Annotated in this window: 55 protein-coding genes, 3 tRNA genes and 1 CRISPR repeat array (1 of these 59 only partly in view); of the genes, 19 read left to right on the top strand and 39 right to left on the bottom strand. The window is 52.7% G+C overall.

Annotated features, from left to right (window positions below; genetic code table 11):
• Positions 1-93: 93 nt before the first annotated feature.
• The 5 genes from JX360_RS01185 to JX360_RS01205 form a co-directional block, all read right to left on the bottom strand.
• Entirely contained in the window at positions 94-489 is a 396-nt protein-coding gene (locus JX360_RS01185) for a hypothetical protein (protein WP_244348609.1), read from the bottom strand.
• 541 nt (positions 490-1030) lie between these two features.
• Positions 1031-1657, bottom strand: coding sequence for an NAD(P)H-quinone oxidoreductase subunit I (ndhI, locus tag JX360_RS01190; protein ID WP_244348612.1), 627 nt, complete (start codon positions 1655-1657; stop codon positions 1031-1033).
• A gap of 52 nt (positions 1658-1709) precedes the next feature.
• Positions 1710-2828: an NADH-quinone oxidoreductase subunit NuoH gene (nuoH, locus tag JX360_RS01195; RefSeq protein ID WP_244348819.1), complete on the bottom strand. Its 1119-nt coding sequence runs from the start codon at positions 2826-2828 to the stop codon at positions 1710-1712.
• Between the two features lie 96 nt (positions 2829-2924).
• Positions 2925-3107, bottom strand: coding sequence for a hypothetical protein (locus tag JX360_RS01200; protein WP_244348613.1), 183 nt, complete (start codon positions 3105-3107; stop codon positions 2925-2927).
• 39 nt (positions 3108-3146) lie between these two features.
• Positions 3147-4331, bottom strand: coding sequence for an NAD(P)H-quinone oxidoreductase subunit H (locus JX360_RS01205; protein WP_244348820.1), 1185 nt, complete (start codon positions 4329-4331; stop codon positions 3147-3149).
• Between the two features lie 227 nt (positions 4332-4558).
• Here JX360_RS01205 and JX360_RS01210 point away from each other — a divergent pair, with 227 nt between their 5' ends.
• Positions 4559-4888, top strand: coding sequence for a DUF3288 family protein (locus JX360_RS01210; RefSeq protein ID WP_244348615.1), 330 nt, complete (start codon positions 4559-4561; stop codon positions 4886-4888).
• A 60-nt stretch (positions 4889-4948) separates the two neighbouring features.
• Here the strand turns inward: JX360_RS01210 and JX360_RS01215 are convergent, their stop codons facing one another.
• A complete protein-coding gene (locus JX360_RS01215; protein ID WP_244348617.1) occupies positions 4949-5506 on the bottom strand; it encodes a carboxymuconolactone decarboxylase family protein in 558 nt (185 codons plus the stop codon).
• Between the two features lie 110 nt (positions 5507-5616).
• On the opposite strand from JX360_RS01215, the gene JX360_RS01220 reads away from it, so the two are divergent.
• Positions 5617-6291: a Uma2 family endonuclease gene (locus tag JX360_RS01220; RefSeq protein ID WP_244348618.1), complete on the top strand. Its 675-nt coding sequence runs from the start codon at positions 5617-5619 to the stop codon at positions 6289-6291.
• A gap of 11 nt (positions 6292-6302) precedes the next feature.
• On the opposite strand, the gene JX360_RS01225 is transcribed toward JX360_RS01220, so the two are convergent.
• Positions 6303-6554 (bottom strand): hypothetical protein, encoded by a 252-nt coding sequence (locus tag JX360_RS01225; RefSeq protein ID WP_244348619.1) that lies wholly within the window; start codon positions 6552-6554, stop codon positions 6303-6305.
• Positions 6555-6614: 60 nt separating this feature from the next.
• Here JX360_RS01225 and ureG point away from each other — a divergent pair, with 60 nt between their 5' ends.
• The 4 genes from ureG (at position 6615) to JX360_RS01245 (ending at position 9809) form a co-directional block, all read left to right on the top strand.
• Positions 6615-7283: an urease accessory protein UreG gene (gene ureG, locus JX360_RS01230; protein WP_279611157.1), complete on the top strand. Its 669-nt coding sequence runs from the start codon at positions 6615-6617 to the stop codon at positions 7281-7283.
• Positions 7280-8083 carry an urease accessory protein UreD gene (locus tag JX360_RS01235; RefSeq protein ID WP_244348621.1) on the top strand — a complete coding sequence of 268 codons (804 nt, stop codon included), beginning with the start codon at positions 7280-7282 and terminating at the stop codon, positions 8081-8083. Before ureG ends, JX360_RS01235 begins: the two co-directional genes overlap by 4 nt.
• Before the next feature lie 65 nt (positions 8084-8148).
• Entirely contained in the window at positions 8149-9660 is a 1512-nt protein-coding gene (locus JX360_RS01240) for a hypothetical protein (RefSeq protein ID WP_244348623.1), read from the top strand.
• Positions 9661-9729: 69 nt separating this feature from the next.
• Positions 9730-9809 (top strand) — tRNA-Leu (locus JX360_RS01245).
• Between the two features lie 58 nt (positions 9810-9867).
• On the opposite strand, the gene JX360_RS01250 is transcribed toward JX360_RS01245, so the two are convergent.
• The 6 genes from JX360_RS01250 to JX360_RS01285 form a co-directional block, all read right to left on the bottom strand.
• Complete coding sequence (locus tag JX360_RS01250) at positions 9868-10959, bottom strand: glycosyltransferase family protein (RefSeq protein WP_244348625.1); 1092 nt, start codon at positions 10957-10959, stop codon at positions 9868-9870.
• A 12-nt stretch (positions 10960-10971) separates the two neighbouring features.
• Positions 10972-11910 (bottom strand): DMT family transporter, encoded by a 939-nt coding sequence (locus JX360_RS17425; RefSeq protein ID WP_279611158.1) that lies wholly within the window; start codon positions 11908-11910, stop codon positions 10972-10974.
• On the bottom strand, positions 11910-12245 hold the full coding sequence (locus JX360_RS01270) for a hypothetical protein (protein WP_244348626.1): 336 nt from the start codon (positions 12243-12245) through the stop codon (positions 11910-11912). The genes JX360_RS17425 and JX360_RS01270 overlap by 1 nt, the downstream gene beginning before the upstream one ends.
• 72 nt (positions 12246-12317) lie before the next feature.
• The gene (locus JX360_RS01275; RefSeq protein ID WP_244348628.1) at positions 12318-12656 is read right to left on the bottom strand and encodes a hypothetical protein; all 339 of its coding nucleotides are present in this window, start codon (positions 12654-12656) and stop codon (positions 12318-12320) included.
• A 125-nt stretch (positions 12657-12781) separates the two neighbouring features.
• Positions 12782-13789, bottom strand: a complete 1008-nt coding sequence (locus JX360_RS01280) for a leishmanolysin-related zinc metalloendopeptidase (protein WP_244348630.1) — start codon at positions 13787-13789, stop codon at positions 12782-12784.
• A gap of 116 nt (positions 13790-13905) precedes the next feature.
• The gene (locus JX360_RS01285; protein ID WP_244348632.1) at positions 13906-14406 is read right to left on the bottom strand and encodes a hypothetical protein; all 501 of its coding nucleotides are present in this window, start codon (positions 14404-14406) and stop codon (positions 13906-13908) included.
• 563 nt (positions 14407-14969) lie between these two features.
• Between JX360_RS01285 and JX360_RS01290 the strand changes: the two genes are divergently transcribed.
• Positions 14970-15932: an isopenicillin N synthase family dioxygenase gene (locus JX360_RS01290; protein WP_244348635.1), complete on the top strand. Its 963-nt coding sequence runs from the start codon at positions 14970-14972 to the stop codon at positions 15930-15932.
• Positions 15933-15989: 57 nt separating this feature from the next.
• Here JX360_RS01290 and JX360_RS01295 read toward each other — a convergent pair.
• The 16 genes from JX360_RS01295 to JX360_RS01370 form a co-directional block, all read right to left on the bottom strand.
• A tRNA-Arg gene (locus tag JX360_RS01295) sits at positions 15990-16063 on the bottom strand.
• Between the two features lie 270 nt (positions 16064-16333).
• A complete protein-coding gene (locus JX360_RS01300; RefSeq protein WP_244348637.1) occupies positions 16334-16963 on the bottom strand; it encodes a hypothetical protein in 630 nt (209 codons plus the stop codon).
• Positions 16964-17165: 202 nt separating this feature from the next.
• A CRISPR array of direct repeats spans positions 17166-23719; the repeat unit is 36 nt; unit sequence GTTTCCAATTTATGGGGATCCCTAATGAATAGGGAC.
• Between the two features lie 230 nt (positions 23720-23949).
• Positions 23950-24228: a CRISPR-associated endonuclease Cas2 gene (gene cas2 / locus JX360_RS17810; RefSeq protein WP_244348639.1), complete on the bottom strand. Its 279-nt coding sequence runs from the start codon at positions 24226-24228 to the stop codon at positions 23950-23952.
• Between the two features lie 10 nt (positions 24229-24238).
• On the bottom strand, positions 24239-25228 hold the full coding sequence (gene cas1, locus JX360_RS01310; protein ID WP_244348641.1) for a CRISPR-associated endonuclease Cas1: 990 nt from the start codon (positions 25226-25228) through the stop codon (positions 24239-24241).
• Positions 25228-25536 carry a CRISPR-associated protein Csx18 gene (gene csx18 / locus JX360_RS01315; protein ID WP_244348643.1) on the bottom strand — a complete coding sequence of 103 codons (309 nt, stop codon included), beginning with the start codon at positions 25534-25536 and terminating at the stop codon, positions 25228-25230. Before csx18 ends, cas1 begins: the two co-directional genes overlap by 1 nt.
• 27 nt (positions 25537-25563) lie before the next feature.
• Positions 25564-25905 (bottom strand): hypothetical protein, encoded by a 342-nt coding sequence (locus JX360_RS01320; RefSeq protein WP_244348645.1) that lies wholly within the window; start codon positions 25903-25905, stop codon positions 25564-25566.
• Positions 25906-26204: 299 nt separating this feature from the next.
• Complete coding sequence (locus JX360_RS01325) at positions 26205-28160, bottom strand: RAMP superfamily CRISPR-associated protein (RefSeq protein WP_244348647.1); 1956 nt, start codon at positions 28158-28160, stop codon at positions 26205-26207.
• A gap of 23 nt (positions 28161-28183) precedes the next feature.
• Positions 28184-28825 carry a Uma2 family endonuclease gene (locus JX360_RS01330; protein ID WP_244348649.1) on the bottom strand — a complete coding sequence of 214 codons (642 nt, stop codon included), beginning with the start codon at positions 28823-28825 and terminating at the stop codon, positions 28184-28186.
• Positions 28822-29220 carry a hypothetical protein gene (locus tag JX360_RS01335; RefSeq protein WP_244348651.1) on the bottom strand — a complete coding sequence of 133 codons (399 nt, stop codon included), beginning with the start codon at positions 29218-29220 and terminating at the stop codon, positions 28822-28824. The genes JX360_RS01330 and JX360_RS01335 overlap by 4 nt, the downstream gene beginning before the upstream one ends.
• A complete protein-coding gene (locus JX360_RS01340) occupies positions 29217-29726 on the bottom strand; it encodes a Uma2 family endonuclease (RefSeq protein ID WP_244348653.1) in 510 nt (169 codons plus the stop codon). Before JX360_RS01340 ends, JX360_RS01335 begins: the two co-directional genes overlap by 4 nt.
• Positions 29723-30496: a type III-B CRISPR module RAMP protein Cmr4 gene (gene cmr4 / locus JX360_RS01345; RefSeq protein ID WP_244348655.1), complete on the bottom strand. Its 774-nt coding sequence runs from the start codon at positions 30494-30496 to the stop codon at positions 29723-29725. The genes JX360_RS01340 and cmr4 overlap by 4 nt, the downstream gene beginning before the upstream one ends.
• Before the next feature lie 67 nt (positions 30497-30563).
• On the bottom strand, positions 30564-31700 hold the full coding sequence (locus tag JX360_RS01350) for a type III-B CRISPR module-associated Cmr3 family protein (protein ID WP_244348657.1): 1137 nt from the start codon (positions 31698-31700) through the stop codon (positions 30564-30566).
• Positions 31693-32250: a Uma2 family endonuclease gene (locus JX360_RS01355; protein ID WP_244348659.1), complete on the bottom strand. Its 558-nt coding sequence runs from the start codon at positions 32248-32250 to the stop codon at positions 31693-31695. The genes JX360_RS01350 and JX360_RS01355 overlap by 8 nt, the downstream gene beginning before the upstream one ends.
• 6 nt (positions 32251-32256) lie before the next feature.
• Positions 32257-35328, bottom strand: coding sequence for a type III-B CRISPR-associated protein Cas10/Cmr2 (gene cas10 / locus JX360_RS01360; protein WP_244348661.1), 3072 nt, complete (start codon positions 35326-35328; stop codon positions 32257-32259).
• A 263-nt stretch (positions 35329-35591) separates the two neighbouring features.
• On the bottom strand, positions 35592-36833 hold the full coding sequence (csx2, locus tag JX360_RS01365; protein ID WP_244348663.1) for a TIGR02221 family CRISPR-associated protein: 1242 nt from the start codon (positions 36831-36833) through the stop codon (positions 35592-35594).
• Positions 36834-36932: 99 nt separating this feature from the next.
• On the bottom strand, positions 36933-37376 hold the full coding sequence (locus JX360_RS01370) for a hypothetical protein (RefSeq protein WP_244348665.1): 444 nt from the start codon (positions 37374-37376) through the stop codon (positions 36933-36935).
• A 105-nt stretch (positions 37377-37481) separates the two neighbouring features.
• On the opposite strand from JX360_RS01370, the gene JX360_RS01375 reads away from it, so the two are divergent.
• Complete coding sequence (locus JX360_RS01375; RefSeq protein ID WP_244348667.1) at positions 37482-38153, top strand: DUF559 domain-containing protein; 672 nt, start codon at positions 37482-37484, stop codon at positions 38151-38153.
• Positions 38154-38254: 101 nt separating this feature from the next.
• Here JX360_RS01375 and JX360_RS01380 read toward each other — a convergent pair.
• Together JX360_RS01380 and JX360_RS01385 are read right to left on the bottom strand one after the other, a co-directional pair.
• Positions 38255-38327, bottom strand: a tRNA-Glu gene (locus JX360_RS01380).
• A gap of 188 nt (positions 38328-38515) precedes the next feature.
• Positions 38516-39793 (bottom strand): valine--pyruvate transaminase, encoded by a 1278-nt coding sequence (locus tag JX360_RS01385; RefSeq protein ID WP_244348669.1) that lies wholly within the window; start codon positions 39791-39793, stop codon positions 38516-38518.
• Positions 39794-39988: 195 nt separating this feature from the next.
• Between JX360_RS01385 and clpP the strand changes: the two genes are divergently transcribed.
• The 4 genes from clpP (at position 39989) to JX360_RS01405 (ending at position 43373) form a co-directional block, all read left to right on the top strand.
• On the top strand, positions 39989-40591 hold the full coding sequence (clpP, locus tag JX360_RS01390; protein ID WP_244348671.1) for an ATP-dependent Clp endopeptidase proteolytic subunit ClpP: 603 nt from the start codon (positions 39989-39991) through the stop codon (positions 40589-40591).
• 524 nt (positions 40592-41115) lie between these two features.
• Positions 41116-42540, top strand: coding sequence for a form I ribulose bisphosphate carboxylase large subunit (locus JX360_RS01395; RefSeq protein ID WP_244348673.1), 1425 nt, complete (start codon positions 41116-41118; stop codon positions 42538-42540).
• 79 nt (positions 42541-42619) lie between these two features.
• The gene (gene rcbX, locus JX360_RS01400; protein WP_244348675.1) at positions 42620-43033 is read left to right on the top strand and encodes a RuBisCO chaperone RbcX; all 414 of its coding nucleotides are present in this window, start codon (positions 42620-42622) and stop codon (positions 43031-43033) included.
• A gap of 7 nt (positions 43034-43040) precedes the next feature.
• Positions 43041-43373, top strand: coding sequence for a ribulose bisphosphate carboxylase small subunit (locus JX360_RS01405; RefSeq protein WP_244348677.1), 333 nt, complete (start codon positions 43041-43043; stop codon positions 43371-43373).
• A 112-nt stretch (positions 43374-43485) separates the two neighbouring features.
• Here JX360_RS01405 and JX360_RS01410 read toward each other — a convergent pair whose 3' ends face one another.
• Positions 43486-43944, bottom strand: coding sequence for a hypothetical protein (locus JX360_RS01410; protein ID WP_244348679.1), 459 nt, complete (start codon positions 43942-43944; stop codon positions 43486-43488).
• 388 nt (positions 43945-44332) lie between these two features.
• Positions 44333-45157: a tetratricopeptide repeat protein gene (locus tag JX360_RS01415; protein WP_244348680.1), complete on the bottom strand. Its 825-nt coding sequence runs from the start codon at positions 45155-45157 to the stop codon at positions 44333-44335.
• Between the two features lie 149 nt (positions 45158-45306).
• On the opposite strand from JX360_RS01415, the gene upp reads away from it, so the two are divergent.
• From upp to JX360_RS01435, 4 genes are all read left to right on the top strand, one after another.
• The gene (gene upp / locus JX360_RS01420) at positions 45307-45996 is read left to right on the top strand and encodes a uracil phosphoribosyltransferase (protein WP_244348682.1); all 690 of its coding nucleotides are present in this window, start codon (positions 45307-45309) and stop codon (positions 45994-45996) included.
• A 405-nt stretch (positions 45997-46401) separates the two neighbouring features.
• Positions 46402-47289 (top strand): HAD family hydrolase, encoded by an 888-nt coding sequence (locus JX360_RS01425; RefSeq protein WP_244348683.1) that lies wholly within the window; start codon positions 46402-46404, stop codon positions 47287-47289.
• Positions 47276-47983 carry a tetratricopeptide repeat protein gene (locus JX360_RS01430; RefSeq protein ID WP_244348685.1) on the top strand — a complete coding sequence of 236 codons (708 nt, stop codon included), beginning with the start codon at positions 47276-47278 and terminating at the stop codon, positions 47981-47983. The genes JX360_RS01425 and JX360_RS01430 overlap by 14 nt, the downstream gene beginning before the upstream one ends.
• Before the next feature lie 29 nt (positions 47984-48012).
• On the top strand, positions 48013-48354 hold the full coding sequence (locus JX360_RS01435; RefSeq protein ID WP_244348687.1) for a hypothetical protein: 342 nt from the start codon (positions 48013-48015) through the stop codon (positions 48352-48354).
• Here JX360_RS01435 and JX360_RS01440 read toward each other — a convergent pair.
• Together JX360_RS01440 and lptB are read right to left on the bottom strand one after the other, a co-directional pair.
• Positions 48331-49533 (bottom strand): LptF/LptG family permease, encoded by a 1203-nt coding sequence (locus JX360_RS01440; protein WP_244348689.1) that lies wholly within the window; start codon positions 49531-49533, stop codon positions 48331-48333. The two genes, JX360_RS01435 and JX360_RS01440, sit on opposite strands and share 24 nt — an antisense overlap.
• 86 nt (positions 49534-49619) lie before the next feature.
• Positions 49620-50348, bottom strand: coding sequence for an LPS export ABC transporter ATP-binding protein (gene lptB / locus JX360_RS01445; RefSeq protein ID WP_244348691.1), 729 nt, complete (start codon positions 50346-50348; stop codon positions 49620-49622).
• A gap of 241 nt (positions 50349-50589) precedes the next feature.
• Between lptB and JX360_RS01450 the strand changes: the two genes are divergently transcribed.
• The 3 genes from JX360_RS01450 (at position 50590) to JX360_RS01460 (ending at position 52791) form a co-directional block, all read left to right on the top strand.
• Positions 50590-50940: a hypothetical protein gene (locus JX360_RS01450; RefSeq protein ID WP_244348693.1), complete on the top strand. Its 351-nt coding sequence runs from the start codon at positions 50590-50592 to the stop codon at positions 50938-50940.
• A 139-nt stretch (positions 50941-51079) separates the two neighbouring features.
• Positions 51080-51565 carry a pentapeptide repeat-containing protein gene (locus JX360_RS01455; RefSeq protein WP_244348695.1) on the top strand — a complete coding sequence of 162 codons (486 nt, stop codon included), beginning with the start codon at positions 51080-51082 and terminating at the stop codon, positions 51563-51565.
• Between the two features lie 470 nt (positions 51566-52035).
• The gene (locus tag JX360_RS01460; RefSeq protein ID WP_244348697.1) at positions 52036-52791 is read left to right on the top strand and encodes a PRC-barrel domain-containing protein; all 756 of its coding nucleotides are present in this window, start codon (positions 52036-52038) and stop codon (positions 52789-52791) included.
• A gap of 26 nt (positions 52792-52817) precedes the next feature.
• Here the strand turns inward: JX360_RS01460 and JX360_RS01465 are convergent, their stop codons facing one another.
• The 4 genes from JX360_RS01465 to JX360_RS01480 form a co-directional block, all read right to left on the bottom strand.
• Entirely contained in the window at positions 52818-54269 is a 1452-nt protein-coding gene (locus JX360_RS01465) for a lysophospholipid acyltransferase family protein (RefSeq protein WP_244348699.1), read from the bottom strand.
• An 8-nt stretch (positions 54270-54277) separates the two neighbouring features.
• On the bottom strand, positions 54278-55882 hold the full coding sequence (locus JX360_RS01470; protein ID WP_244348701.1) for an Hsp70 family protein: 1605 nt from the start codon (positions 55880-55882) through the stop codon (positions 54278-54280).
• Positions 55882-56448 carry a helix-turn-helix domain-containing protein gene (locus JX360_RS01475; RefSeq protein ID WP_244348703.1) on the bottom strand — a complete coding sequence of 189 codons (567 nt, stop codon included), beginning with the start codon at positions 56446-56448 and terminating at the stop codon, positions 55882-55884. Before JX360_RS01475 ends, JX360_RS01470 begins: the two co-directional genes overlap by 1 nt.
• A gap of 94 nt (positions 56449-56542) precedes the next feature.
• Positions 56543-56850, bottom strand: the 3' end of a protein-coding gene (locus tag JX360_RS01480) for a M81 family metallopeptidase (RefSeq protein WP_244348705.1). The gene runs 1204 nt beyond the window's last position; 308 of the gene's 1512 nt are visible here — the last part of the coding sequence; its start codon lies off the right edge, out of view; its stop codon occupies positions 56543-56545.

A 56850-nucleotide genomic window follows, 5' to 3' on the forward strand; every position in this document is an offset into this window, starting at 1 on the left:
GTTCTAACTCTACAAACTCTTGGATTTTGACTCCAGCAAGACCCAATAACTTATCAAGAGGAACCAATGTTCGTCATGGAACTCAGTATCTCATTATACTATCGACACCAAAATGTCAGGAGAGCCAACCAGGTGATCTTGATGGGTAATCAAAATATTTTGTGGATAATATGCCTTACCTAATATGACCGGCTCATCCAGAGAATTCATCCGAATCTGCTGACCTTTGTGAAAACAGATATAGCCAGCCGCATAGATAGCAATGCATAAACCGTTATAAAACTGTTCGCTGTTGTAGCTACCATCGATCGCATAGAACCGTCTATCGCTATCATCGATTTGATCGAAGGGAATAATCTCAAATATTTGAGGAGTCTCTATATTTTCTTTGTGCCCAATTACGGGAATACCATAATTTTTGTTGCTTCTTGTATTGATATGTTTAGCAACTAACTCGATAGCACTGTCAGGTATCTCTTTTCTGGACATATCTAGTTTTCAGCACTCTCGCCTAGAGCAATTGTACCCATTAGTTTTAAATGATGCACACCTACGGGATCTTGCATACCCCAGTTCCGGCTTTTCACCCTTAATGATAACCATACTAGCAGTTTCGAGGTGCTGGTAAGGCTGTACCTTTACGCTCAATTTGCTCTAGCTACTAACAGATATGGTTCGAGCTGTACCCCACCGTTGACCCAGCAGGCTAACATCTGAACTCACCTGCCACCAGGGATCCCTCACCACCGGTAAAAATCTAGCACAAGGTCAGGTGCAGTGCCTTGTTATGTTGTGTCCCTACTCTCCCGATAATCATCGGGATCCTCTCTGACTAGCCCACCAGGGATCCCTTATCCCATCACCCAAACTCTAGCAGGGCTGGCAACACAATGGGCAGCGGATGGAAAAGAAGTCTCCGCGTGCAAGGTGCCTAAAAGGGCTGTAACAACTGACTTTTCGCCAGCTGTGCTCGCACAGCATTCTGGAGAGATTCTGGCAGAAATTGGGGGTAGTCTTTGACGAAAGAGGTTTATTCAGCGGCAGCAGGCTTGGCTTCTTTCTCTTTAGCTGCCTTAGCCGCTCGCATCTCCGCCAAAATCTCTTCAGGTCGTCTGCCCGCCCGCTGGGATCCGGCAGGCAACTCGTGTGGGTCGATCACTCCCTTGGGTAGATAGGCAAACTCCCGCAGTGGCGTCACCATCGGGTCTTCTGTCACCTTGGAGGGTAACCGGCCCATCGCCGCCTGGTGATAGTTGAGATCGTGGCGGTCGTAGGCAGCCAGCTCATAATCTTCCGTCACCGAAAGACAGTTGGTGGGGCAAAACTCCACACAGTTGGCACAGAAAATGCACACCCCAAAGTCGATGCTGTAGCTGTAGAGCTCTTTCTTTTTCAGCTCCGGGTTAAAGGCCCAGTCCACCACCGGCAGATCGATCGGGCAAACCCGCACACAGATCTCGCAAGCGATACACTTATCAAACTCAAAGTGAATACGACCGCGAAACCGCTCGGAAGGGATCAACTTTTCAAAGGGATACTGCACCGCCACTGGGCGTCGACCCATGTGGTCGAAAACCACCCCCATACCCTGGCCAATGTATTTGGCGGCATTTACTGCATCACCCACGTATTCGCTTACGCGCTTTAGAAAAGTCATAGTGCCTGTCCTACTCTCTCTTGCTTGGGTTTTAATCCCTTTCGTCCTTCATTCAACCACCAAAAAAAGTTGGAAAAGCCAGCTTCAGCCCTGCTGTCAACAGTAAGTTGACAAACGAGACAGGCAGCAAGAACTTCCAACCCAAATCCAGCAGTTGATCAATCCGCACCCGCGGCAAAGTCCAACGCACCAAGATGGCCAAGAACACGAAGACAAATGCCTTCACCATCGTCATCACAATGCCTAAGGCCGCCGCGCCAATCTGCAGGAAGGGGTTATCCAGGGCAATGCCCAATGCGTTGGCAATCATCTCCACCGGCACCACAAACGACCAGCCCCCCAGATAGAGCACAGCCGCAATCAGAGACGCCAGCAGCAGGTTGGCGTAGGATCCCAAGTAAAAGAGGGCGAATTTCATGCCGGAATATTCGGTTTGGTAACCGGCCACCAACTCTTCTTCAGCTTCGGGCAAATCAAACGGGATCCGTTCCGTTTCCGCCAGAGCTGAGATCAAGAAAATCACAAAACCAAGCGGCTGCCGCCACACATTCCAGCTGAGAATCCCCAGCCCGCTCTGCTGCTCGACGATCCCTACTGTATCCAGGCCATTGCTCATCAGCACCACTGCCAACACCGACAAAGCCAGCGGTAGTTCGTAGCTAATGGACTGAGCCGCCGCCCGCAACCCTCCCAGCAGCGAGTACTTATTATTGGAGCCATACCCAGACATGAGCAGACCGATGGGTTGCACACTGGAGATAGCGATCAAGAAAAACACGCCGATGGCAATATTGGAGATCAACAGGTTCTGGCCGAAGGGAACCACCAAGTAACACAAGAAGACCGGCAGGAAAACCAGCACCGGCCCCAAAGTGAATAGAATCGGATCGGCCAGAATCGGTAGGACATCCTCTTTGGTGAGGAGCTTCAAGCCATCGGCAATGGGGATCAACACCCCTTGAGGGCCAGCCATGTTGGGCCCAATCCGCTGTTGGGCAGCTGCCGAAATTTTCCGCTCCAGCCAAGTCATCACCATTACGCCCAGGGTGGCGGCGATGATCAGCAGCAACATCGGCAAAGGCATCCAGAGAGCGTGAGCCAAACCGGCTCCCAAGCCCAGGTTCTGGAGGGCGGTCTCAAATCCAAGCTGCAGGTCAATGCCAGTATTCATCATGCGCTCCGGTTGCTCCCTGGAAATAATGGTTACGGACTGTATGGGTTATGGGTTTTGGCAGGGCAGGGATCCCTTTTCCCTGCTCATTTTTCCCTAGTTTGACTTGGGGGGATTGCGGCGTAGTTCCTGCTGGATGATGGCCTGAAGGCGGGCATCCGAAAGTTGTTCGGCACGGCGGCGTCTTTCCTCTTGATACTTCATCCATTGCTTCGGGCCAATGATAGCCACTGCAGCAGCCACAATCAGTAACGGTAAAACCAAGATCACCCAGGCCATTGCGCTTATCCTCGCTTTCCTAGACCGATCTTAGCGATCCTAGCGATCCACCTCGCCCATAATGATGTCGATGCTGCCCAGAATAGCGATCATATCTGCCACCTTCATGCCCCGAATCAGTTGCGGCAACACCTGCAAATTGATAAAACCGGGCGGACGAATTTTCCAGCGCCAAGGACAAACGTTATCATCCCCAACTATGTAGATACCTAGTTCTCCCTTGGCACTCTCCACGCGTACATAGGCTTCCCCCTTGGGGATCTTGAAATTGGCGGAGGGCTTTTTGCTGATGAATTGGTAATCTCCTTTGTTCCACTCTGACTTAGGCCCCTCCATCATCCGCTTTGCCTCCAGGTTTTCAAACGGGCCACCGGGCAAAGACCGCACTGCCTGCTGCACAATCTTGCAGGATTCGCGCATTTCTTTCATGCGCACCCGATAGCGAGCCAGGCAATCCCCTTCTGATGCAACTGCTACCTCCCAGTCAAAATCGTCGTAGCACTCATAATGATCCACCTTGCGCAGATCCCAGTTCACGCCGGATCCGCGCAGCATTGGACCTGACAGCCCCCAGTTGATGGCATCTTGCTTGGAAATGACCCCTACCCCCTCCAAGCGCTTGCGAAAGATCGGGTTATTGGTAACCAGCCGCTCGTACTCATCCACCTTGGGCAAAAAGTACTCGCAAAAATCCAAGCATTTTTCCGTCCAGCCGTAGGGCAGATCCACCGCCACACCGCCAACCCGAAAATAGTTGTTGTTGATTAGGCGCATGCCGGTGACGGCTTCAAACAAATCAAGAATCCACTCCCGTTCCCGCATGGCGTAGAGAAACGGCGTTTGCGCGCCCAAATCTGCCAAGAAAGGGCCAAACCAAAGTAGGTGGTTGGTAATCCGGGTCAGTTCCAAGAGGATCACCCGCAGGTAACTAGCCCGCTTTGGCACACTCACCCCCGCCAGTTTTTCCGTGGCATTGACGGTGATCGCCTCGTTGAACATGCCTGCGCCGTAATCCCAACGGGAAACGTAGGGCAGATATTGCACTACTGTCCGGTTTTCGGCGATTTTCTCCATACCCCGATGCAGGTAGCCGATGACGGGTTCGCAATCGACAATGTTTTCGCCATCGAGGGTCACCAGCAATCGCAAAACACCGTGCATCGAAGGATGATGCGGTCCAAAGTTGAGCAACATCCGGTCGGCACGAGTCTCGATCATGGGCATGGGCATAGCCGCCGCCTCCGCAACTGAGAAAGTTCATGGTCTGCAACATTTGCAGTATAGCGGCTTTGGCCCCGCTTCCTGATATTCCCACTCATCATGGATTTCAATCCTCAACATCAGGGTGTGCCCCAACCTAATGGCTAGGGATCCTGCTCAGCCTCAGGTCTTACATGCAGTCGGAAAAAGCTGTAGCGTGGTTGGGTAAAGGCAACGGATTAACCTTTTCTATGGCCGGTTCCAGTTCATCCCCCGAGAGCAACCGCGCAGCTTCTCGAGAGCAGCAGCACCCCCAGTACGCGACTGACCGGGATCTTCTGAATCAACTACTAGAACAAGCCCAAGCCCAGCCCCGTTCTGATTGGGTATTGGCGGAGGTGGCCCGACTGCGCATCCGTTACCAAGGCTTTCCGGGGGCACGGGATCTGCAACGGGATCTGGATCAGATCCTGCAGCAGTGGGGTATGAGCGAAGAAGAACTGTTTGTCCAAACTCGCGCCATTCATGAGCGGGGCCAGGTGTATGACCGCAGCTTTAGCAAGCGGGATGACTGGGCTTGAGATGCATAGGATTCAGATAGGGATTTGATAGAGATTTGAAGCCGGGATCCCTGCTGTTCCTTAAGAACTGTGCAACTGCTCAGCAAAAATCGGATCCAAAGGTATATCCAAAGCGGCAATGACCTTTGTCCAGAAATTCATAAAGCCGATCAACGCCGACAGCTCCACCAAATCCGCTTCTGACCAAATGGCTTTTAATTGGGCAAAGAAGCTCTCGGTGACCACCATGCTGGGTACCGTCATCCGCTCAGCGTATTCAATTGCCAGCTTTTCAGCCTCGGTGTAAAGGGTGCTGGTACGGGACTGGGCAACCGCTGCGATTTTGGCAGGGGTAGCGCCGTACTTTTGCGCCTGTAGGGTGTGGTAGGGCAGGCAGTAGTGCCGACAGCCATTGATCTGGGAGATGCGAATGCTGATTAGCTCTTTCAGTTCTTCGGAGAGGTTCGGGTTTTCTGTATGGAGGGCACCGTAGAGGGTCATTACCGCTCGCATCAGTTGTGGCTTGTGGGCCATCACCTGCAGGGGGTTGAGGGCTGTGCCGTAGACTTTTTCCAGGCTTTCGTAAACTTTTTGGAGCTGCTTATCAGCCTTTTCTGGGGTGACAGGAGGGATCCGCATGAGCAGTTAACACAATTGATTCAGGCATCCTTGACTTTAGCGCGTTTGGGGAATCCACCCAAGCCTTCTTGACTTGATTATCCTTGGAAGTAGTCCTCCTTTCAGAATCCATGCTCCTTAGATCGCCTGCACGTTCTCGCCGAGACATTCAGCCATTAGAGAATGGTGACCATCTGACGCGAGAGGAGTTTGAACGTCGCTATCAGGCTATGCCTGAGGTGAAAAAAGCGGAGCTGGTGGAAGGAGTCGTCTACATGCCATCGCCCGTGCGACTGAATCGACATGCCTATCCTCACGGGTTGGTTGTGGCCTGGTTGGGTGCTTATGCTGCTGGCAGAGCGAATGTTCAGTTCGGGATTGAGCCTACCGTTCGCCTCGACTGGGAAAACGAACCACAACCGGACGCTATCCTTCGCATTGAAGGGGGATCCTCCCGTGTCAGTGAGGACGATTATATTGAAGGGCCGCCGGAGTTGATTGTGGAGATTGCAGCCAGTAGCGTTTCTATTGATCTCCACAGCAAGTTAAAGGTGTACCGACGCAATGGAGTGCAAGAATATCTGGTCTGGCAAGTGGAGGAAGCCACTTTGACGTGGTTCAGCTTGCAATCTGGGCAATATCTACCTCTAGAGCCGGATTCCCATGGCATCCTCAAATCTAGGGTTTTTCCAGGCTTGTGGTTAAGCCCCTCAGCCATGCTGCAGGGGAACCTCAGCCAAGTGCTGGCCCTGGTGCAGAGTGGACTCAGCCAAGAGACTGCCACAGCCCAGTCAAGACACCTGTGAAGAAGACGGGATCAAGGATTGCTCAGGGATTGCTCAATGGCTTCCACCTGCTGCTGTGTGCCCCTGACGCTTTGGTTCAGGTTTTGCTGCAGCTGTTCCCGAGATCGGTACACCTCCATCGGTGCTCCCTGTGGGATCCCTTGTTGAGCGGCCTCAGGATGGGTTTGGCGCTGACCCTCTGGGTCATATGAAGCACGATAAAGACGGTTGACCACCAAAAAACCGACCAATACCACTGCCGTCACCACCAAAAGTCTGACCATGTTGGGGATCCCTTGCGACCTTCTGGTTCTAGAATGCCCTGAAAGAGCGTGGGATATCAGATGTCGGGTGAAGTAACGCAGCCTCTGCCACAGCAGCCGGTGCGGGTAGGTATTGGGGGGCCGGTGGGATCCGGGAAAACGGCCTTGGTGGAAAAGCTCTGTTGCGCGCTACGGGATTCCCTATCGCTGGGGGTAGTCACCAACGATATTTATACCCGCGAAGATGCTGAATTTTTGGTGCGGGCCAAGGCTCTAGCAGCAGAGCGAATTATCGGTGTGGAAACCGGCGGTTGCCCCCATACTGCGATTCGAGAAGATGCGTCGTTGAACCTAGATGCCATTCAGGAACTGGAGCGACGCTTTTTGCACTTGGATTTGATCCTGGTGGAATCGGGGGGAGATAACCTGGCGGCTACCTTTAGCCCAGAACTGGTGGATGCCTGCATTTACGTCATTGATGTGGCGGAAGGGGATAAAATCCCCCGCAAGGGAGGGCCAGGGATTACCCGCTCAGATCTGCTGGTGATTAACAAAATTGATCTGGCTCCTTATGTGGGGGCAGACTTGGGGGTAATGGAACGGGATGCACGCCGTATGCGGGGAGACAAGCCTTTTGTCTTCACCAATTTGCGCACGGGTGAGGGGCTGGATCAGATCCTCAGTTGGCTAGAACAAGAGGTGTTGTTTCGCCCCGTCGGTGCCGGATCCCCTTCTTTGAGCCTCCTGTGAACTTCGGCAGCGCCATTTTGAAAACCACTCGGCAGGGCCAGCACATCCGAGTTTGGCAATATTCTCAGGCTCCGTTGCAATGGCTAGGTGGGCCAAACTTGGGTCTGCAGGGATCCCCACAGGAACGGCTTGTTTACTACTTGCGCAACCCCAATGGTGGCCTGTTGGGAGGAGATCGCCACCAGATTCAGATTGAGCTGGGAACTGCCTCGGCGCTGGAAATTCGTACCCAAGGGGCAACCCGCCTACACCCCGGTGTCATCGAGCAACAGGTGCAAGTAGCGCTGGCCCCTGAGAGTGAACTGATCTGGATTGCCCACCCGATTATCCCCGGAGCTGGGGCCGATTTTCGCCAGCAGGTACAGATTCAGTTGGCCCCCACTGCCCGTTTGGCCTATGCCGAGATTTGGACCGCCGGACGACTGGCCATGGGGGAACGGTGGCAATTTCAGCGTCTGCACAATCGGCTGCAGGTGTGGGTAACTGACCGGCCCGAAACCCCTACCCTTTCGCCTCAGCCGAACCAACTCCTGTGGCTGCAAGAACAGATGGATTTGCGCTTTCCCCATGAGCAGATGGGTGCTAAGTCGGTGCTTGGCTCCTATTTGTGTTGGGGATCCCTGTATTTGCTAGGGGATTGGCCCGAGCCGGACTGGCCCACCGATGCCGAACACTGGCGGGTGACGTCACCGGATCCCGTCTGTAAAGGATGGATTCTGCGGCAGGTGGGGCACCAAGCGGAAACCCTTTGGCAGAACTTTCAACGGGTGGGGTCAGTTGGGCGTTCGGCTCTTGCTTAAAGGCAGAGGAAAGGGAATGGTAGTCTGGTTCAGGCCAACCTGAGGAGAGGGTTTGAAGCTGCGCCATGAACTCTGCTCAACGGATCATTAAACGTTCCATCTTAAAGGGACGCAATCGCTGGATGCTTCTCTACGAGAAGGGGATGGCCCTGATTGCTCTGAGCAACTTGTGTTTGGTGCTGTTCGATCTTAGCTATGTGCCTGGGCGAGACTTTTGGTTGCAGGGGCGGGTCCAAATTTTTGGGGGGTTTGGCCCACCGATCCCCCTGCCGATTCTCTCCACCGAAACCAGTCGTTCTCCGGTAACTGATCTGTACGACCGAGTGAAAGGCATTGAGCCTAACCCAGAAACTCAACAGTATTTGGAATTGGTGGATGAATTACGGCAGGTGACCCTGCGCTTTGGGGTGGAATCGGAACCGGCTCGGCAGATTCTCTTTCAACTGCGGGCTCGCAGCAATGAACTCATTGATACCAACCCCTTTCAGGCGGCGGGCAAGACGGGTCAGTTTGTTCGTATTCTCAATCTGATGCGGGAGCATATGCAGGAGGACTCTGCTCGGGCTGCTTTCTCTCGCTTTTGGACTCCCCAGTACTTGGCCACTGTTGCTCCAGAAGATGGCATCGAGTTTTTCCAGAGCCGGCTTCGTCCTCTGTTTGAGATCAACTACTCCCGTCCCATTGGAGAGAGCGGTAACCCCGTTGATTTTTTTCCAGCGCTAGATTTTCCCTTTGTGCTGTTGTTTGGGCTGGAATTTTTGTTGCGGACGGTGGTGATTAGCCGCCGTTATACCGGGGTGAACTGGCTGGATGCCATGCTCTGGCGCTGGTACGATGCCCTGTTGCTGCTCCCCTTTTGGCGCTGGCTACGGGTGATCCCGGTAACGATCCGGTTGGGACAATCGCAGTTGTTGGATCTAGAGCGGGTACGGGCGCAAGTGAGCCAAGGCTTTGTTACCAATTTTGCGGAAGATCTGACAGAAGTGGTGGTGGTGCGGGTGATCAACCAAATTCAGGGATCCATTCAACGCGGATCCCTGCCCTTGCTTTCAGCCGCCAAGACTCCCCGTGACTACATCGACATCAACGAGACCAACGAGATCGAGGCCATTGCCAATATTCTGATTCGGATTGTGCTCTACCGTGTCTTACCGCAAGTGCAGCCGGATGTGGAACAACTGCTCCGCTACAACCTGGATAGCCTTCTCAAACAACTACCCGCCATCCAAACCCTAGAGCGGTTGCCCGGATTGGGATCCCTGCCTAGCCAACTGACCCAACGCCTGGCTAGTGAGCTGACCACCACCACCTACCAAACCCTGACGGGCAGCTTTGAGGATCCCGTCGGCTCTAAGCTCACAGCCCAACTGACGCAACGGTTTGGGGAGGCTTTGGTGCGGGAACTCAGCCAACAACATGCCCTAGAGGAGATTCGCTCACTGCTGAGAGATCTGCTGGAAGAGATCAAGATCAACTACGTAGAGCGGCTGTCTCATGAGGATCTTGAGGAGGTGATGGAGCAAACCCGTAAGCTGCGGCAAAAGGCCCAACAACTGGAGAAATCTCGCGGCAACTAGAGGGGCCGGGATCCCGTTCCAGCCAGTTGACGAGGTTCTGCCGGTTCTGTAGTATATTAGTCTTGCTTTGGGCGAGTGGCGAAACTGGTAGACGCACCGCACTCAAAATGCGGCGGGAAACCGTGTCGGTTCGAATCCGACCTTGCCCACTGAATCCTTATATTGCTGCTGCTTTGGTAACTCTGAGGAGCGGTACTGTACTTGCAACTATTCTTGAGGCTCAATAGGGCAAAGGTGGGTCTGAAGGGCGGTGGCGATGGTTTCGTTGCCCTGCAGATCCAATCCATCCGGCATCTGGGGTGGGTGGGCGGGATCCCTTAAAAAGTCCCAGGATCCCTGGAAAAACTCTTCCGGGGAGAGAATGCGATGCCAGCCATAGCGCTGCAATCCCTCGATCAACAGTTCCGACTCGGCAAACCCAGAACGGGTGACACAGGCCATTGGCGTGCGGCTGCGCAAGGCCTCGGCTAGGGTGCCATAGCCCGGCTTAGACACCACCCAGCGACAGAGGGGCATGACATCCGCCGGTCGCCAGACCTGCCCATCCAATAGAGTCAAGTTGGGTAACGGTGGGGCCTGCCGGTCAAAGGTGAGAAACTGCCAGTCGGGAAAGTCTTGTAGTCGCGGGTAGGGAAAGCCTTGCAACCCCAATCCTCCGAAGGTAAACAAGGCTGTGGGCTGCTCCAACCGCAACTGCAACTTGGCGGCTACCTCTGCCGCTGAAAACTGGGGATCCCCGCCTGTCAGTCCCACGGTCTGCTGATGGGGGAAAGCGCTCATGGCCTCACTAAACGGCAACCGGAACAGGCGATCACAGTGCCCGTACAGATCTCGGATCCAGGCCACAAACGGCTGAAACTCGGCGCCATAGTCTTGATAGATAAAATCCCAGCCAAAGTTACTGGCCATCCAACAGGGGATCCCAGCCGCTTTGGCAATGGCAGCCGCGATCGGAGGTACATCGGCAAAGACCAACGGCACGCGCTGGGTACGGATGAAATCGGCTTCTGCGCGGATGAGAGCAGCCGATCTCGCTTTGAACTCCTTCAGGGCTGTCAATGTGGCCGGTAAATCTGCCTGTAGGCCATCCGGCTGCACCACCCCTACATCCAACTGTCGGGGCCGATGCAAGAATTTCCCCTGCACATAGCGCTCCAGGAGCCAGCGGGGTGCTGGAGTGACAAAAATGGGCAAAACATTTGCATCCCGCCGCAGCAGAGTATTGATCACCGCCGCCAGACGAGTGGTATGGCCAAAGCCGTGGGCAGTCACCGCAACGTAGAGGGGAATCGGATTCATCACGGCAGACCCTCAAGACAGAACAGCATCCGCAGCGGGCTTTTCCGCCCGGGCTCCCAGCCCGTATAGGTTACTGGCAATGATCAGCCCCAACCCGACCACGGATCCCAGCGCAATCGGTTCGCGCAAAATCACGGCAATCAACCCCAAAGACAAAAATGGCGTCACATACACCCAATTGGCCAGGGATCCCCGATGACCGGCCAGCTCCAAAGCCCGTAACCAGAACACAAAGGTGAGGCCCATTTCCGCCAATCCAATATAGGCTGCCCACCCCAACCCTGCCCCGCTCCACTGCACCGTTTGGAAAGGCAGCAACAACAGGCAATAACCGCTACCAAACCCAAACCCCATCCACAGCTTCAGCACTCCGTCCCGTTGATCCCGCACATTCAGCAGCCAATAGAGGGCCCAAATGCCGGCACTGCCCACTGCCAGCAACACCCCCAAGGGATCCCCCCCCTGCAAGGTACGCCAGGCTCCCCCCGTAGCCACCAACACCACCCCTAGCAAGCTCACCCCCAAAGCCAGGAACATCCGCCAGCGGAACCGTTCTTGCAAAAGCGGAACCGCCAGCAGCGCCAAAGCCACCGGCCAGGTGTAATTGAGGGCCAAGGCCGCCTGTGCCGAGAGCCGGTCGTAGGCTTGGAACAACACCAGATAATAGCCAAAGGGGTTAAGCAAACCCTGCACAGCCGAGAGCCGAATCTGGGCCCAGCTCTGCCGCAGAACCAACCCCATGCGTCCAGTGAGCAGCAAAACAACCCCCAGAACCCCCCAGGAACTGAGGGCGGAGAAAATCAGCAAAACCGTCGGCGGGAAATGCTGCAGCCCCAACTTAAAAGCGCTAGCAGCAGTAGCCCAACCCAAAATAGCCGCTGTCATGTAAAGATAGGCTGGCAACGGATCCCTTGCCCTCCCTTTGGGTGTGCCGTATTGGGTGTGCTGCATTAAAAACCGTCAGCCTCAGAACCCTCGGGATCCGACTTGGCCCCAGAGCGAAGCCCCAACCGGGGAGCCACTACAAAGGCATAGAGCAAATAGCCCAACCCTGCCACCACCACCAACTTCAGAACCGTGCCAAAAACCCGGAAGAACAAGCCCACCAAAAGGATGCAACCCAAGATGGCCAAGACTGTGAGCAGGGGGCGTCCCCAGGTCTCCAGCAGAGATTGAACAGGGTTCTGGGAGCTAGAGGTAGGGGATCCCTGCGCCGCAGATGCCTGCTCCAACTCACGCTCAATCTGTTTCAGCCGTTCTTGTTCTGAGAAGGAAAGATCAGACATGGGGAGCCCTCTCCAGCATTGCCATCTCTATCTTAGGGTCTATCTTAGGGACTGCCTCCTCTGCTAAGCCAGTTAGGCGCGTATAGACGGGATCTCTTGGGCCATGCTGCGGAAGATATCCAGAGCTGGGCCAGGGCGACGGTTGGGACGTGGGGTTGGGATCTGGTTGGGTACAAAGGGCTTCTCCACCACCACTTTGGGCTTACTGACCGGAGCACTCACCGTCACTGCAACAGGGCTGGCAGAAGCAGCATCCACCACCTCAGGCGTTGCCGATTGGAGCGGGGTGCTGGCCACCTGAGCCGGATCCGGCGCAGAACGGAAGGGGCCGGTGACAAAATCCAGCAGGCCACCGAAGAGAATGCCAAAGAAAGAGAAAAGACCACCGAAAAGCTTTTTGAGAATACTCATGGCTGATTGTGATGAAGGTTCGTTTAGGGTCGTGAAGTTATGCAACCTGAACTCTATTATTGTTAAGAGCCCCCTTCTTGACGATGAGTAAATATGCTCTTTCTCTGGGTCGCTATCGAGCTGCTTTACACCCGTCGACCTTGGGCATCAATGCGCTGAATTGGCATTACCCAATCCAATTCTCGTAACTCCAACGGTTCGGCAGCCCCGCCACCGCGGCCCAGGCTAAAGCTATCGGCTGCCGACAAGTCCACGCCATACCCAATATCGGCCATGGATCCGACGGTGAGAATGCTGAGGGGGTTAGCCACCTCCCGGTCAATCCGCGTGGTCATCAGCTCCCGGCCCAAAACACTTTCCCGCCAATGGGAATCTCGGGATCCCGCTCCAAACTGATTTTCTAAGGGTACAGATGTGGCATTGCCCCCTAGGGTATTGAAGGCATTGACGGCGTTGAGGCCAATAAACCGAGGATCGTAACCGGCAGGAGTTGGTTGATCCCGCCCCACCAAACCCGCGGTCAGACCCTTAGGCTCCCAAACCGTGGGTAAAAAACCAAGCGCATGGCCTAACTCATGCAGGGCAGTAATGGGCAGGTCGCCACGCCCCTCTAAGTCCGCCAGGTTTTGCGTGTTGAATAGGATCACCGAGTAAAAGGGCAAGCCGTTGGAAGCCCGCACAAAACAAGGGGCGGATCCCCCCAGAATCCGTTCGTCGTTGAGATTCCTAGCCCGCACTTCCACTAATAGATCATCGATAGGGAAGTTGAGAGGAGTGCTGGGGAAGCCCCGGTCACATTCGTTGGCTTGAATGTTGGTGGGGGGCAAATTCGGTTGATCACCGACAATAATTTGCTGCCAGCGCAGAGCCGCACTGCGAATAATCGATTGTTGGCTGGGGCTGAGGCTGGTATCTGGGAAGCGGACATCAATGGTGAACTGAGCAGCAGGTGGTGATGTCGGAGTTGGCACCAAGGTTGGGGGAGCCGTCGGAATCACGCTGACAGGAGTGGATCCCCCCCCTCCGCCACAGGCTTTCAGCGCAATCACCAAAAGCATGGCCATCAGGGATCCCACAAGGCGAAGGCCCCATGCTCCCCCCATGAGCTGTTGTAAAGCCCGAAAAATAGTCATCTGAAAACCAATGTAGAGTAGCCGCTACCCAGACGGATCATACCGGCTGTGACAATCCTTACGGAAAGGATTTGCGTCACACCCCAAGCGGAGGTCTGTTTTCAGGGCAAATCCTCTCACCCCAGCGAGTTGGAGGAGCTATCCTCCTCTTCTATCCCCCAGCCTGCGGCCAAAACATCCACCGCTGCCGCCCGCAACGCCTGGGTATCTTCTAAAAGCTGCACGGGATCCGAGAGGGGATCCGATAAAGGAACCAAGCGCAAAACGCGACTGTCCTGAACCAGATCGATCACCACACCGGGCTGCTCCGTATCGGGAAGGGTCGCTTCCGTTGACCCTCTAGGTCGGGCGGAACCCATTGAGGCGGGATCCCGCAAACAAGCGTAATCAAAGCTATCCAAATTCAGGTAGAGGCTGCGGTTCACCACCAATGTGGCCGCCGTGGGATCCTGAAACACCTCCATCACATAGCCCTCCCCCTGTTTTCGCACCCAGCCATCAACGATATCAAAGTATCGAACATGCCCCAGATCCGCTAGAAGCCGGTAAATATCTCGCTTGCTAACCAAAGTTCCAGCATCCACAATGCAGGGGGCACAAGGGCGAGTGTCTGTCATAGGATAGTCAGTCTTGAACGGTGAACCGGATTCAGAAACAACAAAAGCCGAAAAAAAGAATGATTACTCCCTACAAAATATATTGATCTCAACAAGTCTAAACAGGATTACCACTGACCCATCATGAAAAGTGTTCTTGGTAGGAGGGTTCACCAACCTAGAGGTCAAGAGGCCGCCTGCTCAACCGAAAACTTAACCGAATGCAACAAGGAAGACTCCTTCCAGTTTTCATCCGCAAACATCCAAACTGCGTTCGGGGGAGGGCTCAGTCATAACTTCTATTGACTGTATCACAGCCTTCTCAAAAGGGGCACACGTGGTCATTTCAAGCCCAATCTCCGAGGAAATACAACAGAATCCAATGGATGTCCATCAAGATTTTCGACTACATATTGTGGGAAATCAAATAGATAGGGAGCATGAGACTCTAGATATTGTAGATATACCCATAAACAGGATCCCTGAGGATAAGTCTCAAGATTTAACGAGGCATAGAGAGTAGCATAGAGTACCATGCACCCAGCTTGTGAAAGTGTCCACTGTTCCGAAGGATGACCCTTGCCATGTTGACCACTCCCCAACGCCAGACCATCCCTGTTGTTGATTTCGCCACCTTTCAGAAAGGGACGGCACGTGAGCAGGAGCGGTTTGTCCAGCAGGTGGGGGAGGCCTTGCAGCAGATCGGCTTTTTTGCCCTGATCAACCATGGTCTATCGCCAGCCTTGATTCGGGAGGCTTATGAGACGGCAGAGGCTGTTTTCCTTCTACCAGAGCCTGCCAAGAGAGCTTACGAGGATCCTGCGCTACTGGGGCAACGGGGCTACACTCATTTCGGCAAAGAACACGCCAAAGATCATCCTTACCCCGACCTGAAAGAGTTCTGGCACATTGGCCGCGAAGGGGATCCCAACTTTCCCGCCAATATCTGGCCACAGCAGGTGCCCCAATTTCAGAAGGTGATGACAGAGTTGTTCGCCCAGTTGGAAGCTTGTGCCCGGGGCTTGTTGCGGGCGATTTCTTTGTATTTGGGAGAGCCTGCCGATTATTTGCCAGAAACGGTCGAGGGGGGAGCCAACCTACTGCGGGTGATTCATTACCCGCCGATCCCTGCGGCAGCCCCTCCTCAAAGTTTGCGAGCAGCGGCCCACGAAGATATTAATCTGATCACGCTTTTGTGCGAAGCCACTGCGCCAGGGCTAGAACTCCTGCAACGAGATGGATCTTGGTTACCCATTTCGGCTCTGCCCGGTCAGATCATTGTCGATGCTGGGGATATGTTGCAGAACCTCACCAACGGCCTGTTGCGCAGCACCACCCACCGGGTCACTAACCCCGACAACGACCGGGAACGCCGGTTCTCTATCCCGTTCTTTGTTCATCCACGAGCTGAGGTGGATCTCACACCTCTACCGGCTTGTGTGGCGCGTACCGGCGGGATCCCGATCTTTCCTAGCCTGACAGCTGGTGAGTACCTTAATCAACGCTTAACCGAAATTGGCTTGGCCGGATCCCCGGCCAAAGGCTGATTCGACACCAGCGCCCTGATTGGGCTGGATTCTGATTGGGCTGGATTCTGGGAACAACGGGACTGGGCGGATTCGAACCGCCGACCTAGCGCTTAGGAGGCGCTTGCTCTATCCATCTGAGCCACAGCCCCAAAAACGAACGGCTGAAGGGTCACCGGGTCAGTCTATCTCAAATCGGAGAGGCTTTGTACTCTAGGGGTAACAGACAACGTTATGGCCGCTTCAGAGCAGTTGAGGTGCAGTTTTAGACAAGAGTAGCCAGTTACCCCAGAAGGCCGACACAATGCCCAAAGCCTACTCACTCATGGGATCTCGAAAGAGAAGCTGGTCAATGCCTGTCACTATGGCGGGATCCCTGAGGGCGATTTGAGGGGCCAAACAGGGATCCCTATCTGAGTTCATCAACGTAGGCGATAGTGTCGTCCTAGGTGAGTGAGGAACTGCAACTGCACCAGGCTGTGGAGCTGCTCCGGCTGAAAGAGCTGGTGCATCTGGCGATCCCGCACCAGGGATCCGGCGGGATAGATGGCCCGCAAACGCTGCCAACAGCGGAGGGCTGCCACCACCTCAGGCTTGAGGGGATGCTTGAGGAGTTGGCTAAGGGCTAGGAGCAATGGCAGCCGCTTTCCCCCTTTGGGTGGCCGATCCAGCACAAGATGGGCAAAGGGATTCGGCCTACCGCTCACCCGCAGCAGACTGAGTTCGTCCGAACCTTCGTGGGCAATAGCCAGATAGGTGCCGTCGAAAATACAGGCAACCGTGGTGCCGAGTAGAAGGGGCACCACCTTAGCCGTGAGACTAAGAGCATGCTCCGATGTCCATCGATAGGTGGGTAACTTAATGGGCTTCCGCCTTTTCTTAACGAGGATGCGGTTGAGGTGGCGCAGCCGAATACGCTCGGAGCGAATGTAATCTTCATCGGCTCTCAGCTTTTGGGCTAGCTCATCGGGGCTTTGCTGGAGCTGAGGCTTTAAATCTTGAGAGAAGCAGCACTTGATGGACTGTGGCTGCAGGTGAACCCAGGTAGCCATATGTAACTCCCTCGCTTACTTTTCGACCGAAACATAGACACACCATCCCTACGGGATGGCGGGTCATGTCACTGGTTTAGCGAGGTGCTACATGAGCTTTATAGGCATACCCACTAGGGGATATACGCATAGATTATGCCCGTACTATGACGAATTTGCCTAGTGGTATTTATACTCATCCTGAAAGGTCGGCAATCAACCCGTTTCCAATTTATGGGGATCCCTAATGAATAGGGACCCTTCTGCTTCTGGGATCCCTACTGGGTGTCACGGTCAGCGTTTCCAATTTATGGGGATCCCTAATGAATAGAGACTTCCCAACCCGGCGGGCGACGGGATCCCACCAATGCGAGTTTCCAATTTATGGGGATCCCTAATGAATAGGGACAACACTCCAACAGGCTCCACAACAGGGATCCGATCGGTTTGGGTTTCCAATTTATGGGGATCCCTAATGAATAGGGACGTCGGAGGAGGAGTACGAAAAGATTAAGAGCTTACCGGGGTGGGGTTTCCAATTTATGGGGATCCCTAATGAATAGGGACATCAGAGATCTAGATACAAAGTTCTTGGTCACTACCTGGTTAGTTTCCAATTTATGGGGATCCCTAATGAATAGGGACAGCAAGATGCTGAAAAGCCAATACCTTTGTCTTATTTAGCAAGTTTCCAATTTATGGGGATCCCTAATGAATAGGGACATCCTTACATCATTGGTATAGATCCCCAAGTATTTAGGTTTCCAATTTATGGGGATCCCTAATGAATAGGGACATCAAAGTCGGCCCATTCTGCTTGCTTGACCAAGAACTCGTTTCCAATTTATGGGGATCCCTAATGAATAGGGACAAACGGCTGTATCGGTATAAGTGCCATTTAAACTTTCTAATTGTTTCCAATTTATGGGGATCCCTAATGAATAGGGACATATTTTCCTATTCCTGAAGATGATATAAGGATAAAGTTTCCAATTTATGGGGATCCCTAATGAATAGGGACGTAGAGTTTGGATTGCTTATGCTAGCCTCTTTCGAAGTTTCCAATTTATGGGGATCCCTAATGAATAGGGACTCGATTGGGCGGGCGGAACCTTGTCGTATAGATCTAGTTTCCAATTTATGGGGATCCCTAATGAATAGGGACGGACGAATCTGGATGGGCTAAAGTTTTTGTTCATTGGCGATGTTTCCAATTTATGGGGATCCCTAATGAATAGGGACAACTGGTGGTAATTGCATGGGATCCCCAAGGTAAACAATGTTTCCAATTTATGGGGATCTCTAATGAATAGGGACTACTGGCAAACCCGTGCAGCCAACCGTTGTCGGGTACCAGCAGTTTCCAATTTATGGGGATCCCTAATGAATAGGGACTTCGGGAATATCCTCCGAGCGGCGGTCGGGGACGAAAACGGTTTCCAATTTATGGGGATCCCTAATGAATAGGGACGAGAGTTAAAGCGCACTTCCTGTATTAAAACCTCGACCTGTCTGTTTCCAATTTATGGGGATCCCTAATGAATAGGGACGCAATCGCGGTCAACGCGTTGGCATAGCCTTGCATATCGTGGGTTTCCAATTTATGGGGATCCCTAATGAATAGGGACAACCCGCACCTGTTGGAGGAGCCTGCTGAGCCCAAGGCCAGTTTCCAATTTATGGGGATTCCTAATGAATAGGGACACTATCCGCATTAACGGGGATCCCAATACGCTGGCTATTACGTTTCCAATTTATGGGGATCCCTAATGAATAGGGACTGCGGTAATGGCCAAAATTCTCCCAGAGCCGAAAGAAGAACGTTTCCAATTTATGGGGATCCCTAATGAATAGGGACTTGATAGTATTGAGGATATTCTGCTCGGCATTACTGAGTGTTTCCAATTTATGGGGATCCCTAATGAATAGGGACTGGGTCGGGATCCTCAATACTTGCATCAAGCTAGAGCGGTTTCCAATTTATGGGGATCCCTAATGAATAGGGACGAAAAAGTCATTAAACTACTGAAAGATGCTCACAACAACTTGTTTCCAATTTATGGGGATCCCTAATGAATAGGGACAAGAGGTGAAAGAAGACCTAGAATGGGGAGATATTCGTGTTTCCAATTTATGGGGATCCCTAATGAATAGGGACAAGGTTAACATGACATAACAACCAAGGTGTAGATGATACCGTTTCCAATTTATGGGGATCCCTAATGAATAGGGACCCTTTATTTGTGAAAACGAAGAAGACACCAATATGTATCTAGAGTTTCCAATTTATGGGGATCCCTAATGAATAGGGACAAGAAACTAGATAACCTGGGATTTATATTCCCAGGTGTGTTTCCAATTTATGGGGATCCCTAATGAATAGGGACAGGTACAAATGTTGATCAGGACAACCGAAGGCTTTGTCCGTTTCCAATTTATGGGGATCCCTAATGAATAGGGACATCATCTAGTATATTGACTTCTGAACTAGTTGTTCCTTGACGTTTCCAATTTATGGGGATCCCTAATGAATAGGGACACTGGCGCAAATGGGCAGCGGCGCCTATGCGCGTCAAGAAGTTTCCAATTTATGGGGATCCCTAATGAATAGGGACCGTAACTAGGCATAGAGCCAGGATGAGCCATTCCGCCGGGGGGTTTCCAATTTATGGGGATCCCTAATGAATAGGGACATCCTGAGTTAAAACCAGAAGCTTTGTATGAAATGATCCTGTTTCCAATTTATGGGGATCCCTAATGAATAGGGACTGGTATCAATACGCCTGCACCACCTGTAGAGGCTGGTTTCCAATTTATGGGGATCCCTAATGAATAGGGACGAAGTATCAGGATACACTTCAATAGTATTCGACTTAAGGTTTCCAATTTATGGGGATCCCTAATGAATAGGGACACACTGGGGCGGTTTGACTGGGGGGACTGGCTGGGAGCCGAGTTTCCAATTTATGGGGATCCCTAATGAATAGGGACATTTCTCTAAACGACTGATTTAATCTATCGTCATTAGGGTTTCCAATTTATGGGGATCCCTAATGAATAGGGACAGGAGAGAGAGAAATGGGTAAACAAGAAATCGGTTGTTTCCAATTTATGGGGATCCCTAATGAATAGGGACTCACAAGTCCGGGAGAGGATATCCGCATAGAGCTGAAGGAGTGTTTCCAATTTATGGGGATCCCTAATGAATAGGGACCTTTGCGCGTTAGGCGAAACATTCTGAGGGACAACACGAGGTTTCCAATTTATGGGGATCCCTAATGAATAGGGACCAACAACAGGGCGGGCTAAACCCTGGCTCTATGACACAGAGGTTTCCAATTTATGGGGATCCCTAATGAATAGGGACGCTAAATGCTCCGCTGGAAGCAGCGAAGACATGCCTGAAGTTTCCAATTTATGGGGATCCCTAATGAATAGGGACATGAACACCCATACATCACTGGAGTTGAACTCAGTGTTTCCAATTTATGGGGATCCCTAATGAATAGGGACATTCAGACAATGATCCGGTCCGACCAAGGCTTTGTGTTTCCAATTTATGGGGATCCCTAATGAATAGGGACATCCAAAATCGTAGAGCGGCGGACGTAGGAGCCGTAGGTTCTGGTTTCCAATTTATGGGGATCCCTAATGAATAGGGACTTCTAGAGTTGTGTTCATTTCGGTAGGAGAAAGGTGTGTTTCCAATTTATGGGGATCCCTAATGAATAGGGACCTTCTAGTACCTCAGGAGCCATTGGCTATGAACATCCTGGTTTCCAATTTATGGGGATCCCTAATGAATAGGGACTTTTTGAGAAGGGGGAACTCGTGATTCACCCCCTGAGTTTCCAATTTATGGGGATCCCTAATGAATAGGGACGTTCTAACTTTTGTAGGAGTTGCTGGTGTATTTACTTGTTTCCAATTTATGGGGATCCCTAATGAATAGGGACTTCTCAAGGCATCTTAGCGACCTAATCTCTATCCAAAGAATAGTTTCCAATTTATGGGGATCCCTAATGAATAGGGACCTTAGCACCACAGGATACTACCGGTCCTATCACGGACGTTTCCAATTTATGGGGATCCCTAATGAATAGGGACAAGGAAAATCAGCTGTGTAGCTATTTCTCATAGTTTTCTAGCGTTTCCAATTTATGGGGATCCCTAATGAATAGGGACGCTCACAATTATAGTGTAAAAGCCGCCCTAAAAGGCAGAGCTGTTTCCAATTTATGGGGATCCCTAATGAATAGGGACTAGCCTCTAGAAAGGCAATGCAGGTGTTGTGAATCAAGTTTCCAATTTATGGGGATCCCTAATGAATAGGGACGTTAATTAATATAGCTGAAACTGGTAGGAAACTTGGCGTTTCCAATTTATGGGGATCCCTAATGAATAGGGACATTTTTAGGTGCGAGTACTATGACGCACCCGTCGACATCCGTTTCCAATTTATGGGGATCCCTAATGAATAGGGACGCTCAGGCTGGCTGAGCGAATTCAAGTTTGAACAGCCGGGTTTCCAATTTATGGGGATCCCTAATGAATAGGGACAGCCTCTTCTAAACTACATCCGGATAAATTCCGGTAATTGCGTTTCCAATTTATGGGGATCCCTAATGAATAGGGACACTGTTGAAAGCTTAATTAAACAACAGTGGGAATGATATAGAGTTTCCAATTTATGGGGATCCCTAATGAATAGGGACAGAAAGCCGAGCGCAAAAGAGCGCAATTCAACAAAAGAGTTTCCAATTTATGGGGATCCCTAATGAATAGGGACCTTGATTATTCTATATTTGTTGTTGTATATTGTCCCTGTTAGTGGTTTCCAATTTATGGGGATCCCTAATGAATAGGGACTGGTCAAGTTAGAGGGGGAGCTGGGTCAACTTTCTGAGGAGTTTCCAATTTATGGGGATCCCTAATGAATAGGGACTGCGGAGCGCTGGGCACATCCCCGTAAGAGTCAGTCAAGTTTCCAATTTATGGGGATCCCTAATGAATAGGGACTGCTTGCCGGTTCTCTGCTGCGACTGCCTACAAAACGTTTCCAATTTATGGGGATCCCTAATGAATAGGGACCTTGGGTACGACTTCGCTTTGCAGGTTTGACGTCAGTAGTTTCCAATTTATGGGGATCCCTAATGAATAGGGACGGCAACATGCCATTGGTAGGCAAGGCAATCACCAAGGGTAGTTTCCAATTTATGGGGATCCCTAATGAATAGGGACGCGGAATGCGGGGTAAGGGGGCCAGGGGGATAGCCCCCTGACGTTGTTTCCAATTTATGGGGATCCCTAATGAATAGGGACGTGTTGCTATTGGAGAAGGCATCACCACGGGCACAATGAGCAAGGTTTCCAATTTATGGGGATCCCTAATGAATAGGGACTCTCTTTTCATCTAGTGCCATGCTTCCTCCAAAACTTGAGGTTTCCAATTTATGGGGATCCCTAATGAATAGGGACTGAACGGTTAGCCCAGGCCCACTGGGGGGCCACACAGCAGCAACACAAGTTTCCAATTTATGGGGATCCCTAATGAATAGGGACTTTGGATTGTTCGAGGCTAACACCAGACAAAGTGCGGTATGGTTTCCAATTTATGGGGATCCCTAATGAATAGGGACAAGATCAACCGTGTGAAAGTGGTGAGGCTTGCACCTGTATTGACTAGTTTGTTTCCAATTTATGGGGATCCCTAATGAATAGGGACCTTACAGACCAATGCCCAACGTCTATGAGAGGAAGAATAGTTTCCAATTTATGGGGATCCCTAATGAATAGGGACAGAGCACCCTAGCAGTTTCGCCAGGGTTGACTGTGAAAGTTTCCAATTTATGGGGATCCCTAATGAATAGGGACCTGACCTCCGGTGGTGGTGCGGCAGGCACTTGAGCAAAGATGTTTCCAATTTATGGGGATCCCTAATGAATAGGGACAGCCCTCAAAGCCGCCCTGCCCAAACTCGAAGCCTATTGGTTTCCAATTTATGGGGATCCCTAATGAATAGGGACTCGATCTTTGAGTTTTCTGCCTGGATCCTTAGTATTTTTGTTTCCAATTTATGGGGATCCCTAATGAATAGGGACTACACCATCCAACATGCTTAACTACTTTGAATTGGATTGTTTCCAATTTATGGGGATCCCTAATGAATAGGGACCCCAAAATTCCTATGCGTGGGGTTATCGTTGGTCCTAGTTTCCAATTTATGGGGATCCCTAATGAATAGGGACGGATATATGGAGTTAACAAAACTCCTTGAGCTTTATGCTGTTTCCAATTTATGGGGATCCCTAATGAATAGGGACAATACAGAAAGATGGAGGAGATGGGGAGGATAACAAGGTTTCCAATTTATGGGGATCCCTAATGAATAGGGACGATTACGGGGCAGTTCCCCGTGATCCAAATGCTAGTCAGTTTCCAATTTATGGGGATCCCTAATGAATAGGGACAATAGATGTGCCCTCTTCTTTGCTAACCGAGTAGAAGTATGGTTTCCAATTTATGGGGATCCCTAATGAATAGGGACTCAGCAAGTCACTTTTGGAGAGCCACAGCACTCCCATATTGTTTCCAATTTATGGGGATCCCTAATGAATAGGGACCTGCACCGCCACGGGTAGCAAACCAGACAGCAAGTCCGTACCGTTTCCAATTTATGGGGATCCCTAATGAATAGGGACTGTTCTTCTTGAACTATTGCGTTGTCCTTCATCGTTATTAGTTTCCAATTTATGGGGATCCCTAATGAATAGGGACTCTTCCCCACTAAAACCCAAGCAGGGCGAGGCATGCAAGCCCGATTTGCGAGGGGGGGGTGGCAAGGGAGGGCGAGAGGGGCAGTTGGATGGACAAAGACATGGGTGAAAGCCTTACTCTGTAAGGGATCGAGCGGGTCAACGTGGATAGGTCATTTTGGCCATTTTCCCAGGTCATCGCAGGGCGGCTCAATGCCACCCTGAACGAATGAGGATCCTCGTTCATTGCTTTTACACAATGAAAGATCCGGGAACAGAAGTTAGCGGCGGTCCACCCCATATCTCCACCTGACCAAGCGTATGGCTAGACAAAGGATAGAATCGAAGGCTGTCTTCCTCAGATTTGATCCTTTTATGCAGCCGAAACTTTAATTCTTCAAACTGATCTTTATCCAAGACACACTCAAACACACTGTATTGCACTCGCTTTCCGTAACCTTCTAACAAGTCAGAAATCTTCTTTCTGCGTTTGTCCGACGGTGTATCATAAACCACGACATACAGAAACATTTTAGAAGCATTAACGAATGCGATAAGGCTGATAAGACTCCTCAAGATTGTAGATGCATTTTTTAATTTGTTTCACCTGTTGAGTCAGTAAGTCCCAACGCGGTTGTTCACCCTCATCGGTTTGAATGGATCCCTCCATTCTTTGGACAAAAGCCTTGAGATACTTCTTTCTGCCAACATCATTCAAAAAACATCCCCCCTCATGATACTCAAAATCCTCCTCAACATTCATTACACCAGTATTAACCAGCCACAGCATTAGGGAATCCACAATTGGTGACCGAAACTCTTCAAGCAAATCAGACACCAAAGCAGCATGGCGTTCACTTGCCGCATGCAAGCAACCCTGATAGGGATCCAAGTCTTGCAATTCAATCAATGTCAACAAATGGTTCCACAGCACCATATATCCAAAGCTGAGCATGGCATTAACCGGATTGGTTGGTGGTCGTCGAGTCCGGGTCAACAAGACAAATCCTGGCCGCTGTAAACAATTACCCAGCTCAGGAAAGTACAAAGCTGCCCCTGCTCCCTCAATTCCCCGCAATTGCTCCAACGAAGTAGTCCGCAGCGCTTGTTCGGCCAAATGTTCCAAACTCCTCAGAGTCAGCGGGCCTGTCTCTGTTGGTCTTAGTCGCAACTGCCGCATTAACAGTACCCGTCCATTGAGTAACTTTGCTCGCACCATCTGAGCTGCCATTCTCAGTCGCCACTCTTCCGGCAAACTTTGTTGCAAATGAGCCAAGCGTCGGTAGCCCCTCTCAATTGGAATGAGCCGCCCATAGCAGTAGCCCAGCCGCGACAGAAAAGCAATCGGAATATCCCGCTTCAAGCAGGCCCGTACCGCATCCGTTGTCACCTGAGAGCGGCCAAACACCAACACTTGCTCTAGCAAAGGCAACGATACCTCCTGTAGCAGTGTTTCCCTCCACTGCACCTGTAAGAACTCTTGCTTGAGATTTAACCTGCACCCCTGTTGAGAAACATACAACGTTCGCATCAGCCAACATCCTCATCCGAGTCAAAGTGTTTATCTCTCTGAGTTCTTATGATTTGTCCAGCAGCAGAACTTTGTTTTCTTTCTGTTGGCAAAAGCTCAACCTCAATATCTGCACTCCTCAATACATTGACCACAAAATCAGTCATTTCGCCAGCAAAATAGCTAGCAATCATAACCAGAATTGTATTGGTGATCACTGCTGACAACCCCAAAGGAGCAATCAATAAAATTATCAGCGTGGCAGCCCCACTCATCAAAGCTGAGATCAGGTTTCTCACTTGTTTAACCCGTAGTTTTTTACCACTCATGGCTCTTCTTCTCCAAATTCTCTTTAATTACTCTTGTTCCAGCTTCTCATCAATTTGCTCTTTGGCCCATTGAATTGCTTTGGTATTGTCCACGGCAGCGGCAATACCTGCTAAAATCATTTGGGCAATGGATGGGGAAAAATCATCGGGATCCTCTTGCGGGATCATCAGACCTACCAGGAAGAGAATGGAAAAAAAGATCCCAAGTGCCTTCCAGCGCCGGGTGTATAGGTAAGCTCCAAGGGGGAACACAAAACCCAATGCTGCCGCTAACCCCACGGAACGGCGGGATAAACGATAAATCCGGCGTAACTCTTTCTCTTGATGCTGCTTTTCCTCTTCCGAAATAATTTCTCGTACTTTGCTCATGACAGGATCCTTGCTTCGACCTGAACAATGGGATCCTAAAAGCAGTTGGAAATAGGGCCTTCCAAGATGGGATCCCTCTCCCAATCGGATCTACAGGCTCAGGATCTGTCAAGGGTGGGAGCAGATTCACCGAGCGTAGCCATTGCTCCGTTTGCGGCCAGCAGTTGCCACTCCAGCCGACGATCCAGAAAGTCCTGCCGCAGCACCTGAACTCGGTACGAGCAATGGCAATCCGTACCGTTCACGTCGCCTTGAGCCTTTTATAGGTGGACTTTCAAGTTGAGCAACATCGGGTTTTACTACGGCCAAATTTGAGCAAAGCTATCGGCTTGAGCTTTTAATTCCTCCAAATATCTACGGCGTGGATTCTGAGTTGCTCCAAACACGGTTACCACTTGATAGTCACCTAAATCGGCAATCCAAACCGGTGACGGCACCACACCCCCCTGCACACCCCCACACAAAAACTTGTCATACTGCCCCTCCCCTCGTTTGCCCAAGCGATGTAGCACAGCTAGAGCGTAGGGTTTGCCAAAATCCCCCTCGCCACTACAGACAACAATGCGGCAACTGGCATCCACAGCCTGCGGCCAAGTGTTTTGACTAACCTGACCAGCGTTCTTAGGTTGCTTAGGATTGATGGTTAGCCCTGAAATGAGCTTGAGAGCTTCAAAGAAGTCCCTCAGCCGCTGCTGAAACCGCTCTTTGAACCGACTAGCAGATTCGGATAAACTCCAAAACGGATCCTCCCTTTCTGGAATCAGGGTGGATCCCCGCCACCACGGTGCTTTTGGACGAGTCTTGCGAGAATAGCAGGGTCGCCTTGCCCCCTGTCCAATGCCACCCAGATGAAAGAGCATCCAAGTCAAATTAATCAATAGCTTTTTGACAGCCTCTTTTTTCTGGTCAGGACACTCTTGGGACAAAGAAAGCACCAGGGTGCCGGCCTGCTTACCCACGGGATCCCCTTTCCCCTGTTGATTGGGCTGGGGCTCTGGTTGTAAAAGTCTGCCATCGAAAATTTCAACTCGGATCCAGCCTTGTTTTGGAGTTGGCGTGATTGCTCCGAACAGTTGCCCCTCCAAATCCTGCACCTGATTGGCAGGCAAGACTCCCAATGCAAACGTCCGAAACCAATAGCGCAACATATTCTTGAAGGCTACCGGGCGTACCTCAGCCTCAGCCGCCCCGCGATGTTGCCATTCCTGGCGGTTTTGGTTCCAAGTCCACTGGGTAAACTTCTGCCTTCCATGAATGAGCTGCCCCTCTAGCTCAAATGGCAATCGCAAGAACTCACCCGGATTTGGGGATCCCTGCCCCTGGCTCAACCGCCCATAGCCAGAGTTAATTTGGGATCCCGCACCTTTTTCTAGCCCTTTGATCAGCCATGTTTTGACTTGAGCCAGCATCTCGTCAGTGCAGCCTGGGCCTTTGCGGATCCCAATTAAGAAGGTTGCCTGCTTGAGGGAGAAAAACACATTCGGATTGGGGCTGTATTTCAGGTTATTTCCGTCCCAACTCCAGATATTGTTGGCAATATCGACAGCTAGCCCACCCGTTTTGGAGTTATCGGGATCCCCTGGCTTGGGTACCGGATAAGCATCCAAAAACACCACCTTGCCAGAGCGATCCCTTTCTTGAGCCTCCAAATGTCCGAACCAAGGAGCGACAGCTTGATCTGCCTTTTCCCAAGACAAATGCTCCTGCTCCATTTTCTCTCGAATGGCCTCAGCTCGGGCCACCCCCCGCAACGTTGAGCTGGGAATGTAGGGGATCCCCAGATGATCAAAAGCAGGTAACAGCATACTCTCCGGCCCCTTGGATCCCCCTACGCGAATCCGCCAGGGACAGGCAACTTCAAAGGTGTTGCCCTCTCCAGCCATAAGCCTGGTGCGGACATTCATCGTTTGTAATCGGGAGCGAATGTTGCTTTTCTCAGCCCGATGCACCAAGTCAACTTTGGTGCCATCCTTGAAGTTGCCCTCGGGCACGCGCATCCAGCGTAAGTATTCGATAAAAGTGGCCGAGGGATCCGGCTGCGGATTGGGATCCGAGGGATGTCCTAGCCAAGGTGAAGGGGGAGAATTGCCACCCCCTCCCTGTCCACCTCCAGCCTGATTGGGTGGACGATTTCCCCCTGGATTGCCCTGTTGCGAACGAGGAGCGGGCTCCCGTTCTCCTGGACGTGGCGGGCGAGGTAGGGGTCTTGGGTTATTTCCACGAGAACCAGCATGACCGGCATGAGAATTAGGCATTCGATCTTCTCCGAGAAATAGTATTAGTGATTAATAAATGTTTTCCGAAGTTCGCGCAGCATGGTACTGGTGCCAATTTCTAAGGCACGTTGAATGAGTTGAGGAATAAGCTTGGGAATATCTATATCAGGAAAAAGATTGCTCTGTGTTGACTCTACATAATGTTCATCCTGAAGGATGAATATCTTCAAGCTGTGATCACCCATTACCCAAATTTCTGGAACACCAATTACCTCATAAGCATCAATGAATGTCTTTGAGGTAACATCAGACTCAATAGCAAGATCAGGTGGCGGTAGTAAATCTACATCAATTCTACCTTCGCAACCACGCACCCGCTCAAGATGATTCACATAAAAACAGGTGTCTGGTTCCACTCCAGCCCTACCGACCTTTTTGAGTGTTGTCGAACCAAAATCTTCCCAGTCTCTCTCTTGAGCATCTAAAAGTGCTTTGACAATGTCGGCAGCAATACGATGAGGACGTTCGTGCCTAGATAAGGGAGACATGATTTCCAAAGTGCCTTGGTAGTAGGCAATGCGTGTATGACGGTCTTCACCCAAATCATTAAGAATATGCTCACAATCTTGCCAAGTTAGAGAATGAACAGTAATCCTACTACCCTGGTATAAAGAGATGGATTGAATCGGAACAGCTACGCTCATGAGTCTCCCCCTGTTACATCGTGATAAATTGCTGTAGCCCAGAAACTAAACTCTTGAGCAATTGCCAATCCCAAGCCTGTTAGCCCAAGATAATCCTCAACGGATAACTTTGTGAGGGTGTCGAGACCTTGAGCATTACTCAGGTTTTGATATCCAGATATTGCTTGCAGACAATCAAAGAATTCTTGAATGACCTTAACTTTTTCGGGCTTGCTGGATTGCAGAGCTTTTTCTTCTGCTTTCAAACGAATCAATCCCCAGGTTGAGAGATAGGTATACAGTTCAACAGCCTGATTCTTTTGTTCTTTGCGTTTACTGTCATCACGGGTTGTTCCACTCAACGTACTCAAGGCAGAGTACACAGGCTTAGCTAGAGTGCGTGGATCAAAAGTCATACCTTGTCCTCCTTGTTGGAAAGTTGTTGATTCAACCAAGCTCCTGCTGCTACATTGGATGTGGAAAGCCGCTCTAATGTTTGATTGAGAAGCTCTATCTTGAGTCCATCCAAGACTCTAGATACTTCGGTTTCAACATAAGTCTTGCTCTCAGACATCGTAAAAGCAAACACTCGCTTACCTTTGATATCAATGACCCAATACTCCCGGATCCCTAGTTCTGCATAGAGATCCCCTTTTTGATGCATCTCTGAGGCAAGTGTTGTGTCAGAAACTTCTCCTACTAAATCAGGAGCTCGATAGCAATTAAGATTGATATATCGTCTTTCACCTTCCCGATAGATAGGTATATCTCCACCCACATAGAGAATCAAGTCGGGAGCAGCAGCTTGGATCCCTTGCTTTTCCAGAAGGCATCCTCTATCCCGCAGTTTTTCGTAGTCCGACCAGCTAGCAGTTTGCCACCGTGCTTCAATCACTTCGAACTTATCTACAGAAAGAGTCATCGGGATCCCTCCTCACTAAAGACCTGGACAAAACCACGTCCTAAACTTTCTTGCCCGCCAATTTGCATAAGATCAGGCAGCATCTTCTGGAACTGTTCACGCGCCTGAGCTGAGGTCCCATTGGCCTGTGCCGTCACCCCCCAGGGGAAGTACATCAAGCTATCTGGCGGTATGGCTTCCTCGTATCGAAATCCTCCTTCAACCACCTTATGCTCGTCTAATTTCACCTTAACCTGCCGCCACAAACTCATCTGTATCAAGGTCGCGCAATGTTGATCTGGCAACACGATTACCTTTGTAATATCAGATCCTTTAATACAGTCGGCCGCCTTATCCCATTCTTTGAGATGATCTTTTTTGAGGATCGCATCTTTTAGATAGACCGGTTTTTCAGTTCCCAGGTTTGTGCTGTATTCCGGCGGGATCTCCAACTCTTTTCCAGAAGCTCGAATCCAGCGTTTCAACAGCAATGGGCAGCTAATCCACACCACCCCATGACTGAGGGAGGGAACCGGAACCCACAACAGGGATCCATCCCCAATCCAAATGGAGCCTTGGTGGAGGTTTTCCCCATCAGCAATTTCATTTCCAAATAGCTGAAATTTGAGCTCTTGATCAGTCACACTTGCCCTTAGCCTTCCTCGAATCGTACTAGAAGGGATGTAGGGCAAATTAGTATGGGATTCTCGTGCAATTCCCAACAGATTTCCCTCTTGAGTTGTACCACCGGTGTGGAGAGGAGATAGTAGAGTCAGGTAGATAATGTTCATGGTCTGTCCTCCAAAGTTTTCACAATTTGACTAAGGTGTAACCAGAATCGTAATAAGTGAGGCCAATTTACGATCCAGTTGAAACAGGCATCCAAATCATTTCGCTATACCCCAACTGTCGCCAGCGATGATGAGGATTGGGATCCCCATTCTCTTTTGTGGGTTTATCCTGATGCAGTGGGGCAGGTTGATTGAGGTAAAAGACACTTCCAGATGGGGCAGCAAAAACCTGGGGAGCAGGTAAACTAAACTCTTCATTGTTGTCATTCCAAGCGCGGGTTCTACTGTTAATTGGAATCCCCTTCTCCGTGGCTACACTCACTAAGGGGCCGACTTTGGGGCTGGCAGGATGAGGTGTGGCCAGTTTCCACTCCCAGGGCCAAGCCCGACACATAGGGATGCCACTCAGGGTTTTGATGAAAACACCTGGTGTTACCAAATAAGCCAAGCAAGGTTTAGAAGCCCGTTGAGTTTGCTCTGAGAGTGCTTGCAGCGGTTGCCACTCCTGCTCCAGAGCCGGACAGGGATGGACGATAACTTGATGCCCCTCCCCGCCCAAACGCAGTACCGTTCCGGGTTCCAGCAACAGGGGATGCCATTGTTGCTTTCCATTGGCTCCACTGAGAACCTCAATGGAAACGGCCAAACTCCAACCCGGCTGAAGACGGATGCAGGTCTCCACAAAGTAGCCATCGCTGTCTTTGACTTGGCGTTTGCCGGTTTGAAGGGTGTTGTGGGGGCGAATCTCCGTTGTCCAAGGGGCTGCAATCCCCTCACTTAGATCCCAGGGATCCCCTTTTTGAGCGCGGGAAACAGCCTGAGCCGGGAGATAATCCGGGCCTTTGTCTTTGGCAGAGGCAGGGCCCAACGGGATCCCGGCGGCAATCAAGGGTGCTGGACGGGTGGGATCCCAAACACATTGATGGTAAGCATCCGTTTCTGGCAGCCAACTGACCGGCACCAGGGGGGATCCTTGATACAAATGCAACGGTCGCGGCAGGTAAAGTTTCTCATCAAAACATAGGAAAGGGCCTCGTAATCTTAGGGTCACTTGTTTGTTTAGGTGGGCCAAAAGTGCTCCGGCAAGGGCATGACCTGTGGGTGGAAAGCCTCCTTTTGCCCAAGCCCGTTCCCCTGGACTAAAAGGTTTGGCATCCCGAAACATCAGGACATCCAGGGGAGTAAGGGTGTACCAGTTACCCATAAAGCACCTCCAGGGTTAACGTTATGTCAGGAAAAGCAAGCGGTGCAAAGGGGATCTCATTCCTATCGATGATGGATTGCTGACCATAGGACGTGTTTTGAGGGTGTCGATAGATCTCTAAAGTGTTGTTTTCTAAATTGGCAATCCAATAGTCTGGGATAAGGGATTCAGCATACAAAGAGAGCTTGGTGGTTTGGTCATACCTGAGGCTGGTATCGGCAACTTCGATAATCAAGAGGATGTCCTCTGGAACCGGAAATTTATTGGCATAAAAATCCTGGCGGGGCTTCAAAATCGCGATATCAGGCTCAGGCTCACAGTAATCAGGAATACGAAATGGATTTTGAATACTGACAATAGCCTGTTCACCAAGTTGCTGTACCCAAAACCGGGTCAGACGATTAATTGTGACGGCGTGCTTTAACCCCACAGGAGACATCACTACAATATCTCCACGAATCAGTTCAACCCTTGCCTCTGGCTGGAAAATACCAACTTTTTCCATCAGTTCATAGTGTTCTATTGTGAATTTGTAGGTCAGTAATTCCATAGACTCTTACCCCTGTATGGTAATATGGCGGTTTCTGACAATAAATGCTGCTAGTTTTAGCCAGTTTTTAATGGCTTCATCTCGTTTTCCTACTTGTTCTGTACCCTGAGTGTGGTTCCAGAGATGCTCTAGATAGCTGCACAGTTTTTGTTTGAATTCTTGCTTGCCCTCTGGATCCCCCTTAAAGAGATCCCGCCGTTCACAAAAGAGGTTCACCCAACTCATAATGGCATCATAGATGGGGGCTGGGTGCTGCTCCCACAGTTGGGCGGCTTGCTCGAAGAGAGAACTTTGATCGTCTTCTAAGTTCAACAGCTTCCAGTCAAAATCCAGAAGATCTTTCCAGAGATTAAAAGTGTCAAACTTACTGGTGGCTTTTAGTTGGTTGCCATTGGCATACAGCACTCGCACCTGAACAGCATCCTTTTTGTTGCCAGTGGCATCTTGGTGTTTTTTGGCTTCCGATTCAGCCTCCCAGAGGTTCTCTAGGGCAATCGCCAGAGGTACCGATTCATGTGCAATCACCACCCCAAAACTAATGGAAGCTTCCGATCCCATCGTAAATAAGGGTCGCCGACTAAGTCCGGGCGGGGGATCCCCTTTCTGCCATGTCCAATAGTTACCTTGATTATCAAACTCATGGGCATCATCTCGATCCCCTCGAAAACACTGGCGAATATCCCACAGCCAGCTATCCCATTCCCATAGATTAAGATAAGCTAAAACATCATCGCCACCCCCATAAATTAAGCGCCCAGCATACCGTTGCTCTGTTAGATAGGGCACCAATTGATTGGAAAAATCCAGCAGCGCTCGACTGAGGGCACTATGAGTAGCTGGCCCCATGCGTTTGCGAACCGTTTTAACAAATGTACTGAATTCCTTCCTAACCTCTTGCAGCTCCTTTTGGTGAATAACCTTGCCAATTTCACGCTCCCTACCCTCGGCCAAATTTTGAATAGGCTGGGGCAAATAATGAAAGTAAGGCTTCATTTTGGATCCCTTCAGCCATTCACTCATATCATCCCCATCCCCAGCAGCCAGCACATACCAACTGGCAGGGTTAACACCGGGATAAAACCGGCTGATGATCCGCTCAATGCCTTGGCGATAGCTGCGTTTGATCTGGAGGATGTCACGGTTGAGCTGATCTCGGACGGCAGAATCCCGTTCCTGCTCCAACTCAGCCTCAAGCTCCCGCAATTCCGGGGTATCGGCATCTTCAACCAGCCAACCGGCATTCAAGAGACGGGGATGATAGTCAAAATTCCGTTGATCCGCCCAAGGGATCCCCCATTTTCCCTGCATTTCCCGGATGACCTGTCTAGCCCAGGGAAAATCGTTCAAGATGGCTTGACAGACTCTTTGAAAATGGCGGTAATGGCGAGATCCTTGACTGTCTTGGGTCTTCAAATACCCTGCTACTCCTGCCGTTAAGTCCGGATAGCAGGCAGCAATGGCCCCTTCATCTTCACCTAAGGCAGGAAAGAGTGCGGGCAGGATTTTGTGCAAACCGCGTTTCACGGTTTCTGTGGCATTGAGTTGTTCCCGCCCATCAAAAAGACCGGCACTGCGACCCCAGTAACGCCGACTTTCCCCTTCAGTCAGCCAGCGATTCCCGGCTGTGGGATGCACCACCGGCCCAATCCCGGAAATGGTGCTGCGGGGGCCAAAAGCCACGGGTAATTCCCAGTCACGGGGATTTTTGCAGGCCGCTTGTACCCGTCGGGTTTGATCCACCACCGCTGCCCACCAGGATCCGACATTGGCTCCAGACTTGTATTGGCGATGATTGCCCTGCTCATCCAAAAAGCTCCGGCGCAGAAACGCCAATTCCTCATTCAGAAACAATTTTTGCTCTTGGGAGAGGTGATAGGTTTGATTTTGCGCTGCCACCCAGGGATCCTGGTCAATGCTGTCTTGGGATTTGAGGATCCCGGTATCTTTGAGGGGGGAATTGAGATCACCAATGGGGACAGCGGCCCAGTAGTGTTGCCATTGCTGCTCCAGCCAGCCCTGCCAGGTGGGATCCGTCTTGCTCAAATGCTGCATCCAACGGCGTTGCTCCTGAAGGTGGCTGAAAACCTGATCCGATAGGTTTCTCCATTCTTCCAGGAGCGTTTGTTGGGCCAGTTGCATGGCCGCTTGAACTTTCTCCTGAGGCAAGATCACCAGAATCACGTTGGGGAAGCCAGCGGTGAGCAGCTTGTGGGATTGGGGTTGCTCAACCCAATCGGAAAATTGGGGATACTTCTGCAGCAGCCAGTAGTCAATCAGAGGCTGGGCATAGAGACTGGGGTAAAGCACGCAGTCGGGGCCATATTTCAGGGCAAGCTTCCAGCAAATGCACGCAGAAAGATAGTGCAATAGCCAGGATCCCGCCCAGAAATCCCGCATTTTGCGGCTGGCTTTGATCAATTCCTGAATGGGACTGAAGGTAAAACTGGCCAGGTAGGGATGGCTTTTGCGGAGATCCGTGTAACCGGCCAGGGATCCCGCCAAGGCGGCGGTAATACTGGCATGAGTCCAAATGGATCCATCCGGTAGGCGGGTTTCGGCGGGCATGAGCATCAGGCTCTCATCCCCAAATTCTTGGCAGATGGCCTGCGGGAAACAGCGCCAAAACCACCAAAACACTTTTTGCGGATCCCTTTCTTCCCAGATCCAGGCGGGGACCACTGTTTCTTCTCGCTGTCTTAGATACTCGGCGCGGTTGTTGGCCTGATGCAGATCTCGATGTTCATCAGGGGAAAGCTGCCAAAAGGTTTTGGTGCCGGAGAGAAGGTGGCTCATTTCCAAGCCAATGCCTAGGGTAACCCCACGATCTTGGGTTTGGTAATCAACGGCTACAGGCAAATGGCCGATGGCAGAACGGTCGCTAGCAGAAGCAATCAGGTCAGAGTCACCGATATACTTAGCCAGGCTATTGGCTCCTTGGGATTTGGGCGATTGCCACCCCTCCATCACCGCCAAACGCGGCCATACTCCTTCTCCACCCCGGCCACTTTGGTCATGAAGAGCCTTTAGGGCCGGATCATGCAAAAGGCCCCAGATTTTCGCTTGCCAGTAATAAGACATGGGTTGCCTTCCTTTAAAAAGTAATGCAAAGGCTTTATGCAAAAGCTGAAATCCATTCGAGTGACACTACATTCCACTACAGAATGCTTCTCATTATCGGAAGTATCATTGGGATCCTAGAGGTCCTTCAGCATTTCTCTAGGTTGATGGACAGGTTGAAGTTTTCTGTTTTCTGCTTCCCTCCAATTCCCTACACCTGAGTGTAAAGGGAGTTGGAAGGGAGCCCTTCCATTTGCTTCAGCAGGACGGAGTTCTTAGGTTACCTACAGGTTGTGAGTTAGGGATGGGAACAAGCTGCACAGCTCAGGTAGCAGACGGGTTGAGACGTACTCTTCTATTCTTTCTGCTGGAATTGGATCCTCAACTTCGCTCATCTGGGTATGGGCAACATCATTGCGGTAGCTGGTCAACCTCGACCAACAGGCGGCTAGCTGCTGCGGATCCGAAACATGGCTGGCCACTGGCTGATTGAGGCCGGGGGTATCCCCTTTCCCCGTCATGCTGCCCAGTTGGCGTTCGATCGCTTCTCGGTAGACTCGCTCTCGGTAGTTGCGGATCCCTTCACAGATACACAGGGCCGAGACGACCCACTCACGGGCCAGCAAAATGGCTTGAACACTGAATTGTTTATCTGCGTACCATTTCAACAGTTGAAATTGTTTCTGGATCTGTAACACCTCATCCTGAAGTGCTTCTGGAGGCAGAGCCAGCTGGGCATAGCTGTCTTGAATACTTTGCAGCAATAGACCAAAAGGTTTCGCAAATTCACCCACCTCTTGGGTGAGCCGCTGCGTGGATTGTCGTTGCAGGCGGGGCAGATCCGCCTCAATCAGGCTGACAGGTCGCACGAGTTCAATGGAGCGGGAGATGTCTTTGATAACCTTCCCAAAGTTCTGTAAGGTGGTGGGCCCGGGGGCCTCAGAGGTAGGGCCACGACGATAAAAATCTCTGTGGATGGTTCTTAGCAACTCACCCAGCTCCAGGGCAGAACCCGTGGTAGTGAACTTGTCAGTGGCGGTGAGCCAGTCCAATAGACGCAGGGCCGGGGTCAGATCCACAATCGGGCTTTGGGATTCCTCTGGGCGATAGAGACCATAGTAGATGCCCTGGATAGGAACCTTTTTGGCCTTGCGCAAAAAGGCAGCTCCCAGCAGCACCAGCACAGGGATGGAGCGGAAGGCATGGGTGATGTCGAAGATGATCTCATCGGCAGGGTCAATGCTGTCCACCAGGGTTTCAAAAAGAGTCCAAATTTCGGCTTCGGTTTCGCCAGAGGGAATGTTGCGATCTTGAAGCTCCACATCTGCCGGAAGGGATGCCTGCAGGGATCCCCAATGTTTGCTTCGGGCTTGCGGTGTTAAGAGGATGATGACCTTTTCAATTTCAAAGATCTGACAGAGAGCTTGAGCAATGTAGCCAGTGGAGTCGGCCACTCTGTCTTTAAAGACATAGCGAGTTGATTTGTAGTCGCCGGTACCGATGGTGGTCAATAGGGTTTTGGTCATGTTCAGCCTAGGTTTGGGGTTTTGGTGATGGGAGAGTTGAGGCTTGTTGGTTAAGGAGAATTGCAATGGGAGAAGATGACTTGAAAAGATTGGAAAAGACTAGAAAAGTTGGAAGAAGACCAACCCTTGCTTGGATCCTATCGTGTATGCGCTGAGCAGCTCTTGATAAATCTCTAACCCTGAAGGGGTGAAGTTCCATCTCCCCGCATAGGTTCGGAAATCCTCCACCAACCGCTGACAGGTTCTGGGTCCATAGAGCAAGGGAAAACTGGAGTCGGCCAACTCAGCAAAAGGCCATCGCCACCTCCAGGTTTTCCAGTCCTGCTCATAAAGATACACCTGACCCAACAACCTGTCCCGCCAAGTCAAATACCGCCTCGGATCCCCCAGGCAGAGATCTTTTTGATCCCCGTTCACCCGGTAGAAGCCGGGGCACAGCCCATCCCCCCATCGGGTTTTGCAATGAGGTGGGAGCAGGATCCCTGAGGGATCCGGTTCATCCAGAACTTCAACCTGGCTAGCAGCAGTGACCCACAGCTGCATAGGTACTTGTTTCCTTTAGCTCACCCTTTCCAGTTCACCCTTACTTGGAAGAGGGGTGTTCCAAGACCTGTCACTCTTGAGGGGTAAAGCTAGGAGGCAAGAGCCATGAATTCACTGGTTGCCCCTGACCGACCTGAAGAAACCGGTCACCTGTTGCGCACCACGCTAATGTTGAAGGTGCTGAGTACCCTGACGCCCGGATTTCACTGGACGACGGATTGGCTGCATGCCAATGTGCGCGGATCCGAGCAGCCTTTCCAATTTGGGCCCTACCGGCTTAGCTACAAAGGGCAACCGGGGGGGCGCGGTACCGAACACCAGTGGTGCATTTTTTCGGAGGATAGCCAGCATGCCCAGCGCCTGGAACAAATTGTCAATGGGATCCTCACCCGCAGCCGGATGCCCGTTCCGATTGCCCAGCCTCAAACCGAAGCTCAGCAGGCGTTCTCCTTTCAGGGAATGACCTATCGTTCACCGGCGGAGGTGGCGATTGCCAAAGTTTTGGAGGCGAGAGGGATCCCTTTCTTTCCCAATGCACGGTGCCGGATCGTGAATCGGTCAGGAATAACATTAACCCAGGAAACAGATTTCCTGGTTTTTGTGCAAGGAAAAGCACGGATTTTGGAAGTGGATGGGCGCGAGTTTCATCAAGATGCTGCTGCCGATCATCAGCGGGATCGCCTATTTGCTTTGCATGGCTTACCCACTTACCGCTTCTCAGCTCAGGAATGCTTGTATGAGCCAGAGGAGGTGGTGAATGAATTTCTAGTTTTGTGACATACTCCCGACGCTATACCTACGGTACGCTACGCGAGCATCCTACGGATAGAGCGCGGGCTTTTCCAGTCTTTCGACCTTTGCGTTTTTGACCAACTTGATACCCCCAAGGGGATTCGAACCCCTGTCGCATCCGTGAAAGGGATGTGTCCTAGGCCTCTAGACGATGGGGGCATCTAGAAATGACGAGATCCTGATCCTAGAGAAGCAAGTGTGATCTTGTCAACCTACACTTTTCCCAGAACTAATCTGCATCACTTGACCCACCACCGGCCAAATTTAAGATGAGGATCCCCAGCAGGGCCAAACCCAGCAAGCTAGCGATCACCATCGGCTCATCAGGGATTAAGTCCATCTTCTCCTCACACCGTCAACAGAGTTCTGGAATGGGCCTGTTCCACAACCTGACTGAGAATCGCTACCCCCTGCTCAATTTGCTCCACGCTCGCCGTTAAGCTGATGCGCACACACTGATACTGATGAGACCAGCTTGGATCCATCCCCGGGAAAAAGGGGGATCCCGGCACAACCACGACTCCCTGTTGTTTGAGCTGTTGATAGAGTTCTCGGTCAGAGATGGGTAGATCTGGCAACCACAGCCAGGCAAACAGAGCCCCTTCCGCTTTATGCAAGAACCAAGGCAACTCCTGTGGGAACTCGCGCGCAAAAGCTGCCTGTAGGTGTTCCATCTTCTTGTGGTAATGGGGCCGGATCACCTGCTCTGAGAGTTTGGCTAGTTCTCCAGATCGAATCGCCCGTGCCGCAATCGCCTGACCCAGTTGGGAGGAGTGAATGCTGGCATTGGCCTGAAAACATTCGACAGACTGCAAAAGATGTTCTGGCCCAATGGCAATCCCCACCCGTTCCCCAGGTAAGCCAGCTTTGGAGAGGCTAAAGCAGTGGATGACATTTTCAGCCCAGGTTAGGTTCATAGGCACATAGGTGAGATGGGGGAAGGGGATGGCATAGGCAGAATCAATGATCACAGGCACATCGACAGCAGCCGCCCGTTGTACGATCTGGGCCACCTCCTCATCGGTGATCACGTTACCCGTTGGGTTACAGGGTCGGGAAAACAAAATCGCTCCCACCTGCTTATCCACCTGTAGCTGGTCTAGATCCGGACGATATTTGAAAGTATGGGATCCCTGTTTCTCAATCGTGGGGGGCATCGCCTGCAGATCGGACTCCTCGATGAGGATCCCGCCATAGCCGGTGTAATCGGGGATCAAGGGCAACAGTAAAGTTCGTCTTTGTCCATCAGCATCTCGCCCACAGAACACATTCACAGCAAAAAAATAGAAACTTTGACTGCCAGGGGTGATCAGTACATTCCGTCGCGTAATGCCCCAGCCGTACTCCCGGTTGAAATAATCCACCACAGCCTCGAGCAAGGGCCCGTAGCCCTGGCTGACCCCATAGCGACAGAGCACTTTGCCGAATTCTGGCTCTGCCATCAGCTCTTGGGTGTAGCGTCGCCACATCGCTTCCACTCCCGGCAAAATCACCGGGTTACCCGCCCCCAAATCAATCCAGTGGGATCCCCCTTTTTGCAGAGTTTCGGCAATATCTTTGTTGATGGCTCGCACTCCCGATAGACGAGACATGCGCTGGCCCAAATGAGATAAGCGGGGATCCACAGCAGCTTTCCTTTCCCGGTCTGGGGATGACAGGATCCATAGGTTTCGGAATCTTAGCAGACCCCCCTACCCACCAGACTAGGTACAGATTGCCGCAGGTTTGCCTGGTACGGATCGAGGGCGGTAAACCGTCCTGAACAAAGGATCCGTCCGGCGGCTTACACTAGAAAGAACTGACCCATCGCTTGGACTGGCATGATTCCCACCGTTATCGAGCAATCTGCGCGGGGCGAACGCGCCTTCGATATCTACTCACGTCTGCTGCGGGATCGGATCATCTTCTTGGGCACCCAGGTGGACGACGATATTTCCAATCTGATCGTTGCTCAGATGCTCTATCTGGAATCCGAAGATCCAGAAAAGGATATCTATCTCTACATCAACTCCCCTGGTGGCTCCGTTTATGCGGGCATGGCCATTTATGACACGATGCAGCACATTCAGCCGGATGTGTCTACCATCTGCATTGGTTTGGCTGCCAGTATGGGTGCCTTTTTGCTAGCTGGGGGAACCAAGGGCAAGCGGATTGCCCTCCCCCACGCCCGCATCATGATCCACCAACCCCTCGGCGGAGCCCAGGGGCCAGCCACCGACATCGAAATTCAGGCCAAAGAGATCCTTTACATCAAGCAAAGCCTGAATAGTCTGTTGGCTTATCACACTGGCCAGCCCTTAGAGCGCATCGAACGGGATACCGACCGCGACAACTTCATGACCCCAGAACAAGCTAAGGAATATGGCCTGATTGACCAGGTGATCACCAAAAGGCCCCAACCATCTCTGGCAGCTGTCTCCTAGGGGTTGTTACTGCTCTTTCCACTATTCCACTATCCTGCCCCCTAGCTTAGGGGGTTTTTTGTGGGCTTAAGAATCCTTCTCCAGAGAGATATTAAGAAAGTCAAAGAAGTCTGTATTCTCAACGGCAAAGGATGCGGCTTGCTTTAACTAAACTAATCGAACTCATAAAGAAAGTAATAATCGACCCATCATTGTGGGTGATAGCTTAGGATCAAATCTAATGTAAGCCTGTGTTTGACAGGGATCCTAGCTTAAGCGGCGGGTATAAATCTTTCAGCTGGGTTTTCATCAGTCAGCCCGTTCAGGCTAGCGATTGTTCTTCGGATCATCCGGAGGCCATCGAGAGGGGGTTAAGGCTTTCATCCACTGGGTGAAGAAAGTCTTAAAGCCCGAAACTGTTGTAGGACGACTTTGTTCGCAGAAATTCAATAGTCTGGGGTTTTGGCCCTGGGTTTTTGCGTCCTTTTGTTGCGTCCGTGAATGGTAGTTTTGGATTTCGTGATTCAGTTCAGAGGGAGATCAACGTGGCCTATTCAGCAACCCAATCCAAAAGCGGCTATCAAGCCGGAGTAAAGGATTACAAACTTACCTATTACACTCCCGATTACACGCCTAAGGATACCGACATCCTGGCTTGTTTCCGGGTCACTCCCCAACCTGGTGTTCCCCCTGAAGAAGCTGGGGCGGCTGTGGCGGCTGAGTCTTCAACGGGCACCTGGACAACGGTGTGGACGGATTTGCTCACCGACCTGGATCGCTACAAGGGCCGTTGCTACGACATTGAGCCAGTTCCGGGCGAAGACAACCAATACTTCTGTTTTGTGGCCTATCCGCTGGACTTGTTCGAGGAAGGCTCCGTTACCAACATGCTCACCTCAATTGTAGGGAACGTGTTTGGGTTCAAAGCCCTGATGGCGCTGCGGCTGGAGGATTTACGGATCCCGGTGGCCTACCTGAAGACCTTCCAGGGGCCTCCCCACGGCATTCAGGTGGAACGGGACAAGCTGAACAAATATGGTCGCCCGCTCTTGGGTTGCACCATCAAGCCCAAATTAGGTCTATCCGCCAAAAACTATGGTCGGGCGGTGTATGAGTGCCTACGGGGCGGTTTGGACTTCACCAAAGATGACGAGAACATTAACTCGCAGCCCTTCCAGCGCTGGCGGGATCGCTATCTGTTTGTCATGGATGCCGTCCACAAGGCTCAGGCGGAAACCGGCGAAATCAAGGGCCATTACCTGAACGTCACTGCCCCCACCTGTGAAGAGATGTTCAAGCGGGCCGAGTTTGCCAAAGAACTGAAAGCCCCGATCATCATGCATGACTACCTAACGGCTGGGTTCACGGCAAACACCAGCTTGGCCAAGTGGTGCCGGGACAATGGCATTCTGTTGCACATTCACCGGGCTATGCACGCGGTGATCGACCGGCAGAAAAACCACGGCATTCACTTCCGGGTGTTGGCCAAGTGTCTGCGCATGTCCGGTGGTGATCACCTGCACTCTGGCACCGTGGTGGGCAAACTGGAAGGTGACCGGAACATTACTCTCGGCTTTGTGGATCAAATGCGGGAGAACTACGTGGAGGCGGATCGCTCCCGTGGCAATTTCTTCACCCAAGACTGGGCTTCTATGCCCGGTGTGATGCCGGTGGCTTCCGGTGGGATCCACGTCTGGCACATGCCAGCGCTGGTGGAGATTTTCGGTGATGATGCCTGCCTACAGTTTGGTGGGGGTACCCTCGGCCACCCTTGGGGCAATGCTCCGGGTGCTACGGCGAACCGGGTGGCTCTGGAAGCCTGTATCCAAGCCCGCAACGAAGGCCGCGATCTGGCCCGCGAAGGCAATGATGTCATCCGCGAAGCGGCCAAATGGTCACCGGAATTGGCGGCTGCCTGCGAACTGTGGAAAGAAATCAAGTTCGAGTTCAAGGCGGTCGATACCCTCTAGAGATCCACTGGGGGCAAGGGAGGGTGTTTGACCCATCCTACCTTTGCTCCCCCGCTCCGGCCCCTCCCTTGGATCTGCAATGGATCTGAAACAGATCGCCAAAGACACGGCCAAAACCTTGATCAGCTACCTGACCTATCAGGCCATGCGCACGGTGCTGGCCCAGCTTGGCGAAACGGATCCCCCCAGGGCCTTTTGGTTGCAGCAGTTCTCGGCTCGGCAAAATCTCCAGGATGGGGAAGCCTACCTGCGGGCTTTGCTGGCGGAACGCCCTGATTTGGCCTATCGAATCATGACTGTTCGAGAGCACATCGCTGCAGAAGTGGTCGATTATCTGCCAGAAATGGCCAAAACCGGCATTCAGCAAGCCAACATGGAGCACCGCCGCGAGCATCTGGAGCGGATGACCTCAGCGCCCGAATCTGCACCCGTTAGTTCTACGCACCCGGAAGCGGGATCCCCTGCACAAGACTCAATACCTGAAACGGAGTAACATCACCATGCAAACTTTACCGAAAGAGCGTCGTTACGAAACCCTCTCCTATCTGCCTCCTTTGACGGATCTACAAATTACCAAGCAACTGCAGTACATCTTGGATCAGGGTTATATCCCCGCCGTGGAGTTCAATGAATCCTCTGAGCCGACGGTGTACTACTGGACGATGTGGAAGTTGCCCCTGTTCAACGCCACCTCCACCCAAGAGGTGCTGAGTGAGGTGCAATCCTGCCGCAGCACTTACCCCAATTGCTACATTCGCGTGGTGGGTTTCGACAACATTAAGCAGTGCCAGATCCTGAGCTTCCTGGTTCACAAGCCCAGCGGTGTGCGCTAAGAAGTCCTGACGGGGTTTTGGGTGCCCCCAAGCGGTTCGGGAGGGATCCATCGAGTGATCTCTCCCGATTGTTGTTGTTGTTTTACAGGGTGGACGACTGGGCTGGGATCCCTTAGGGGTTGGTGGGCAAACTGAGCACCGGGATAACCAACTCTTGGACGGGCAGAGCAGTCGATTCTTCCGGAGCACCGGTAGAGACATCGGTAGGGGTAGAAGGGCTAGGGGCTGCACTTGTCGGGCGCAGTTGCCAACGGATGATCTGCTCACCCCGGTAAAAAGTGATAAACAGTTGATCCCCTTGGGCTTGGATTTGCCAGGTACCATCTCCACTATTGACAGAGGTATGTCCGCCGGAGAAAGGAGCGTTCAATGCTGGCCCCGATTGCGTCCAGATGCGGCCACCACCGGTTTCGACGATGAGTTGCACGGTTGCTCCTTGCCCATGTCCGCTTAGAATCTGGCCCGTGCCACTCCAGGTGCGGGTTTCGGTTTGAGCCAGGGCTGGCTGCCCCAGTTGGAGTGCCATCAGCAACAGCCCCGTCCAACCCAAACGACCTCGTGCCGGTGCCATCCAGACCGAAGCAGGGGAAGCAGTTCGAGAGAAGAAAGCCATTGCACTCACGTTAATACCACACGCCGCGATAGGATCGAAACACAAGAGGAAGAAAGAGAAAGGGTGTTGAAGGAAGCATTCCTTTACACAACCCATTACACAGTCTACCGAAAGCCCCCAGGGATCCCTACTCTTCTTGGCCCTGGGTTGAGCCTCCTGCTTGAATCCTTTACTGGGCTGATCCCAATCTAGGCAATTCCTAGATCCGCAGACAGGATGCAACCTGAGCCTCTAGCTGCGGGGATCCCCACTAGCCGTTTCGCCAATGCGCAGAACAGGGCTTGTTGCCGATACCACAACCGGCTTCAGGGCGGGAGCAACTCCGAAATCTGCAAAATCTGCACCCTCAGCTCAGGGTCAGAAAGCGCTCCAGAGCGGCGACAACAGCAGGCGGCCAGCGGCGAACGGTTCTGACCCACTCCAGATCGGCATAGCGCGGATCCAGCCCTTGCACAGCGACCCAATGGCTTTCGGCCTCTCCTGGGCGGCCTTCTGTCCAAAGAATGGCACTGAGGGCAGCCCGCATATCTGGAAACTTCGGGTACTTACGTACCAAAGCCCGCATCAATCGCAGTGCGGACTGGGTTTCTCCCACTTGGTACAGGCTGAGGGCATAGTTGGCTTGGGCAAACGCATAGTCGGGGGCCAATTCGGTGGCGTGACGGTAATCCGCTAGGGCCTGTTGCCAGTCCCCCAAACCGGCTTCCGCATTGCCGCGGTTGTTGTAGGCTGCCGGATCGTTGGGATCCAATTGGAGAACTCGATCGTAGTCAGCAATTGCTTCCTGCCACCGCCCCAATCCTTCCAGGGCGGCCCCCCGATTCAGGTAGGGATCCGGTGCATTGGGGGCCAAACGAATCGCCTCAGCATAATCCGTGAGCGCTTGCTGCAACTTGTGCTGGCTAACGCGGGCATTGCCCCGGTTACTCCACAGGGCCGGGTTATCCGGTTGACGTTCCAACAGTTGGCTCCACAGGTTTTCCGCCCGGACAAAATCCGCCGCGTTGGTGGCGGCAAAGGCTTCCTCAAACAGTTGGTTAATCTCGGCACTCACCGTTTGTAGGTTTGTGGGGGGCAATCCCTGAGCTTCCATCGCATCGGCAGCCGGGATCCCCAGCCAACCTAAAAGCCCCAACAGCAGTAAAACAGGGATAACTTTGATAGCCCGCATGGTTTTGCTAAATCTCTTGCTAGATCTTTTGTCGGTTTCCCACTCATCATAAGCTGCCGACACACGGGATCCCTTGGCCTTCTGTCCGTCCAGAAGGACAGACCTGCCAACCGCTGTTGGGCGCTTGCTTTCTTGCAAGGTAACCCGCTATGCTACCGCCCAGATTGAGGCATTCTTCTGTGGCCAGTCAGCAGCTTCGTGTCTATGTTCCCCCTCATCCCTTGATCAAGCATTGGTTAACGGTAGCTCGGGATGCGGAAACCCCGATGCCCTTGTTTCGCAGTGCCATGTCGGAGTTGGGCCGTTGGCTCACCTATGAGGCGATGCGGGAGTGGATCCCCACCCAACCGGTACAGGTGCAAACCCCTTTGCAACCTGCTTCAGCGGAAGTGATTGCGCCTGATACCCCGATGGGCATTGTGCCGGTGTTGCGGGCTGGGTTAGCCATGTTAGAGGGCTGTCAGGCGCTGTTGCCTCAGGCGCGGATCTTCCACTTGGGCATGGTACGGGATGAAGCAACTCTAGAGGCCAGTTGCTATCTGAATCGGCTGCCAGAGCGGATCCCGGAGCACATGCGCATTCTCATTCCTGAACCGATGTTGGCAACCGGGGGCACCTTGGTTCAGGTGTTGGATGAGCTGAACAGGCGCGGGGCGGATCCCAGTTTGGTGAGGATTGTCAGTGTGTTGGCGGCACCGCCGGGATTACAGCGGCTGGGATCCCATTACCCGATGGTACAAATCTTCTGCGCCATGATCGATGAGTGCTTAAATGAACAGGGGTTTATCCTGCCAGGGCTAGGAGATGCAGGGGATCGCGCCTTTGGCACGGAAAGTTAGCTGACAGCTTTTTGATGCTCTGCTCGTTGACATAACAGGGATGAGTGCCGAATACCGCTGACGGGATCGACTCAGCCGTAAGGCTCTCATAGAAAAAGTCCATAAAAGTCAGGGAAAGCTGTCCTGAAGATGCTCTGTTTGCCTTATGCCTAGTGTTTTTTAATTCCAATATCATTACGGCACACATTCCATAGCGTTTAACCGAGCTTTTCGCCTCCATCGACGCTACACTCATTCAGCAGGTGCCCCGAGGAGGGCATTCCCGACAAACCCCATTTTGGTGGGTCAAGCTGTTGGATTATGGGAATGTTGGTCGCTTGAGCTCCAAAGCCTGCTTTCGGGATCCCAATGGAGCGGATTTCGTAGGGCAGCCATGGTATCCCCGCCTTTCCTCTTCCTGCACCTATGCGACTTATCTTTACCAGCTTGGATGGCAGCCTGTTGGATATAGAATCCAATAGCTATGGTGCTGCCCGACAAGCGTTGTCCGCTTTAGAGCGTCGCTCCATTCCTTTGGTGCTCTACAGCCTGCGGACTCGGGCTCAACTGGAACATGTGCGCCAGCAATTGCGCCTAGAGCATCCGTTTATTTGTGAGGATGGTTCTGCTCTCTACGTTCCCGAGCATTATTTCCCGGCAGGCATCTTGGATGAGCAGTGGCAATATCAGCCTCCGTATTATGTGCGGGCTTTAGGGCTGCCCTATTCCCGCTTGCGCAGCATCTTGCAACAGGTGCGTCAAGATTCCCACTTGGATCTGGTTGGGTTTGGGGATTGGACAGCCTCTGAGCTAGCGGCTGCAACCGGGATCCCTGTGGAGGAGGCAAAACGGGCCAAACAGCGAGAGTACAGCGAGATTTTCAGCTATTCTGGCGATCCGGAAACCCTGCGGCAGGGCTTTGCCCAGCAGGAGGCCAACCTGACCCAACATCTGTTGCAACTGCGCCAGCTCCACCTCTCTAGCCCCCCGCAAAAGTGGTACCTGACCGGGTGGACTCAGCCGGCGATGACCACAGAGCCAGGATTTTTGCCAGGGGAACGGGCGGTGCGGCTGTTGTTGGACTGTTATCAGCGGCATTTGGGCACCGTTAAGACCTTGGGCATTGGTTGCTCTCCAGCAGATGCGGCTTTTTTGCGTTGGATGGAGCAGAAGGTGGTGCTTCCCAGCCCAATTGCGGATAGTCTCTGGAGTGAGGCCGAACCCCAGTGGCAGCTGGCCCAGCTCCCCGGTCCAGAGGGGTGGAATGAAGTGGTGTTGACGTGGTTGGAGGAAACAGATCATGGTGATGAATAACAAGCAACTTTGTCGGCAGGGGGCCCACTTGGGCTTGAGGACAATGGGATGGCTGCTTGGCTTGGCGATTATACTGCCTGCCTATGCAGAGGCCCCCATGACCCTATTGACGGGCGAACAAACCGTGGCACAGCTCAAGGAGGATGGGGCCCGATACCTGCAAATGGGCTTCCATACTTTGGCCATCAATGCCTATCGGGGGGCGATTGAGCTGGAAGAAAAGACTTTGGTTTTGCCAAGCGAACGGGATCCCGATGTGCCGTTTAATCTCGGCTTGATCTATGCTCGCCAGGGTAGGCTACCGGAGGCACGTACCGCCTTTCAACGGGCCGTGGAGGTGGATCCCGGTAGTTTTAAGGCGCGCTACCAACTGGCTTTGGTGGATCTCAAACTGGGGGATCAAGTGGCAGCTAAGGAGCAGCTCACCCTCCTGGCCAATGCCGCCAGTGGTAATCCCGAAACCCGCAGTCATATCCAGTCTTTGCTGGCCACTTTGGATGCCGTTCCTTTGCCCAGCCAGAAGGATGATAACTTGGCCCGTACCCCGGCTGTGGAGTCTGAGGCCGCCAAACTGTTGCTCGAACCTGGCAAAACTGAAACGGCTGCCTTGCCTGAAGCCGGTGGGCAGGAAGTTGTGGAGGAAAAACCCCCTCTTTCTGTCCTGCAACGGCTGCGTCAGCGGGAGCTAAACTAGCCCCAGTGCGCCCAACCCCAATCAAGACTATGCAGCTTGTGCATTTAAGGCCAGGGATCCTTAAGGGGCTCTGGCTTTCCATTGGCCACCAGTCATTTGCCACGGCGGGGGGCCTATTGGTCTTTGGGATCCGTCTGGGCCGGATCGGGTTTTGGCGCTTTGGTGGTAAATACCGTGGTGAACATCATCAGCATCCCTCCTGCCAAAATGAGCAGGGCCAAGCCGCCGACTACCCCATTTATCCAGGTTTGTGCCTCAAGTTCCATGTTGGTTTCGCGTTGCTCTTGGGCTGGAGGGATCCCTCCCATCCTACCGGACAGGTGACCGGACAAGGTTGGCCCCAGCAGCTACTGATTGGCGCGGTAGAGTAGCCCTAACCCCACCGCTGCACACATTAAGTTGGGCAGCCAGGCTGCCACTGCTGGCCCCAAGGTGCCAATTTGCCCCAAAGCCTGCGTGATGAACAGCAGCACATAGAAAGCAAAGATGATCAGCACACTAATCCCCAGCCCTAAAGAAGAACTGGTTCGCTGCGGACGCAATCCCAATGGCGCCCCAATCAGGGTAAAAGCCAAACACACGAAGGGAATGGCATATTTTTGGTGGAGGCTGACCTGCAGCCGCCGCACCCGCTGCAGATCTCCGGAACTGGCGATCACGTCGATGTAGTGGCTGAGCTCTTGAATGTTCATTTCCTCCGGGCTGCGGGCTTCTTGGGCCAAATCGAGCGGGGCACGGGATAGGCGCAACTCCTGGCGGCCAAAGGTGGCGATGTTGCTGTAAGTGCCATCGGGAGACACGATGTAGTTGGTCCCCTCCTCAAACACCCACAGGTTATTGCGGGGATCCCATCTGCCCCGTTGGGCCAGCAAAATTTGATTGAGAGCCTCGTTGGAAAAATCCAGAACGATAATGCCGCGCATCAGGTTGCCATCGAAGCTGCGGGCATAAAACTGACGGGTCAGTCCTTGTCGGCGGGAAAAGCTACCATCGCCCTCGGGGCTGAGGATCTCGCCAAATTCTTGGTAGAGGATGTTTTCCCGCTGAAAGTCGGGATCCCGATTCAGGGCCCGATCCAACGTCATGGCCGCTTGGCGGTTGCTATTGGGCACAACCAACTCATTGAACAGAAAAGTCAAACCGGTCACCAGCAAACTGAGGGTAAGAGCCGGCACCACCAGACGATAAAGGCTTACCCCACAACCCCGCATCGCGGTGATTTCACTATCGGAAGACAAGCGCCCATAAGCCAGCAAGGTGGCCAGCAACATCGACATGGGAAAGGTGAGGACAATAATCCCCGGGGCCCGAAAGGCGAACACCTGCAAGGCTGCCGAGATCGATAATCCTGCTTCCACCACCAGGCGCACCAGCTCAAACAGGGATCCCACTGCCATCACCAAGGCGGTAAAAGCCCCCACCCCAAAGAGAAACGGCAGCGCCATTTCGGAAATAATGTAGCGATCCATGAGGCCCACCGAGCACCATAGGGAAACCCCAGCCGCAGCTTGAGGAGAACGGGTCGGGGGTGGAGTAGAGCTAACTTTCACAATCTTTCACTAAAAAAAATGCAGGAGAAATAAGGGGAATGTAGGGGAATGTAGGGGAATGTTTAATCCACGGGGGATCCCGACCTTTAGAGCCGGAATTTTTCCCCCAGATAGTATTTGCGTACCAAGGGATCCGCCGCCAACTCCGCAGACGTGCCTTTGGCCAGGATCGCCCCGTCGTTAAGGATATAGGCGCGATCGGTGATCTCCAAGGTTTCCCGCACATTGTGATCGGTAATCAACACGCCAATGCCCCGGTGCTTCAGCTTCGCCACCACCTCTTGAATATCCGCCACTGCGATTGGATCTACCCCGGCAAACGGTTCATCCAACAGCAGAAATTTTGGCCCTTGGATCCCGGCGGCCAAGGCACGGGCGATTTCAGCCCGACGACGTTCTCCCCCTGAAACTTGCAAGCCCAAGCTGTGGGTGACATGGGTAATGCGAAACTCTTCTAGCAATTGGTTCAACCGTTGTTGCCAAAGGCGCCGTGGCACACCTGTTTGCTCCATGATCAGCAGCAGGTTGTCTTGAATACTAAGGCGACGAAAAATGCTGGGCTCCTGGGCCAGATACCCAATTCCCAGCTGAGCGCGGCGGTGCATCGGCAAATGGGTAATGTCCTGGTCATCTAACCAAACATGACCTCGATTTGGCTGGATCAAGCCTGTCATGATGTAAAACGTGGTGGTTTTGCCAGCTCCATTAGGCCCTAGCAGACCCACAATCTCCCCTTGCTGAATGCTGAGGCTGACATCACTCACCACCTCGCGGCGACCATAACGCTTACAGATGTTTTCTAAGCGAAGCTGCATAGGGCTGAACTAGGGTTGCTTACCGATTCTAGGGAGGCTTTGTGGGCACTGGGGGAGGGGTAGCTCCACATCCCAGAGGGTCAAGGGATCCCTCCACCCTGAGGATGCAGCAAATCCAGCTGACAATCCAGGGGGATCCGAGCAGAATGGGTCACCCTAAAGCTGCCCTGCGCAATCTTGGATATTATCGCTTCGTATCCCAGCCCCCTTACCTCCCCATCAGGATGGGATCTTGCCTCCCATGCTCCGTTGCCCCGCCTGCCATTGGATTAACCTTGACTCCGATTACCACTGCCGCCGTTGTGGGCATTTTTTGCGCCGCCATGCTCCCTTTTCTAAGGGATCCCTGGCACAATTCAACCGCCCGCTGGGCAAGAAGAAAAGGAGGAAAGCTGGGTGGCAAATCCGCTGGGATCGCGTCTTGACCCTGACGGCAGTTTTGGGAGTGTTGGTGGGTTTGGGTCAGTTGTCTTGGTATTGGGTACAACCGATGCTGAAGGATCCGCCCCTGCCGAATTTTGGTTTCGACCCAGAGGCCCTGCGCCAGAGAGACTATGAACGCACCCGCACCTTTCGAGAAAGAATCTATTGATTTCAGTCGAGGGGATTAGGCAAACAAGGACAAGAGTGGTCGAACGCAGCAGATGCCATTATCATATGACCAACGCAGAAGACCTTCGGTCTGCTGCATCTTCGCACCTTTAACTTTGAAACTGTAGGGCTTGGCAACTATGAATCTGAAAGTTCCCGCCATCCTGGCACTGCTTACTACGGCAGCTGTGGCCTCTACGGCGGCAGCCACCACCTATAACTCCTGCTTCATGCGCTATCTGATGGCTTCCAAAACCTGCGCCAGCTGTCGTATGGGATCCATTACCCTGAGCAATCTGGATCTCACGGAAGCCAACTTCAGCGGCTCCGACATGATTGAAGCCAACTTTGAGCGAACCACCTTGATCGGCGCCGATCTGAGCCAGTCCTACTTGGTAGGGGCAAACTTGCGTCGGGCCAAATTGAGTGAGGCCAACCTGAGTGGTGCCTACCTGGAGGGTGCAGATTTGCGTGGGGCGGATCTGCGTGGGGCTGACCTGTCTTCTGCTTCTTTGTATGGGGCAGATCTACGTGGGGCCGACTTGCGCGATGCCAATTTGGTGGGGGCTGACCTGCGTTTTACCCGTACTTGGGGTGCTCGTATGCAGGGTGCGATTACTCAATAAGCCACTGACCGGTGCATTGTTACAGCCCTTTGCGCCAAGGGTACGCTAGTGTGCATGTCTTCGACAGACTTGCCTTAGTGGTGCGGAGCGCTTTCGTCCTCTTGAAATGGGTTAGGGACACTAGCTTTGGTGTAGCAAACCCGCGTTCACTTTTGGGGTGGCGCAGCTTGCCGTAGGTATTGTTGCTACGCAACGCTAATGCTAGGTGACACGCGACTGCGGAGCATTAAAGGGCTGTAATTCAGACTGAACAAGTGGAAGCATTGGGGATCCTCATTCAGGGGATCCGTTTTTATTTATTATTTTATTTTTTTCGTGTGATCTGCGAGGAACCGCATCCCCTTGTGGGTGTGGAGGGATAGGTAAAGAACCATTCGCCAGCCCTGTCCCCTCATGGGTGGGATAGTTGACACAATTGTAGAACCCCTATCAACTAGAACCCCCATCAACCCAATCAGAGGACAAGTATCATGGAACGTATTATTCGCCGCAGTCAGGTGATTGGTCTAATGGCTCTCGATGGCACCACTGCCACGGGACTGGGCCGTGTCGAAGAAATTTGGGTGGATCCCCAAGGACGGGTGAGCTACTTCACCAGCAGCCAAGGCTACACCCCCCTAGAGCAGGTTTCGGTGATCGGCCCGGATGCACTGCTGACCTATGCTCATGTTGTCACGGCCCCTGGGATCCCTGTCAGTTCTCTGTATAAACGGGTGGTACGGATTGGGGATCAACCGGTGGGCTGGATCGAGGATTTTTTGTTTGATTGGGAAACCGGTGATATCGCTGCCTACATTCTCGGGGGGAGCATTGCCGAAGCGTGGGGAGGCAGGGCAGTGCTCTTTCCATCTGATGTTGAAACCATTGATTTGGAAGCAGTGGTGGTTAAGGAGGATGCTCCCCAACGGCTCAAGTCAGAGGGGGAGGGGCTGAAGGGTTTCCTGAGTGAAAAGTCTCAGCAGGTGAGACAACTGGTGCAGCGTATGGGGGAGCGTCTCAAAAGTTTGGTTACCCCCCAGGATCCGCCGGAGGTGGTGCGGGTCAAGATTCAACAGGTGCGAGATGAACTGGCGGGGGCAGCCCGGTTTGATCAGAACGTGCTGAATGAGGCGGCGGAGTTTTTACAACAGAGCTGGGAGCATTGGCAGCAACGGCTGAACCGGGCAACCCAGCGGATGCAGGCGGCCTTGAGTGCGGCTTGGCAAAAGCTGACCGAAAAAGACTGAAGTGAATTAGAGGTGAATTATAGAAATCATCGCGTCATCTGTTCCAAAGCCAGTTGCAGATCCTGTGTGAGCTGAGCCACAGCTTGCTTAGCTTCTTGCCTCCCTTTTTGATGGCGCTCCGCGCCGTGCAAAGCACGATGGCGCTCCGTGCCGTGCGGGGTAGAATAGGCTGCCCACCGCTCGGTTACCGAAATGGGATCCCCGACCGTGAAACGAACTCCCCGCCAGCCCAAACGGGGTCGGGCCGGATAGGCTTCTCCTTTGAGACGAGCCAGCACATCAAACACGATCAGGGCAGTTTCTGCCAACCGTTCAAACGAGGGCTTTTCCAGGAGATATTCTTCCCGCAGGGCTACACAACTCTCCACCAGGCGCATGTGCTGCATGTGCAGGGAAGCTTGCTGGGCGTTCCAGTCGAGTAAGCCCCGCTTTAGAGCTGAGAGTGTGCGGGGATCCCGGAGTTCCTCTCGGTAAATCTGAGCCCAAGCGGCTTCTTCAATGCGGCGACAACGGCTATTCACTTCCCCCTGTGAGGGGAGGCCGAAATGCTGTTCTGCGGTCATCAAAGCTTGCTGGAGAACTCGGTCTAGGCGGACGTTTAGGGACAAGTCATGAGCTTGGGCTGGGGGCTGATGGTGCACCTGGGCATAAAATGCCTCCATTTGGGTCAGGATCTGATGGCCGAGGCGACAGATGCGCTGAGCGTAACGGGTATTGCGGTTCTTGGGGGCGTTGGGATCCATCGACTCTACCGTGAGTCCACTCATCTTCTCCAGGTGTTGCAACAGGCGCTCCAACCGGGGCCAAGAGGGATGGGTGTAGTGGTAGCGGATGCCGATTGGCAGGATAATCACCGATTCCGGGCGGCCCGCCTTGGCCAGATCTTCGGCACACCAAAAACACAGTTGCGCGGTTCCTGGTTCGAGAGGATTGACCCGCTCACTGTGGCCGTTGGTGGCTCCCTCTGGCGCGACCACAAAGGGAAACTGCCCCTCGGCAATCAACTGCCGGGCAGTTCTTAGGGCAGTCCGATCCACCTGTCGCCCCCGATGGATTGGGATCCCTCCTAAGCGGGAAAGCAACCATCCCAGCCACTTGCCACCCCAGAGGGGCATGCCTCGGTCGTAGAGAAAGTAGGCGTGAATGGGGAGTTGGAGGGGGATCCCTTGGCGGTGAGCGGCCTGGGGCACCAGACGGGAGAACAAATACAACCCCGTCAGCGGGTCATCCACCTCCACATGGCGAAAGGCCAGAATCAGCCGGATTCTGCCAGCCTGAAATTGGTGATACAACTCTGCTAGCGTTTCTGCTCCTGTCGCCTCCACTCGGGCAATGCCGGAAGGTAACCATCGCCGCACCCGTACCCGCAGTAACAAAGGCAGTAACCTCTGTACCCCCTGCAGCACCCAAGGGTTGTAGGCGGGCGGAATGAAGTCTAGAGGAGGACGAGCGTGATGACGAGGAGGGAGTAGAAACAAGGCTTTGGCTAACTTAAGGTGGCTACAGGCTGGGTATCGGCTAAGCGTTGTTGAGTTTGCAAGTCGGTGATGGTGACCAATAAACGACGAGATGTATCCACTGCAAATTCGATGCGGAGGCGATCTTCTCCGGTGCGACCAGGGGGGTGCAGTCGGGCCAAACAGATGGGTTCCGGTGGGGATCCGGAGCCTGGCGATTGGGCCAGGGAGCGAAAGTCGGTTTGCCGGGTTAGCTGACGGCTGCTCATGCGTCCGAACTCGTCGTAAATCACTTCAGACTGCGCCACCTGGGCTACTTCCCCCACATCCAGCCGGATCTCCGTTTGACCGTCGTTGGCCACCTGTAAAATGAGGGGCTCCGGTCGCTGACAGGGGTAACGGGTACCCCGCTCGAACAGGGGGTAATAGCTATAACTCTTTTGTACGGGATCCCAGAGGCGAATGGCGTAGCTGTGGTGGAGATGATCCTCCAACTTCACCTGGCGGCCCAGCTGCAGAGCACCCATGGCCACGGCATCGAAGGGACGCTCACATCGAACCCGTTTTTTGCCGAAGTAGGAACGGAGCAGGTCTTGCACCACCGGCAGCTGAGAGCTACCCCCCACCAAAAGCACTTGCTCAATTTGGGATTTGCCGAATCCTTTCGCCTGGGCTGTCAGGAGAATTTCATCTAGGCAATGGCGAATTTGATCCAACAGGTGGTGGGTTTCTAGGATCTCCTCCAGTGCTTGGCGATCCAACTTTAGTTCATAGGCAATCAGGCTCTCGTCATCAAACCAGCTGCCCACCGCTTCGGTTTGGGAGGAGAGGGCGATCTTGAGCTGTTCGGCTCCCTCCAGCAGGTTCAGCCAACCCAGAGATCCAATCTGGGCCCGGCTGAGGCCCAGTTGCTCCAGCAGGTACTCGGCGATCCAAGTGTCGATATCCAGCCCACCCACATAGGCATCCGACTTGGCGATCACTTCTGCTTTCAGCACGGGATCCCCGGGTTGGGGGGCAAGGGTGCGCACCAGGCTGAGGTCGAGGGTGCCACCGCCAAAATCCACGACCAGTACAAGGGTTCCCGGTTGAGCAACGGCATAGCCCAGGGCGGCTGCAGTGGCTTCATCAACAATTTGAATCGGATCCCAACCATAGGTGCTAGCGACCCTCCGGATCCAATTCAGGTAGCGCTCGAAGGAGCCGACGGGAGCTGTAAACACCACCCGTTCCGGCTGCAACTGCTCTTTGGGGAGAGCCTCCATCACCGTTTGCAAAAAGGCTTGGGCAACGGTTTCAGCATCGTAGCGCTGGCCATCCAGAAGACGCGGGGGAGGCACAAAGTCCGCCACCAACTCCCGTTTGAAGCCCTGGAATAACCGCTGCGGATCCACCGCCCCCCAACGGCCGGAGCGCACGGTTTCTCCCACCAACAGTTGGTTGGAGCCCTTAACAAAGACCAGGCTGGGAATAGCCGCGTGGGTTTGTTCTTGGCGAGACAGACCAGGCAAGGTAAGGGTACGGGGGCATTCATGGACGGGATCCCAGCAGCAAACGACGGTATTGCTGGTACCGAAGTCGATGGCCAGCGTAGTGGGGGTTGCCATTTGGCCAGTCGAGGTGCGGATCCCCATCAGCTCAATCCTCCCGGTAAAGAGCGGCTCACCTTGGCGGGGCAGAGGATGCGTTCCCCCTGACGGTAGCCGACAAAACGAATGTAAACGGGATCCCCCAGCTGGATATCCGGTTGATCCGGCTGATGCAGTTGCGGTTGGAAGGGGACGGACTCGAACGGGCTGCCAATCGCTTCGTAGTTCCAGTGGTGGAGCAGGGCATCGAGGGAGCGGAAGAGGGCCGTGACATTCTGGGCAGGCCAGTCGGGTTTGCGTTGGGCAATCTGGCGAATGGTGGGGTAGCTGGTGAGCAAGGGTTGGAGCAGTGAGAAGGTCACGTCTGGAGAAGTGGGGGCTTGGCTACTGAGATGGATGTTGGGATGGATGAGATCAAACAGAGAGTGCAACTCCCAATTCAAGGCTAACGCCAGCTGTTGCAGTTGTTCCAAGCGCAGGGATCCCCACTCTCCTCGGCGCAGATGATTGATGGCCCGCCGACTGACACCCGCTTGTTTGCGCAAGGCTTGCCAAGAAGGTATTCCCAAAGCTTGCATACGCTGGCGCAAGGGTTCATCTAAGGGGTTCATGGGCGGTACCCGCGCGGCTCATTTGTACCCCCACTGCAAAAAGTCCCTTGAGGAGGAGCGGCTGCACCCCGGAGCTGGGTTCATGAGGGGGGCGTTAGATCTCGAAGTCTAGCGTGACCTCTGCATCCAAAGGATAAATGGGTCTGCGCAAATGCTGGAAGTGCAGCCGTCCCAAATCCGGATTGGAAAGACCAGGGGAGTCTACCTCGATCACTTGCCGGGCAATCGGGCCAAAGGCAGCACGAAAATGAACCAAAGATTTCACCACTACAATGTGTTGTTCGGTTGGTTCAATACCCTGGCTGCGGAACACTTCCAGATCCGTGGGTTGATAGCGTTGGCTGCTCACCACCACTTGTACGCTGCCACCGCGGGATCCCTCCACTTGCAACACCACAGTTG

The sequence above is a fragment of the Thermostichus vulcanus str. 'Rupite' genome (assembly GCF_022848905.1).
In the GTDB taxonomy this organism is placed as follows: domain Bacteria; phylum Cyanobacteriota; class Cyanobacteriia; order Thermostichales; family Thermostichaceae; genus Thermostichus; species Thermostichus vulcanus_A.

What these genes read in the sequence shown, in the direction of transcription:
- JX360_RS01185 (WP_244348609.1), bottom strand. Translation starts at nt 489, where the DNA reads ATGTCCAGAAAAGAGATACCTGACAGTGCTATCGAGTTAGTTGCTAAA.
- ndhI (WP_244348612.1), bottom strand. Translation starts at nt 1,657, where the DNA reads ATGACTTTTCTAAAGCGCGTAAGCGAATACGTGGGTGATGCAGTAAAT.
- nuoH (WP_244348819.1), bottom strand. Translation starts at nt 2,828, where the DNA reads ATGAATACTGGCATTGACCTGCAGCTTGGATTTGAGACCGCCCTCCAG.
- JX360_RS01200 (WP_244348613.1), bottom strand. Translation starts at nt 3,107, where the DNA reads ATGGCCTGGGTGATCTTGGTTTTACCGTTACTGATTGTGGCTGCTGCA.
- JX360_RS01205 (WP_244348820.1), bottom strand. Translation starts at nt 4,331, where the DNA reads ATGCCCATGATCGAGACTCGTGCCGACCGGATGTTGCTCAACTTTGGA.
- JX360_RS01210 (WP_244348615.1), top strand. Translation starts at nt 4,559, where the DNA reads ATGGCCGGTTCCAGTTCATCCCCCGAGAGCAACCGCGCAGCTTCTCGA.
- JX360_RS01215 (WP_244348617.1), bottom strand. Translation starts at nt 5,506, where the DNA reads ATGCGGATCCCTCCTGTCACCCCAGAAAAGGCTGATAAGCAGCTCCAA.
- JX360_RS01220 (WP_244348618.1), top strand. Translation starts at nt 5,617, where the DNA reads ATGCTCCTTAGATCGCCTGCACGTTCTCGCCGAGACATTCAGCCATTA.
- JX360_RS01225 (WP_244348619.1), bottom strand. Translation starts at nt 6,554, where the DNA reads ATGGTCAGACTTTTGGTGGTGACGGCAGTGGTATTGGTCGGTTTTTTG.
- ureG (WP_279611157.1), top strand. Translation starts at nt 6,615, where the DNA reads ATGTCGGGTGAAGTAACGCAGCCTCTGCCACAGCAGCCGGTGCGGGTA.
- JX360_RS01240 (WP_244348623.1), top strand. Translation starts at nt 8,149, where the DNA reads ATGAACTCTGCTCAACGGATCATTAAACGTTCCATCTTAAAGGGACGC.
- JX360_RS01250 (WP_244348625.1), bottom strand. Translation starts at nt 10,959, where the DNA reads ATGAATCCGATTCCCCTCTACGTTGCGGTGACTGCCCACGGCTTTGGC.
- JX360_RS17425 (WP_279611158.1), bottom strand. Translation starts at nt 11,910, where the DNA reads ATGCAGCACACCCAATACGGCACACCCAAAGGGAGGGCAAGGGATCCG.
- JX360_RS01270 (WP_244348626.1), bottom strand. Translation starts at nt 12,245, where the DNA reads ATGTCTGATCTTTCCTTCTCAGAACAAGAACGGCTGAAACAGATTGAG.
- JX360_RS01275 (WP_244348628.1), bottom strand. Translation starts at nt 12,656, where the DNA reads ATGAGTATTCTCAAAAAGCTTTTCGGTGGTCTTTTCTCTTTCTTTGGC.
- JX360_RS01280 (WP_244348630.1), bottom strand. Translation starts at nt 13,789, where the DNA reads ATGACTATTTTTCGGGCTTTACAACAGCTCATGGGGGGAGCATGGGGC.
- JX360_RS01285 (WP_244348632.1), bottom strand. Translation starts at nt 14,406, where the DNA reads ATGACAGACACTCGCCCTTGTGCCCCCTGCATTGTGGATGCTGGAACT.
- JX360_RS01290 (WP_244348635.1), top strand. Translation starts at nt 14,970, where the DNA reads ATGTTGACCACTCCCCAACGCCAGACCATCCCTGTTGTTGATTTCGCC.
- JX360_RS01300 (WP_244348637.1), bottom strand. Translation starts at nt 16,963, where the DNA reads ATGGCTACCTGGGTTCACCTGCAGCCACAGTCCATCAAGTGCTGCTTC.
- cas2 (WP_244348639.1), bottom strand. Translation starts at nt 24,228, where the DNA reads ATGTTTCTGTATGTCGTGGTTTATGATACACCGTCGGACAAACGCAGA.
- cas1 (WP_244348641.1), bottom strand. Translation starts at nt 25,228, where the DNA reads ATGCGAACGTTGTATGTTTCTCAACAGGGGTGCAGGTTAAATCTCAAG.
- csx18 (WP_244348643.1), bottom strand. Translation starts at nt 25,536, where the DNA reads ATGAGTGGTAAAAAACTACGGGTTAAACAAGTGAGAAACCTGATCTCA.
- JX360_RS01320 (WP_244348645.1), bottom strand. Translation starts at nt 25,905, where the DNA reads ATGAGCAAAGTACGAGAAATTATTTCGGAAGAGGAAAAGCAGCATCAA.
- JX360_RS01325 (WP_244348647.1), bottom strand. Translation starts at nt 28,160, where the DNA reads ATGCCTAATTCTCATGCCGGTCATGCTGGTTCTCGTGGAAATAACCCA.
- JX360_RS01330 (WP_244348649.1), bottom strand. Translation starts at nt 28,825, where the DNA reads ATGAGCGTAGCTGTTCCGATTCAATCCATCTCTTTATACCAGGGTAGT.
- JX360_RS01335 (WP_244348651.1), bottom strand. Translation starts at nt 29,220, where the DNA reads ATGACTTTTGATCCACGCACTCTAGCTAAGCCTGTGTACTCTGCCTTG.
- JX360_RS01340 (WP_244348653.1), bottom strand. Translation starts at nt 29,726, where the DNA reads ATGACTCTTTCTGTAGATAAGTTCGAAGTGATTGAAGCACGGTGGCAA.
- cmr4 (WP_244348655.1), bottom strand. Translation starts at nt 30,496, where the DNA reads ATGAACATTATCTACCTGACTCTACTATCTCCTCTCCACACCGGTGGT.
- JX360_RS01350 (WP_244348657.1), bottom strand. Translation starts at nt 31,700, where the DNA reads ATGGGTAACTGGTACACCCTTACTCCCCTGGATGTCCTGATGTTTCGG.
- JX360_RS01355 (WP_244348659.1), bottom strand. Translation starts at nt 32,250, where the DNA reads ATGGAATTACTGACCTACAAATTCACAATAGAACACTATGAACTGATG.
- cas10 (WP_244348661.1), bottom strand. Translation starts at nt 35,328, where the DNA reads ATGTCTTATTACTGGCAAGCGAAAATCTGGGGCCTTTTGCATGATCCG.
- csx2 (WP_244348663.1), bottom strand. Translation starts at nt 36,833, where the DNA reads ATGACCAAAACCCTATTGACCACCATCGGTACCGGCGACTACAAATCA.
- JX360_RS01370 (WP_244348665.1), bottom strand. Translation starts at nt 37,376, where the DNA reads ATGCAGCTGTGGGTCACTGCTGCTAGCCAGGTTGAAGTTCTGGATGAA.
- JX360_RS01375 (WP_244348667.1), top strand. Translation starts at nt 37,482, where the DNA reads ATGAATTCACTGGTTGCCCCTGACCGACCTGAAGAAACCGGTCACCTG.
- clpP (WP_244348671.1), top strand. Translation starts at nt 39,989, where the DNA reads ATGATTCCCACCGTTATCGAGCAATCTGCGCGGGGCGAACGCGCCTTC.
- rcbX (WP_244348675.1), top strand. Translation starts at nt 42,620, where the DNA reads ATGGATCTGAAACAGATCGCCAAAGACACGGCCAAAACCTTGATCAGC.
- JX360_RS01405 (WP_244348677.1), top strand. Translation starts at nt 43,041, where the DNA reads ATGCAAACTTTACCGAAAGAGCGTCGTTACGAAACCCTCTCCTATCTG.
- JX360_RS01410 (WP_244348679.1), bottom strand. Translation starts at nt 43,944, where the DNA reads ATGGCACCGGCACGAGGTCGTTTGGGTTGGACGGGGCTGTTGCTGATG.
- JX360_RS01415 (WP_244348680.1), bottom strand. Translation starts at nt 45,157, where the DNA reads ATGCGGGCTATCAAAGTTATCCCTGTTTTACTGCTGTTGGGGCTTTTA.
- upp (WP_244348682.1), top strand. Translation starts at nt 45,307, where the DNA reads ATGCTACCGCCCAGATTGAGGCATTCTTCTGTGGCCAGTCAGCAGCTT.
- JX360_RS01425 (WP_244348683.1), top strand. Translation starts at nt 46,402, where the DNA reads ATGCGACTTATCTTTACCAGCTTGGATGGCAGCCTGTTGGATATAGAA.
- JX360_RS01430 (WP_244348685.1), top strand. Translation starts at nt 47,276, where the DNA reads ATGGTGATGAATAACAAGCAACTTTGTCGGCAGGGGGCCCACTTGGGC.
- JX360_RS01435 (WP_244348687.1), top strand. Translation starts at nt 48,013, where the DNA reads ATGCAGCTTGTGCATTTAAGGCCAGGGATCCTTAAGGGGCTCTGGCTT.
- lptB (WP_244348691.1), bottom strand. Translation starts at nt 50,348, where the DNA reads ATGCAGCTTCGCTTAGAAAACATCTGTAAGCGTTATGGTCGCCGCGAG.
- JX360_RS01450 (WP_244348693.1), top strand. Translation starts at nt 50,590, where the DNA reads ATGCTCCGTTGCCCCGCCTGCCATTGGATTAACCTTGACTCCGATTAC.
- JX360_RS01455 (WP_244348695.1), top strand. Translation starts at nt 51,080, where the DNA reads ATGAATCTGAAAGTTCCCGCCATCCTGGCACTGCTTACTACGGCAGCT.
- JX360_RS01460 (WP_244348697.1), top strand. Translation starts at nt 52,036, where the DNA reads ATGGAACGTATTATTCGCCGCAGTCAGGTGATTGGTCTAATGGCTCTC.
- JX360_RS01470 (WP_244348701.1), bottom strand. Translation starts at nt 55,882, where the DNA reads ATGGGGATCCGCACCTCGACTGGCCAAATGGCAACCCCCACTACGCTG.
- JX360_RS01475 (WP_244348703.1), bottom strand. Translation starts at nt 56,448, where the DNA reads ATGAACCCCTTAGATGAACCCTTGCGCCAGCGTATGCAAGCTTTGGGA.